This is a genomic window from Sulfitobacter sp. W027 (assembly GCF_025143985.1).
Taxonomy (GTDB): domain Bacteria; phylum Pseudomonadota; class Alphaproteobacteria; order Rhodobacterales; family Rhodobacteraceae; genus Sulfitobacter.
This window is the reverse complement of record NZ_CP083564.1, coordinates 1,855,322-1,910,893: the sequence shown is the minus strand read 5'-3', so window position 1 is coordinate 1,910,893 and position 55,572 is coordinate 1,855,322. Positions and strand designations below refer to the sequence as shown.

Sequence of the window (55,572 nt, the reverse complement as noted above, 5' to 3'; positions counted from 1 at the left end):
CACCGCCCGCAGCATCATGCCGAAAGGCGAGCGGAAGATGCGGATCGCCAGATAGAAGGCGAGGATCAGGAAGATCGCGCAGAAGTAGTAGCCGACGGAGAAAGTAAACGTCCAACCGCCGAAGAACAGCGTCGTCGAAGAGTTCATCGCCGCACCAAAGAGATTGGGGAAGGCGGGAGCATCTGCGGCTTGAAGGTACTGCGGGTCAGAAGTGTAGATCTGCAAACCCGTCTCACCATTGGTGATGGGTGTCAGCACTGAATAGGCAAGGTTAAACGACATCTGTGCAAAGGCCAGTGTCAGGATCGAGAAGTAGATGCCCGAGCGCCGCAGGCTGATAAAGCCAATGAGCGCCGAAAACAGCCCCGCCATGATCACGGCCAGCACCAAGGCGGGCACGACGTTGTAGCTCAGCAGTTTGAACATCCAGACGGCGGAGTAGGAACCGACCCCCAGAAAGGCCGCATGGCCAAAGGAGAGGTAGCCAGTCAACCCGAAGAGTATGTTGAACCCGATAGCAAAGATGCCGAAGATCACAAAACGCTGCATCAGATCGGGATAGCCCGCGTTGAATTGCGCCATTGCCGAGTTTGCGGGGAAGGGGTTGAGGATGAAGGGGGCGAAGAGCGTGAGAACGATTACGACCCCCAAGAGAAGCGTATCGCGTTTTTCCAGTCCGAACATGGCTTATTCCTCCATCACGCCGCGGCGACCCATCAGACCACGCGGGCGGACCAGCAGGATCACGATGGCAACGACGTAGATGATGATCTGGTCGATACCGTAGATGATGTTCTTGATTTCATTCATGGAGGCGAGGCTTTCGAGGATGCCCAAAAGGAACCCCGCCAGCACCGCGCCGGGCAGGGAGCCCATGCCGCCAACCACGACGACAACGAAGCTCAGCACCAGAAAGTCCATGCCCATGTGATAATTCGGTGAGTTAATCGGCGCATACATCACGCCCGCAAGCCCCGCCACGGCAGCAGCGATGCCGAACATGATGGTAAAGCGGCGGTCGATGTCGATGCCCAGAAGGCCCACGGTCTCACGGTCCGCCATACCGGCGCGGACGACCATGCCGAAGGTGGTGAATTGCAGGAAGGCAAAAACCGCAGCGATGATGACTGTAGAGAAGCCGAAATAGACCAGACGCCAGTAGGGGTAGGCCAGCGAGGTATCCAAGCCCAAGAGCGGTGCGAAGTCAAAGCTGCCTTTGAAAACTTCGGGCGCAGGGGTGGGGATCGGGTTGGCACCATAGAAATACTTCACGACCTCTTGCAGTACGATGGCGAGGCCGAAGGTCACAAGGATCTGATCCGCATGGGGACGCTTGTAGAAATGCTTGATCAGCCCGCGTTCCATGATGAAGCCAATCAGCAGCATCACCGGAATCGCAAAGAGGATCGCCAGCGGCACCGACCAGTCGATGATCGCCTGTCCCGTCTCTGGTCCGAACCATTGCTCGACATAGGGGGTTTTGACCTTCAGCGGATTGCCGAGGAAATCCTTTTGGGTCTCGCTAACTGTCTCAACGCTCAGCGTCAGCAGACGTTGCAGCGTGACCGAGCAGAAAGCCCCGATCATAAACAGCGCCCCATGGGCAAAGTTGACCACGCCAAGCGTGCCAAAGATCAAAGTGAGCCCAAGCGCGATCAGCGCATAGGCCGAGCCCTTGTCGAGCCCGTTAAGTATTTGCAGAAGAACAGCGTCCATGGACCCCACCTGTTAGGGATGCGTTCACATGAGGGCGGGCCTCATGTGGTGAAAGGGGCGCGCCGATACAGCGCGCCCACAAGGTTCAGTAGATCAAGCGCCCGGGTTGCAGGCGCCCAGCTCGCCCCCGGCGAACATCGGGTGATCAGGCGCATATTCGACCTGCGCACGTGGCGTGACCTCGACGATCTCCAGCGTGTCATATTCGTTGGTCGGGTTTTCTTTGCCCTTCATGACCAGCACGTCTTTGAAGCACTGGTGGTCATCGCCGCGGTAGAGCACTGGACCGTTGCCCAGACCGTCGAACTCGAAGTCTTCCAGCGCTTCGACGACACCGCAGGGGTTGAAGGTGCCTGCGCGCTCAACCGCATCCGCATAGAGCAGCGTCTGCACATAGCAGGTGTGCGCGGAGTTGGAGGGTGGACGGCCATATTTCTCACCAAAGGATTTCACGAAGGCTTTGGAGCCTTCATCCTGCAGCTGCCAGTTCCAGTTCATCGAACCGATAACACCTTGCACGTTGGCACCGGCACCGGCGGCCATGAGCTCGGAATAAAGCGGCACGACGATCTCGAACTTCTTGCCGTTCACTTCTTTATCCAGCAGGCCGAACTGCACCGCGTTGGTGAGCGAGTTCACCATGTTCCCGCCGTAGTGGTTCAGCACCAGCACATCGGCACCGGAGTTCAGCACCGGCGCGATGTAGGAGCTAAAGTCAGTCGAGGCGAGCGGCGTCAGCACGTTGTTGACGGTTTCCCAGCCCATCGCCTCAGTCGCGGCGGCGATGGATTCCTGTTGTGTCCAACCCCATGTGTAATCCGCCGTCAGGTGGTAAGCGCGGCGGTCTTCGCCATAGGCGTTTTTCAACACCGGCGCGAGGGCGGCGGCAGACATGTAACCGTTAAAGAAGTGGCGGAAACCATTGGCTTTCTTGTCTTTCCCGGTAGTGTCGTTGGAGTGGGTCAGACCGGCCATGAAGATCACGCCGGCCTCTTGGCACAGACCTTGAACCGCCACGGCCACGCCGGATGACGAGCCGCCGTTGATCATGATCGCGCCGTCTTTTTCGATCATCGCTTTGGCGGAAGCGCGGGCGGCGTCAGATTTTGTCTGGGTGTCGCCGGTGACGTATTCGACCTTCTTGCCCAGAATGCCGTTCCCTTTCAGCGCCTTAGAGCTGAAAGTGTTCATCATGCCGCCGTCGCCCTCACCGTTGAGGTGCTGAACAGCGAGTTCCTGTGCGCGCAGCTCGTCCAGACCCTCTTCGGCATAGGGGCCGGTCTGAGGCACGTTGAAGCCCAGCGTGACGGTGCTGCCCGTGGGCGCGTTGGTAAAGCCTGAGTGCGTTTCGGCGCGCAGATAGGTCGGCAGCGCCAACCCTGCACCGGCAACCGCGCCGGTCTGGATCAGCCCGCGGCGTGTCAGTTTCGTAAACGACATGAAGTCCTCCCATGTTTTTATAAGCCGTGGCAGCGGAACCTCCCCCCGGTGCCACGGCGCGCAAGAATGCAAAGAAACTATGGCGCGGAAACTGAAAACCGATCAATAACCTGCTTGATGGAAACGATATTTCTGTAAATATATTCGCAAAGACTTCGCGAGGTTTGTAAATAACATGATATTGCGCCGCAGAAAGACCTTGAAACAACGGGCGAAATCTCGCGCGGAGCGACCTCATGCGTGAGGGGCTGACCGGCAGCCGTATCCGTGAGCGGCGGGTGATGGCAGGGTTGAAGCAAGCTGAGTTGGCTCAGCAAAGCGGAATCTCGGCCAGTTATCTCAATCTGATCGAACATAACCGACGCAGAATCGGCGGGAAACTCTTGCTCAATATCGCCCACGCGCTTGGGGTAGAGCCGCAGGCGCTGACCGAAGGGGCCGAAGCCGCGCTGATCGCCGCGCTGCGCGAAGCGGCGGAGGATGCGGGGCTGGTGGGGCCGGAGGGCGACCGCGCTGACGAATTCGCAGGGCGTTTCCCGGGCTGGGCCAAAGTGCTCGCCACCAGCCAGCGCCGCATCGATGCGTTAGAGCAGACGGTGGAGGCGCTGTCAGACCGGTTGGCCCATGATCCGCAGCTTGCCACGTCGATGCACGAGCTGCTCAGCACCGCCGCCGCAATCCGATCAACCGCCTCGATTTTGGCGGAGACGGACAGTCTGCAGCCCGAATGGCGCGACCGGTTTCATGCGAATATCCACGAAGATAGCCGCCGTTTGTCCGACAGTGCGCAGGCGCTGGTGACCTATTTTGACAATGCCGCCGAGACCCGTGAGGTGGCCCATTCCCCGCAGGCGGAGGTGGAAACCTTCCTCGCCGCGCATGACTACCGTTTTGACGCGCTGGAACAGGCTGGCACGCCGCAGGATGCGATTGCAGCCCTTGTAGGCGAGGCTGAGGCGCTCAAAACCAAAGCCGCGCGGCATATCGCAACGGGGGTGTTGCAGCAGATTGCGCGGGACGCGGCGGCGCTGCCTTTGAACCGTTTAGAGGGGGCAGTGGCCGAGCGGGGACATGATCCGGCACGACTTGCACAGGCGCTGGAGCAACCGATGGGGCGGGTGCTGCGCCGCTTGGCCTCGCTGCCCGATCTTGGCGCGGGGTTGGTGGTCTGTGATCGCGCGGGCAGTGTGACATTTGCCAAATCCGTCGAAGGGTTCACCGTGCCGCGCTTTGGCGCCTGTTGCCCGCTTTGGCCACTGTTCGCGGTGCAGGGTCAGCCGGGGCTGGTGATGAAATCCCGTGTCATGCAGATGGGACGCGGGCAGGCGCAGTTCGAGGCCATTGCGACTTGTGAAGTTCAAGCCGCCGCCGCCTATAACACGCCGCCCTTGAGCCAATCCGTTATGTTGCTTTTGCCTGTGCCCTCGAGCGCGTCACCTGCGCAGCCCGTGGGCGCAACCTGCCGCATCTGCCCGGTCGAAGGATGCCGCGCGCGGCGTGAGCCGTCGATCCTGCGCGACGGACTCTAGCAAGGGATCAGGCAGTTTTTGACAGGGCTGCCAAACCGATGCATGCTCGCCCCGGTGCGTGTGACCTCGCAACAAGACGGGGCAGTCGCACACCGAGGGGGGAGACTTTTCGCCAATGAGCAAACTCGTAGTTCTGGTGGAGGACGAGGTGAATATCGCCGAGGCCATCCGCTTTTTGTTGGGCCAAGAAGGCTGGCGTGTGGAGACGCTTGCCAATGGATCGGGCGCGGTTGAGGTGATCCGCAAGGCATCGCCCGATCTGGTGATGCTGGATGTAATGCTGCCGGGCAAGAGCGGTTTTGAGATACTTGATGAACTGCGCAGTGACCCGGCAATGGAGACCTTGCCGGTCTTGATGCTGACCGCGCGCGGCCAAAGCCGGGATCGCGCCATGGCTGAGAAGGCCGGGGTGAGCCGTTTCATGACCAAGCCGTTTTCGAATTCTGAGATGCTGGACGCGGTGCGCGACCTGATCGCCAGTTAACCCGCCATGCCCCGTCCTCCGATCTTTCTGGAAAAACGCGGCTACCGTCGGCGGCGCATGATGGATGCGGTGCGGCTGCTGCCGTTTCTGGGGCTGATGCTGTGGATGGTGCCGCTGCTCTGGCCTGTGCCTGACGCCACCCCTGAACCCACTGAGCCGACAATCGCGATGAGCGTGGCGCTACGCTATCTCTTTGGGGTTTGGGCGTTGCTGATCTTGGCGACATGGGCACTTTGGCGGCGGACGCGGGATGTGGCATCGGGCGAGGGTGCTGATCAGGCGGACGGGCCGCGCTGATGGTATCGCTCAATCAATTGGTCGTGGTCTGCCTGATGTATGTTGCGGGGCTGTTCATCGTGGCCTTCGCCGCAGAACGCGCGGCGCTGAGGGGGCGGGGCGGTTGGCTGTTACGCTCCCCATTGGTCTACACGCTGTCGCTGTCGATCTATTGCACGGCTTGGACCTTCTACGGCGCTGTGGGCTATGCCGCGCGTTCGGGGTTGGAGTATGTGACCATCTACCTTGGCCCCTCGCTGGTGATGATCGGCTGGTGGTGGGGGCTGCGCCGCCTTGTGCGGATCGGGCGGAGCCACCGCGTGACCTCAATCGCTGACCTGATTTCGTCGCGCTACGGCAAATCGAACACGCTAGCGATCGTGGTGACGATCATGGCCGTGATTGGCGTGACACCCTATATCGCGTTGCAATTACAATCGGTTATTCTGTCGCTGTCGATTTTCGCCGCCCCCAATGCGCCGCTGGCTGAGGCCGGAGACGATGTGATCAATCGCGGGCAGGCTGCCCTTTGGGTGGCGGCGGGGCTGACGCTGTTCACGGTGCTTTTCGGCACGCGGAACCTGAACGTGAACGAGCGGCACCACGGCGTTGTCATCGCCATCGCCGTCGAGGCCGTGGTGAAACTGCTGGCGCTGGTAGCGGTCGGTATCTACGTCATCTGGGGGCTTGCCGGAGGTCTGAGCGAGACGCTCGCGAAGATTGATGCGTCCGACATCGGCCAATGGGAGGTCCAGGGCAGCCGCTGGGCCGCGTTGACGGTCCTTTCGGGGGCCGCGCTTTTATGCCTGCCGCGCATGTTTCAGGTGATGGTCGTCGAGAATGACGACGAGCGGCAATTGCAGATCGCGAGTTGGGCCTTTCCGCTGTACCTCATGCTGATGAGCCTTTTCGTCGTGCCGATCGCGGTCGTGGGGCTTGATCTGATGCCCGAAGGCTCGAACCCCGATCTGTTTGTGCTGAGCCTGCCGCTTAGCCAGGGGCAGAACGGGCTGGCGATGCTGTCTTTCTTGGGCGGTTTTTCGTCAGCCACCTCGATGGTGATCGTCGCCACGCTGGCGCTCTCGACGATGGTCAGCAACCATATCGTCATGCCGATCTGGCTGGCGTTTCGGCGCGATGGGGCGACGCAGTCGGGTGACGTGCGCAATATCGTGATCCTAGCGCGGCGGCTGTCGATCTTTTGCGTGGTCGGCTTGGGCTACCTCTACTACCGCGCCTCGGGCGGCAGCGGGGCGTTGGCGGCGATTGGCACGATCTCTTTTGGCGGGGTGGCGCAGTTTTTGCCGGCGATGCTGGGCGGCGTCCTGTGGCGCGGGGCCACGCGGGCAGGGGCGCTTTGTGGGCTGGGGACGGGCTTTGTGCTGTGGGTATTTACCATGCTGCTGCCCAGTTTCGGCGCGGATGTGGCCCTGTCGAGTGCGACTTTGGAGCAAGGGCTTTGGGGGCTCGATTGGCTGCGCCCCGAGGCGCTTTTTGGTATCGCAGGGATCGACCCAACGGTGCATGCGGTGGTCTGGAGCCTTGCGCTCAATACGCTGGTTTTCGTGGTCGTCTCGCTTTTCAGCTTCCCTGCGCCGCTGGAGCGGCTTCAGGGGGCGCAATTCGTAAATGTCTTTGACCATTCCGGCCCGGCGCGGGGGTGGACGGCCTCCGTCGCGGGCAGCGAAGACCTGATGATTATGGCGCAGCGGATCTTGGGCGCGACAGAGGCGCAGGCGTTTTTCACCCGCGAGGCCGAGCGGCAAGGGCATGGGCAACGCCTGCCGGAACCCACGCCGCGGTTTGTGCAGGCGTTGGAGCGGGAACTGGCGGCCTCCGTCGGTGCGGCCACGGCACATGCGATGGTGGCACAGATCGTGGGCGGGGCGTCGGTCTCGGTGCAAGACCTGCTTGCCGTGGCCGACGAATCCGCGCAGATGTTGGAGTATTCCAGCCAGCTTGAAACCAAATCGCGGGAGTTGACAGAAACGGCGGCGCAGCTGCGCGCGGCGAATGAGAAGCTCACGCAATTGTCGCTGCAAAAGGACAGTTTTCTGAGCCAGATTAGCCATGAGTTGCGCACGCCGATGACCTCGATCCGGTCGTTTTCGGAAATTCTACGCGACGCGCCGGGCCTCACGGACGCGGATAAGAATCGCTACGCCACGATCATCCACAGCGAGACGATCCGCCTGACGCGGCTGTTGGACGATCTGCTGGATCTGTCGGTGCTGGAGAACGGGCAGGTGACGCTGAACCAGCGGGAGGGCAACCTGCGCGACCTGCTCGATCTGGCGGTGACCACGGCGCAGGCCGGGGCCACGCGCCCGCTTGTGGTGCTGCGCGATGCTCAGGCAGAAAATATCACTTTGACGAGTGACCTCGACCGGCTGGTGCAGGTCTTTATCAACCTCGTCACCAACGCCCGCAAATACTGCGCAGCTGAGACCCCGCAACTGGTGATCTCGGCACAGGTCACGGCGCAGGGGCTGGTGATCGATTTTGTCGACAACGGCCATGGGATCGACGCAGGATCAGAGGCACTGATTTTCGAGAAATTTTCGCGCATCACGAGGGAGGGCGATGGCGCGGGGCTTGGCCTTGCAATCTGTCGCGAGATCATGTGTCGCTTAGGCGGCGAGATCAGCTTTTTGCGGAATGTGCCCGGCACGGCGTTCCGGGTGCAATTGCCGCAGAGCGTTCTGGCACCGCCTGCAAAAGACACCGGCCCAGCGGTCGGCCCCGTGGTCGGGGCCGATACGCAGCCTTAGCTGTAGCTCTGCCCCAGCATAGGGCGCATGTTTTCAAGGTCATAGCCCCCCTGACGCGCCGCTTCGATGATCGCGTCACTGTCCATCTCACCAGCTTGGCCCAAGGCCCAAGCGATGGTCGAACGGGTGCCGGAGGCGCAATAGGCCAGCACGGTATCGTTCGTATCGACGCCAAGGGCGCGGTTGTTGGCAATGACATCGGGGGTCATGGTCTGATGGGTCAGGGGCTGTTCGGCAAAGGCGATGCCTGCCGCCTCAGCCGCTTCGCGCATGGCGGCGGCTTGGTGGCTGGGCGGCACTTCCGCATCGGGGCGGTTGCACAGAATGCGGGTGATGCCTTGGGCGCGCAGGCTTTCCATGTCACCGGGCTGAATCTGCGGGGCGACGAAATAGCGGGGGGTGATTTGGCGAATATCCATAGGTCGATTTAAGCAGATGCAACGGCCCTGTCCAGCACCGCTGCAACCTGCCGCAGCAGCCCGCCGATCAGCCCAGAGAAATCCCGAGAATTACCAGCATCAGCCCGATGACCGACAAAAACAGCGCGCCCATGTTTAGCGGCACCACTTTGCGCAGCACCACGCGCATCGCCTCATCGCCAAGCTGGGCGCGTTTGGCACGGCTGACCTTGATGATACACAGGCCAAGACCTAGCAATCCCAGAAGGGACAGACCCGCGCCGCCCCAGACCATGAGATCGAAAATAGATGTGTTTGCGCTTTCCATGGCGGCAGAGCTACGCCAAACCGCCAAGGGGGGCAAGTCCCGCTTGCGGGCTGGGCATCCAGCCTGTAGTCAAACCCGCCAGAGCCAGCCATTCCGTGAGGACTTCCCATGAGCGATACCAGCACCAACCCCGACGTCGTCGAATCCCAAGGCGATGCCACTTACCGCGTGACAGCCAATGAGCTGCGCCAGTTTGTGGAGCGGATCGAGCGTTTGGACGCAGAGAAGAAAGACCTCGCTGAACAGCAAAAAGAGGTCATGGCCGAAGCGAAATCGCGCGGTTACGACACCAAGGTGCTTCGTAAAGTGATTGCCCTGCGCAAGCGCGACAAGGACGACATCGCCGAAGAAGAAGCGGTAATGGAAATGTACAAAGAAGCTTTGGGCATGTGAGCGCCGGGCCGCAGCGGAACTGAATTTTCCCCGCGGCCTTGAACGCCTCCGGGCCATGCCCATTTGCATCGGGCGTCTGCGCGGTCTCCGCGACGCCCGATGGTGTGAGACCGGTGAGATTTTCTCGTGAACATTTTGTTTGTCCTTGGCGGCTTGCTGGGTCTCGTGCTCGGTGGGGAGTATTTGGTGCGCGGTGCCGTGGCACTGGCACAAAGGGTTGGGCTGTCGCCGCTGGTTATCGGTTTGACAATCGTGGGCTTTGGCACCTCAACCCCTGAACTGGTGACTTCGGTCCAAGCCGCGATGCTGGGTGCGCCGGACATCGCGCTTGGCAACGTCGTCGGGTCGAACATCGCGAATATCCTGCTGATTCTAGGCATTGCCGCGCTGATCGCGCCCTTTGCGATTAATCGGGGCAGTTTTGCCCGCGATGGATCCGTCATGCTGGCGGCGAGCGTGCTTTGTTTGGGGGCGGTGCTTTTGGGGCGCGTTGACCGTGTGGCCGGGTTAATCTGTATCGTCGGGCTCGCGGGGTATTTGATTTACACCTTCCGGAGTGATCGCAGCAGCCTGCAGACCATCGAGCCCCTGCCGGATCAGGCACCGATGGGGCTGTCGCTGCTTTGGCTTTTGGGGGGGCTGGTGCTGACGATCCTTTCGGCGCGGTTTCTGGTGACCGGGGCGGTGGCGTTGGCGCAGGCCGTAGGGCTCTCTGAGGCGGTCATTGGCTTGACCATCGTGGCCGTGGGCACCTCCATGCCGGAACTTGTAACCTCGGTCATCGCGGCACGCCGCGGGCAGAGCGATGTGGCTCTGGGCAATGTGGTCGGCTCCAATATCTTTAACATTCTTGGTGTGCTTGGGATTACGGCGGTGATTCAGCCGGTCGGTGTGGCTGCGCAGATTGCCACGCTCGACATCTGGGTCATGCTCGCGGCCACGCTGGCTTTGATTGGCTGCGCCGCGTTTGGCGGGCGTGTGACGCGCGGGCAGGGCGCGGTCTTTGCCTTGGCCTATGCGGGCTACATCGGTGTGCTTTTAATCTAAGGCTGTCGGCAGGCGTTGAACGGGGGGTGGGGCCGATTTCTGCGGATGTGGCGCGATGGCCGCGGACCCCCTTGCGCAGGCGGATCAACACCCATAGAAGGACACAAATTTTCGCCCGCGCCCCGGCTGCGCGGCCTTACCCTATGGAGCACACATGCAGGTCAACGAGACGCTGAACGAAGGTCTGAAACGCGGTTACAACATCACCGTGACCGCCGCCGAACTGGAAGCCAAGGTCAACGAAAAGCTGGCCGAAGCGCAGCCCGAAGTCGAAATGAAGGGCTTCCGCAAGGGCAAGGTTCCGATGGCGCTGCTGAAAAAGCAGTTCGGCCAGCGGATCATGGGCGAAGCGATGCAGGAAAGCATCGACGGTGCCATGGCAGAGCATTTTGAAAAATCCGGCGATCGCCCCGCGATGCAGCCCGAAGTCAAAATGACCAACGATGACTGGAAAGAAGGCGATGACGTCGAAGTTTCCATGGCTTACGAAAAGCTGCCGGAAATTCCTGAAGTCGATCTGAGCAAGATCGAGCTGGAAAAGATGGTTGTGAAGGCCGATGACGCCGCCGTTGAAGAGGCCCTTAACAACCTCGCTGAGACCGCGCAGGACTTCAAAGCGCGCAAGAAAGGCTCCAAAGCCAAGGACGGCGATCAGGTTGTGATCGACTTCAAGGGCTCCGTCGACGGTGAAGAATTTGAAGGCGGCGCGGCAGAAGACTATCCTCTGGTTCTGGGTTCCAACTCCTTCATCCCCGGCTTCGAAGAGCAGCTGGTTGGTGTGAAGGAAGGCGAAGAGAAATCTGTCGTCGTGAACTTCCCCGAAGAGTATCAGGCTGAGCATCTGGCCGGTAAAGAAGCGACATTCGCTTGCACGGTCAAGGAAGTGAAAGAGCCCGTCGCCGCTGAAGTGAACGACGAGATGGCCAAGAAATTCGGCGCCGAAGATCTCGAAGCGCTGAAAGGTCAGATTGCTGAGCGTCTGGAAGCTGAATATGCCGGTGCCTCGCGCGCTGTGATGAAGCGCAACCTTTTGGATGCGCTGGACAAAGAGGTGAGCTTTGACCTGCCGCCGTCGCTGGTTGACGCCGAAGCTAAGCAGATCGCGCATCAGCTGTGGCATGAGGAAAACCCTGACGTTCAGGGCCACGATCACCCCGAAGTTGAGCCGACAGATGAGCATAAAACACTGGCGGAGCGTCGTGTGCGTTTGGGCCTGTTGTTGGCTGAGTTGGGTCAGAAGGCCGAGATTCAGGTGACTGACGCCGAGATGACCCAAGCGATCATGAACCAGGCGCGTCAGTACCCGGGTCAAGAGCGTCAGTTCTTTGAATTCGTTCAGCAAAACCAGCAGATGCAGCAGCAGATGCGCGCGCCGATCTTTGAAGATAAGGTTGTCGACCACGTTGTTGAGCAAGCCAAAGTGACCGAGAAAGAGATCTCGAAGGAAGAGCTTCAGAAAGCCGTTGAGGAACTTGAAGACGAATAAGTCTTACCGGATCGAATTGCGAAGTAGGGGCGACGGGCAACCGTTGCCCCTGTTTCGTTTTGGGACGGCAGTTGGAATGCGGCCCGCGGTGGGGAAGCGGGCACCGCGCGCGCTAGCAACCTTCGTCGCTCTCACTGGATGAGCCTAAGGGATCACCAAACCTTAGCGTGAATGTCATTGGCTGATTACTTATGTCCCGCCAGGGGGGCATCCCGGGCATTGTCTCGGCAAACCGGAACATTCGCGCGCGATGGGGCGCTAACGGAGGCTGCTGTTGTTGGGACGCCCCCTAGGGAGGGCGGCGCCCTCTTTGGCAGAGTCGATACGACACTGGCGGCGGAGAGAGGCGGCACGCTTTGGACAACCGCCGCCAGGGCAATGCTTCGTTCAGCTTACAACGTAATCCGGAACTGGGCGAAACCGTCTTCTGTATCGCCCACCTGTTCCATCTCCACGCCTGTCACCTCATCCACGTAGTCGGCGGCTTTCGGCCCCGTCTCGAACAAAACGCTGGTGCCCTCCATCGGCGAAAAGCGCCAGTTGGCGTCTGCGCGGGGGCTGATGGTGCCTTTTTCAACGATGTAGCGCACGATCACATCACGGTTGGTGTCGGGGCCTTCAAAAACGGTGGTGTCACCCGAAGCGCCGGGGAATTCGCCGCCGCCGCTGGCGCGGTAGTTGTTGGTGGCAATGATGAACTCGGCTTTGGGATTAATGGGTTGGCCGTCGAACTTTAGGTCAACGATCCGGTTGGCTTCCGCGTTCATCACCTCGCCCTTGGGGCCGAACTTGGAGGGCTGGCTGAGGTCGATCTGATAGGTCACCCCGTCAATCACGTCGAAGTTGTAGCTGGGGAAACTGTCGCTGAGCAGGGGTTGGTCTTGTTGTCCGGGTGTAATTTGGTTGAACATGCCGGCAGACCGCTCCAGCCAGTCTTTTACCTGTGCCCCAGTCACCCGCACGGCGCGGGCGGTGTTCGGATAGAGGTAGAGGTCGGCGACATTTTTGATCGCCACATCGCCTTTGGGCACATCGGTGTAATACTCCGGTCCACCCCGCCCCCCGGCCTTGAAAGGCGCGGCGGCTGACAGGATCGGCAGACCCTCATGCGCGGTCCCCTTGAGCATTTGTTCAATATACCACGTCTGCGCATTTGAGACGATCTGCACCGAAGGGTCATCGGCCACCAGCGCAAAATAGCTGTGCAGGTTGGCGTCGGTCTTGCCCACGGCGCGCCGCACATAGGCGAGGGTTTCGTCATGCTCTTGTTGAACGGAGGCGAGGATTTCAGGATCGCTCTCGACCAGTGCCATGACCGAACGGTCCTCGTTGCGTTGCGAGATGGCGCGGGCCTCGGCGCTGTGGCTGGCAATGCGCCAGTTGCCGCCGTCACGCTCTAGCATCAGGTCGATAAGACCTAGGTGGCTGCCCCAGAACCCGCCCATGGTGGCGGGCTTGCCGTGGATCGTGCCTTTGCTCACGTCCACGCCCGGATAATCGGCATAGGTGCCTGAGGGGAAGACGAGGTGGCTGTGGCCGGTCATGATCGCGTCGATCCCTTCAACCGCGGCCAGCGGGACCGAGGCGTTCTCCATCATGTCTTCTTCTTTGGCCGCCCCAATGCCGGAGTGCGACAGCGCGATAATGATGTCGGCCCCGGCCTCTTTCATCTGCGGCACCCAGGCGCGGGCGGCCTCAAGGATGTCGCGCGCCTGCACCTTGCCTTCGAGATGGCGACGGTCCCAGTTCATGATCTGCGGTGGGACAAAGCCGATGATGCCGATCTTGATGTCATGTTGCTCACCCGCGCCGTCGATCAGTTTGCGGTCGAGAAGCACATAGGGTTTTACCAGCGTTTCATCGTCACTGGGCTTGGCACCCACTTTCTTAACGACATTAGCGCTTACCACCGGGAAATCCGCACCCGCGAGGGATTTCATCAGGAAATCGAGCCCATAGTTGAATTCGTGATTGCCCAAGGTGGAAGCATCAAAGCCTAGCGTGTTCATCGCTTGGATCACGGGGTGCATGTCACCCTCTTTCATGCCGCGCTCATAGGCGATGTAATCGCCCATCGGGTTACCTTGCAGGAAATCCCCGTTGTCGAGCATCAGGGTGTTTGTCGCCTCTGCGCGGATAGATTTGACGATGCTGGCGGTGCGGGCAAGGCCAACGGTGTCGACTTCTTTGTCGGCGTAATAGTCGTAAGGAAAGACATGCACGTGCAGGTCTGTTGTCTCCATCAGCCGCAAATGCGCTTGATTTGCTCCCGCGCGCAGGGAGAAGGGATGGAGGGCCAGCAGCCCGGCAGAACCAGCTAGAAAGTGACGGCGGTTGAGGCGGAGTGTCATGCGGGCGTTCCTTTTTTCGTGGTTAGCTCTTACCTGCGGCGAAGGGAGAGGCCGTTGCAAGCCCGAAAATTAATCACCCGTCGCGCAGGCCGGTTTCCACTAGCATACCGCGTTTCTTGGCTTCGTAATAATAGCCACGCGCATACCATTTGATGGCGGTGCCGTGGTCTCCGTCGGACAAAAGCCAAGCGCCGCGAAGGTATTTCAGTGCGTATTTCAGATTGGTGTCGGCGTCCAAAAGCTCAGACGGGCTGCCTTGGAACCCCATGGAGCGGGCGGTGGCAGGCAGAATTTGCATCAGGCCATAGTAGGGGCCGTTGCGGGCGCGGGGATTGTGGGTGCTTTCGCGGATGGCCAGACGATGAACCAGAGGGCGCGGCAGGTCATAGAAATCTGCCCAGTGGTTGATCTTGCGCCGCAGTTCAGGCGTCTCATTCGGGTGGAGGGGCAGGGCCGAGCGCTGCGGGGGTGTCGGCTCTTCCATAGGTGCTGCATTGCAAGCGGTGAGAGCGGTGGCGGCGATGAAAGAGAGAAACATGCGGCGTGTTGTCTGAGGCATGATGCACCGAGGCTTGTTATATCGGCGCGAAGATCACCCCAAGGGGCCTAGCGGGCAAGAGTGTTGGCAAAACATACGCGGCCCCTTGCCCAGCGGTTGGGGCGCAAAGCGCGGCTTTCCGCCACGCTTAGACGTCGGCGACGATTTCGCCTTTCATTTCGCCCGTCATGCGGGTCTGATCTTCGCGCTTTACCGAACGTCGGACCTCGTCAATCTTGAGCTCTGCAGCGTCGCGTGTGGCCTTGTCGGGCCATTCGGTGATTGCGGCACTGGTGCGCTCAGAGGTGCGCACGACGGTGATGCGGCTCGCGCCAAACCCTTTGAGTGCGGGCAGGCGTTTATCCTCAATTGCGCGCAGGGCTACGTCATAATCCGCCCCGTCGGCGATCTCCCAAGTGGTGATGGTGATGTATCGCATGTGTCATCCTCCATGCTGAATGGGGGTATGATAGCATAAAACGGCTGTTTTTGCAGGGTTTTTGCGGACTGGGCGTGTAAAATGGGATAGCAACGCAAAACGCCGCGTGGAAGGTCCACGCGGCGTTAAGTCTTTGATCGAAGGCAGAACAGCTTAGCTGTCGTTTGCTTCGTCCTCAGGGGTTTTCACCACTTCTGCCATATCATCGTCGCCAGCGGCAGAGCCGATGTCGTCGAACAGTTCGGAAATTTCGAATTCAGCAGCGGCTTCCTCTTCGGCGGCCAGTTCCTGGATCGATTTGCCGGATGCCTGAAGCTCGGCCTCTTCGGGCGAACGGGCGACGTTCAGCTCGATGGTGGCGTTGACTTCGGGGTGCAGGATAACCTGCACTTCGTGCACGCCCAGCTCTTTGATCGGGTTCATCAGCACGACCTGCTTGCGGTCAACCGAGAAACCTTCGGCGGTGGCGGCTTCGGCGGCGTCACGGGTGGTGACGGAGCCATAGAGCGCACCAGCGTCGGAAGCGGAGCGAATCACGACGAATTGCTGACCGTTCAGCTTTTCGGCCATCTTCTCGGCTTCTTTTTTGGTCTCGAGGTTTTGCGCCTCAAGCTGGGCTTTCTGACCTTCGAATGCTTCGACGTTGGCCTTGGAGGCCGACAGCGCCTTGCCCTGCGGCAGCAGGTAGTTGCGAGCGTAGCCCGACTTTACGTCGACGACTTCGCCCATCTGGCCCAGTTTGGCCACACGTTCCAGAAGGATAACTTGCATGTGCTCTCTCCTTACTTAACGGCGTAGGGCAGCAGGGCGAGGAAACGAGCGCGTTTGATGGCACGGGCCAACTCGCGTTGTTTCTTGGCCGATACGGCGGTGATACGGGAAGGAACGATCTTGCCACGCTCAGAGATGTAGCGTTGCAGCAGACGTGTGTCCTTGTAGTCGATCGCAGGTGCGTTGTCGCCCGAGAAGGGGCACACTTTACGACGACGGAAAAATGGTTTTGCGGCCATGATTTAAGTCCTTTTTTTCAAGCGTTGATCAACGGCGTTCGCGGCGTTCGGAACGCTCGTCACGCTTTTGCATCTGTACGGACGGCAGTTCTTTGTGCTCATCAACTTTGATGGTCAGAACGCGCATCACGTCGTCATGCAGGCGCATCAGGCGCTCCATTTCCTGCACGGCGGTCGCAGGTGCGTCCGAACGCAGGAAGGCATAGTGGCCCTTGCGGTTTTTGTTGATCTTGTAGGCCATCGTTTTGACGCCCCAGTACTCGCTGTCGACGAGCTTGCCGTCGTTGTCCGCGAGAACGGTGCCAAAGTGTTCGATGAGGCCTTCTGCTTGCGTGTTGGACAGGTCCTGACGCGCAATCATAACATGCTCATAAAGCGGCATGTGCACTCCTATTTATATCAAGGCGCATTTCATAGGCGGGGCATTCATCCTTGCGGCCCCACCACGAGAGTCTGCGCGGTTCATATGCTTTGCAAGGAAGCGTCCGTATACACGGTTTGTGTCCCGCGGCAAGCCCCAAGCACCCGCAGCAAGGCTTGTTCGGCGCAGGCTCAGAGGATACATCAGGCAAAACGCATAAGAGAGGCCACCTTGATGAGCATTGCATTCGTTTTCCCGGGCCAGGGTGCCCAGACCATCGGCATGGGCCGCGATCTGGCCGAGGCCTACCCCCAGGCGCGCGCCGTTTTCCAAGAGGTTGATGACGCCTTGGGTGAAAAGCTGTCGGAGATGATCTGGGAGGGGGACATCGAGACATTGACGCTCACCCAGAATGCGCAGCCTGCGCTGATGGCCACTTCGATGGCCGCGATGGCCGCGCTGAAGGTCGAGGGCATCGGGGTGGACAGGGCCGCGTTTGTGGCAGGTCACAGCCTTGGCGAATATTCCGCACTTTGTGCCGCCGGGGCGCTGTCGCTTTCCGCTACCGCCCGGCTGCTGCGCATCCGTGGCAAGGCCATGCAGGCCGCGGTGCCGGTGGGCGAGGGGGCGATGGCCGCTATCCTTGGGCTTGGTATAGAAGAGACCGAGAAACTGGCCGAAGCCGCTGCTGAGGGCGAGGTCTGTCAGGTCGCCAATGAAAACGACCCGAGCCAGAACGTGCTGTCCGGCCATAAGGCCGCTGTGGAACGGGCTGTGGCGATGGCCAAGGACGCAGGCGCGAAGCGCGCGTTGTTGCTTCCGGTCTCTGCGCCTTTCCATTGCCCGCTGATGGGGCCTGCCGCTGAGGAGATGGCGCGCGCTTTGGGGGAGGTCACATTCAATGATCCAGCTGTGCCGCTGGTGGCGAATGTCACCGCCGAGGCGGTCACCGATGCCGCGAAGATTCGCGAGTTGTTGGTAGAGCAGGTGACAGGCCGGGTGCGCTGGCGGTCTTCGGTTGAGTGGATGGCCGCGCAGGGTGTCACCGAGGCCTGGGAGATCGGCGCGGGCAAGGCGCTCTCGGGCATGATCCGCCGGATCGAAAAGTCCCTCGCCACCCGCAGCATCGGCACGCCGGATGAGGTCAAAGCCGCGAAAGAAGCGTAACGACCCGGAGGGCCGAGATGACGATGCAAGAAACCCTGACGCTGCTGCCGGATTGGCTGATCTGGTGGTTCAATTGGCTGGTCTTTGCCGTGGCCGTGCTGCCGCTGGCTCTGCTAATCTGGCCCCAAAGCCGCAGGGTCGGGGTGATTGCCGTTTTGGCGAGTATCCTGACGGGTGCTGCGGTCTACGGCATGTTCCGCCAGATGGGATACGTCAAACTGCTCGGCCTGCCGCATTTGCTGATCTGGGGGCCGCTGGCGGTATATCTGTTCCGCAAGCAGGCCAAGGATGCCATGCCGATCGTCGCGCGTTGGATCATTCGGGTGATCTTGGTCACCTTGTTGATCTCGCTGGCCTTCGATGTGGTGGACGTGTTGCGCTATATCTTGGGCGAGCGGACTCCGCTGGGGCGTGAGGCATGAGGCGGCTGATTGCCGTCTTTGCGCTGCTGCTCTCAGTTGTGGCCTGTGGCACCCTTGAGAATGCCAGCGATGGCACGCGGATGCAGGTTCAGGGGCCGTATCTGTTGATGTCCGGCACGATCACCAGCCGAACACCTGCCACTTTCGCGCGCCATCTGGCCGAGAATCCGCGGATTGATACGGTGGTTCTGGGGCAGATCGACGGCTCTATTGATGCGGCGGCGACGCACCGGATGGGGCGACAGATTCGCAGATTGGGGCTGGCGACCGAGCTGCGGTCGGGCAGTGTGGTTGATTCTGGCGGTGTGGAGCTCTTCATCGCCGGAGCCAAACGGCGCATGGCGCCGGGGGCGGCGCTGCGGGTGCATAGCTGGCGCAATGGCTACCGCGAGGGCAGCAGCTTTCCGCGGCAATCGCCCAAACATCAGATGACACGGCGCTACGTGGCCGAGATGCTGGGCAATGACGCCTTTTACTGGTTTACCTTGCAGGCAGCGCCATCTGACGGGATACACAAGATGACAGCGGATGAAATCCGCCGCTACGGGCTGCTGACGCGGCCCTGACTGATAGAATAAAGGAAGAGACATGTTCGATCTTACAGGAAAGAATGCCCTGATCACTGGCGCTTCGGGCGGCATTGGCGCGGATATCGCCCGCAAATTGCATGCCCAAGGCGCCACCGTCGGGCTGTCGGGCACGCGGACCGAGCCTTTGCAAGCGCTGAAGGCCGAATTGGGCGAGCGGGCGCATGTGCTGCCTTGTAACCTGAGCGACATGGAAGCCGTCGATGCGTTGCCGAAACAGGCGGCTGAGGCGATGGGCTCGGTCGATATTCTGGTGAACAACGCAGGCATCACCCGCGACAACCTGTTCATGCGCATGTCGGATGATGAGTGGAACTCTGTGCTCAACGTGAACCTGACCGCGACGTTTAAGCTGTGCAAAGGGGTCATGCGCGGGATGATGAAGGCCCGTTGGGGCCGGATCATCAATATCTCCAGCGTGGTGGGCGCGACGGGCAACCCCGGTCAAGCAAACTATGCGGCCTCCAAAGCGGGTGTCGTGGGCATGTCTAAGTCGCTGGCCTATGAGGTGGCAAGTCGTGGGATCACTGTGAATGCCGTGGCGCCGGGCTTTATCACCACCGCCATGACCGACAAGCTGACGGACGAGCAAAAGTCTGGAATCATGGGGCAAATTCCGGCAGGCCGCATGGGTGACCCGGATGAGATTGCCGCCGCTGTGGTCTATCTTTCTAGTGCCGAGGCTGCTTATGTGACAGGGACCACCTTGCATGTGAACGGCGGTATGGCCATGTTGTGACCCTGCGCCGCAATAGCGTTTGCCAAGCCTGCGGCATGTGCTAAAGGGGGCGCAGAATCGAAACGAAGGGTGCTTGATTGCCCCCTCCGCCTTGTGCGAACAAGGAAAATAGCCGCCCCTTTTGGGGCATCCTCCAAACGCTGATCATCGGCGGGCGGAAACCAAAAGGGGCCTGAATGGCCCGAAGACATGAGGACTTATTATGAGCGACGTCGCAGACCGCGTGAAAAAGATCGTTGTAGAACACCTGAGCGTGGAAGAGGATAAAGTGACTGAGAATGCGTCGTTCATCGACGATCTTGGCGCTGACAGCCTTGACACCGTGGAACTGGTGATGGCGTTCGAAGAAGAGTTCGGCATCGAGATCCCCGATGACGCCGCTGAGAACATCCAGACCGTTGGCGATGCGGTTAAGTTCATCAAAGAAGCCTCCTAAGGCTTTGCCGGGCGACCGGCGGAATTGAGATTTTAAAACGGCGTTGTTCCTAGCGGAATGACGCCGTTTTTATTTGTCGCAGCGGGGCGGGCTTGTCCCTTTGGTGCCGAAGCCGCATGTCTTCGCCAAGAAGTTTCAAGCGTGAAGGCAATTCACCCCATGTCCCGAACGATTCCGACCATCAACACAGCCAGACTGACCCTGCGCGCCATGCGGGCCGAGGATTTTGAGCGCTATGCTGAGATCTGGGCGATGCCGGATGTAGCGGATCGGATACTTGATCGGCCCCGGGCGAAGGGGCAGTCGTGGGATGCTTTCCTGCGCAATGCTGGGCATTGGCAAATCACGGGATTCGGGCAATGGGCGGTGCAGCTTCACCGGCAAAGAGAGATGCTGGGGCAGACGGGTTTCGTCTTTGGCTCACGGAATTTCGGTGAGGATTTCGATACTTACCCCGAAGCGCGGCTGGTCTTGGCGCCTCAGGCGCAGGACCAGCGTTTGGGGTTTGAGGCCGCACGCGCGGCGCATGAATGGTTTGATCGGGTGATCACCGGGCGCACGGTTTGCATGATTTCGGAGGGCAATGAGGCGGCGTTGCGGATCGCGGGCGCGCTTGGGTATCAGCCGCTGCGGGAGGCAAAGACAGCGGGTGGCCCGGTGCATCTGCTGACCCGGCGCGGCCCGCCGGTCTAACGGTACCGTAAGGCCCTCACCACGTGTGATAGCCACCCGATTTCGAAGATCGGCGTTTTTGTGCTATGCTTGCGGCCCCCCGCCGATATGCTTGTGCCTACAGGCTTTTGCAGGGTAAGAGGTTCGCCGAGAGATTATCGGCAAGGGGCACTAAGATGCGCAGAGTTGTAGTAACGGGTTTGGGTTTGGTTACCCCCCTCGCGGACGGCGTGGAAGAAAGCTGGAAACGGATCCTTGATGGGCAATCCGGAGCCGGACCGATCACCGGCTTTGATCCCAGCAAATTGGTGACCCAATACGCCTGCGAAGTGCCTTTGGGCGATGGCAGTGATGGCACCTTTGACGCCAATAAATACATGGAGCCGAAAGAGCAGCGGAAGGTAGATACTTTCATCCTGTTCGGCATGGCCGCCGCTCAACAGGCGGTTGAGGATTCGGGTTGGTTGCCGACCGAGAAAGAAGATCAGGAGCGCACCGGCGTGTTGATCGGCTCGGGCATCGGTGGATTGAACTCTATCGCCAATACTGCTGTCATGATGGCCGAAAAGGGTCCGCGCCGCGTGAGCCCGTTCTTTGTGCCCGGCGCGCTGATCAACCTGATCTCGGGTCAGGTGTCGATCCGCTATGGCTTTAAGGGGCCGAACCACTCGGTCGTGACTGCTTGTTCCACTGGGGCGCATGCCATCGGTGACGCGGCGCGGCTGATTAAATACGGCGATGCGGATGTGATGATTGCAGGCGGCGCAGAGGCGGCGATTTGCGAGATCGGCATGGCGGGCTTTAACGCCTGTAAGGCGCTGTCGACCAAACGCGGAGACGACCCCAAGAAAGCCAGCCGCCCCTATGATGTGGACCGTGACGGTTTCGTCATGGGTGAGGGCGCGGGCATCGTGGTCTTGGAAGAATACGAGCACGCCAGGGCGCGCGGTGCCAAGATCTATGCCGAAGTGCTGGGCTATGGCCTGTCTGGCGACGCGCATCACATCACCGCACCGTCGGAAGACGGCGAGGGTGGCGAACGCTCTATGCGGGCGGCATTGAAGAACGCGGGGCTGGAGCCGAAGGATGTCGATTACATCAACGCGCATGGCACCTCGACCATGGCCGATACCATCGAATTGGGCGCGGTCGAGCGTCTGATGGGCGATGCGGCGGGCAAAGTGACCATGTCCTCGACCAAATCCGCGACCGGGCACCTCTTGGGGGCTGCTGGCGCGATCGAGGCGATCTTCTGCATGCTCGCGATCCGCGATCAGGTGGCGCCGCCGACGATCAACCTTGATAACCCAGCGGTTGAGACTCCAATTGATCTGGCACCGAACAAAAAGGTCGAGCGCAAGATCGACGTGGCGTTGAGCAATTCGTTCGGCTTTGGCGGCACCAACGCATCGGTACTGTTCGGGAAAGTCCGCTAAATGTGGCGTCATATCGCTTCTAACGCCGTGACGTTTCTGTTGGTCGGCCTGTTTCTGCTTGGGGGGATCATCCTCTGGGGCAAGACGACCTATGTCGCCGAAGGGCCGTTGGAGCAGGCGATCTGTGTGCAGGTCGAGCGCGGCTCGAACATGCGACAGGTGAGCCAGAGCCTTGAAGAACAGGGCGCGGTCTCTTCGCCCGCGCTCTTTCGCATGGGCGCGGATTACGAGGAGAAGTCGGGCAGCCTGAAAGCCGGCAGCTTTCTTGTGCAGCCCGGCACGTCAATGCAGGGGATCGTGGATATCGTGACCCAAGGCGGGGCCAGCACCTGTGGCACCGAGGTTGTGTACCGCGTGGGCGTGAACCGCGTAAGCGTGCAGGTTCGTGAGTTGGACCCGGTGACAAGCCGGTTTGTTGAGCGCGCGGAGTTCACGCCGGGTGAGGAAGAGACGCCCGAAGCCTATACCGAGATCTCGAGCAAGAACGACACGCGGTTTCGGGTGGCGCTGGCAGAGGGTGTGACAAGCTGGCAGGTGGTTGAGGCGCTCAAGCAGGTGGAACAGCTGACTGGTGAAATTGAAGACGTCCCCGCTGAGGGCAGCCTTGCGCCAGACAGCTATGAGGTCCGCCCGGGCGATGAACGGACCGAGGTTATCGCACGGATGTCGGCAGCGCAGCAGGTCTTGCTGGCGCAGGCCTTCGAGGCGCGCGACCCCGATCTGCCGATTGAGACGGCAGAGGAATTGCTGATCCTTGCGTCGATCATCGAAAAGGAAACCGGCGTCGCGGCGGAGCGGGAGCAAGTCGCTAGTGTCTTCGTGAACCGTCTGAACCAAGGCATGCGCCTGCAAACGGACCCGACGGTGATCTATGGCGTGACCGAGGGCAAGGGCGTGCTGGGCCGTGGGCTGCGCCGCTCGGAGCTGCGGGCAGAGACGCCGTGGAACACCTATGTGATCGACGGTCTGCCGCCGACCCCGATTGCCAATCCGGGCCGGGCAAGCCTGATGGCCGCCGCGCAACCGGCGGAGACGGATTTCGTCTTCTTCGTTGCCGATGGCACCGGGGGGCACGCTTTTGCTGAGACCTTGGATGAGCATAACCGCAACGTGGCGCGCTGGCGTCAGATCGAGGCGGAGCGCGGCGCGGAAGCGGCCGGGAATGCCTCAACGGGTGGAAACTGAGACATTTAAAAAACCCGCTGGAGACAGCGGGTTTTTATCAGCGCGGGTGCTTTGCCGCACGGCGCTGTAAGGTGTTGTTAACACAGTTTTTCTTGACTTTGCGCACGGTCTAACGTAGGACTTGTGACACGCTAGAGGACATGGGCGAACGGCCCCGGGGTGACCCGGTGGTCGTTTTTTTTGTGTCTGCTCGGTTGGGGATAACCAACAAGAGGTAAAGCGATGACGATCATTACCCCGGAGCAAGAGACGGAAGACAGCGCGGAAATTCTGCGCGGTCTCCAAGAAGCAATCGGCGCGCTGCGTCGGGAAATCGAAGGTCTGACGGAACAGGCCCGGTCCGGGGGGGAACTCAAGGAAACTGCGGTGTCTGGCACCACGTCCAAAGTGGCGGGCTTGCTGGCGCATTGCCTGAAAGCGGAGAACACGCTGAATGACTGTCGAAACCGACAAGCTGGAATCGCGCGCGGGGGCTATGCCCTCGACATGGACAAAGCGCGGGCTGACATCGGGTGCAAGCTGGATCGCCTGCGCCGATGTTCAGACCCAGGCGCAGTTTCTGAATGACCTAGGTGAGGGAGAGCTTCTGGCTCTCCCTTTTTTGTTCGAGTTCTGGGCGCTGGACCATCAGCTGCCGCCTGAGGGCGATTGGCGGACATGGGTGATCATGGGCGGGCGCGGTGCGGGCAAGACCCGCGCCGGGGCGGAATGGGTGCGCAGCAAGGTTGAGGGGAGCCGTCCGCTTGATCCTGGGGAGTGCAGCCGTGTGGCGCTGGTGGGAGAGACCATTGAGCAGGTGCGCGAGGTGATGATTTTTGGCGACAGCGGCATTCTGGCCTGTAGCCCGCCGGATCGGCGGCCCGATTGGGAGGCGACGCGCAAGCGGTTGGTCTGGCCCAACGGCGCGATTGCGACGGTGCATACGGCGCATGATCCCGAAGGGCTGCGCGGGCCGCAGTTTGATGCGGCTTGGGTGGATGAATTGGCGAAATGGAAACGCGGGCAGGAGGCTTGGGATCAGTTGCAATTTACGCTGCGCTTGGGGGAGCGGCCTCAGGTCTGTGTCACCACGACGCCGCGCAATGTGGATGTGTTGAAGGCGCTTTTGGCCGCGCCGTCCACGGTGACGACCCATGCGCCGACGGAGGCGAATGCGGCGAACTTGGCGGGGTCTTTCCTTGAAGAGGTGCGGGCGCGGTACCGCGGCACGCGGCTCGGTCGGCAGGAGTTGGACGGAGTGTTGCTGGCAGATGCGGAGGGCGCGCTCTGGACCTCGGCTTTGCTGGAAGCGGGCCGGTTGCGCGCGGCGCCGGAGTTGGATCGGATCGTGGTGGGCTTGGACCCGGCGACGACCAGCGGGGCGGGCTCGGATGAATGTGGGATCGTTGTAGTGGGCGCGCAGACCAAAGGGCCGCCGCAGGATTGGCGGGCGGTGGTGCTGGCCGATTGCACGGTGCAGGGGGCCACGCCCAACGGTTGGGCGCAGGCGGCGATTGCCGCGATGACGCGCCATGGGGCGGATCGGTTGGTGGCCGAGGTGAACCAAGGGGGGCAGTTGGTGAGCGAGGTACTCAGGCAGGTTGATCCGCTGGTCTCGCTCAAGACCGTGCATGCAGCGCGGGGCAAGGTGGCACGGGCGGAGCCTGTGGCCGCGCTTTATGAGCAGGGGCGGGTGAGCCATTTGCCGGAGTTGGACGCGCTGGAGGATCAGATGTGTCTGATGACGGCGCGGGGCTATGAGGGCAAGGGCAGCCCGGACCGTGTCGATGCGCTGGTTTGGGCGCTGCATGAGCTGATGATTGAGCCTGCATCCCAGTGGCGCAGCCCGGGGGTGCGGAGCCTTTGAGGGGGTGTTGCAGGCAGCAGCGCACGGTGGGTTTCGCGGGTTTTAAGATTTTATTGAGAAAGTTTGTCAACGCCGGGCAGCAGAGGATCACGCTGCTGCCAAGGCCGAGCAGAATGAGGAGCGACAGATGGTATTCGATTTTCTACGGCGCGGCGCGGCTGAGACGGTTGAGCAGAAAGCTTCGGCGACCGGGCCGGTTGTGGCCTATCAGACCTCGGGTCGCGTGGCCTGGAGCCCGCGGGACAGTGTGAGCCTGACGCGCTCGGGGTTCTGTGGCAATCCGGTTGGGTTTCGCTCGGTCAAGCTGATTGCCGAGGCGGCGGCGGCCTTGCCGCTGGTCGTGCAGGACGCGGCGCGGCGCTATGACGATCATCCGCTGATGTCGCTGATGCGCCGCCCGAATACGGGGCAGGGCCGGGCCGAGTTGTTCGAGGCGCTCTACGGGCAGATGCTTCTCAGCGGTGATGGCTATGTCGAGGCGGTGGGCGGCGAGGGTGGTTTGCCGATTGAGTTACATGTGCTGCGCTCGGACCGGATGAGCGTGGTGCCGGGGGCGGATGGATGGCCGGTGGCCTATGAATATGCGGTGGGCGGGCGCAAGCATCGCTTTGACGCCAGCGGGGCGGTGACGCCGGTTTGTCATATCCGCAACTTTCACCCGCAGGACGACCACTACGGGTTCAGCCCCCTGCAGGCGGCGGCCATGGCGATGGATGTGCATAACGCGGCGAGCCGTTGGTCCAAGGCGCTTTTGGACAATGCGGCGCGGCCCTCGGGGGCGATTGTGTATCGCGGGGCCGAGGGGCAGGGCAAGCTGAGCGAGGATCAATATGACCGGCTTGTGAGCGAGATGGAGAGCCACCATCAGGGCGCACGGAACGCTGGCCGGCCAATGCTGCTGGAAGGTGGGCTGGATTGGAAGCCGATGGGCTTCTCGCCTTCGGACATGGAGTTTCAGAAGACCAAGGAGAGTGCGGCGCGTGAAATTGCGCTCGCCTTTGGGGTGCCGCCGATGCTGATCGGGGTGCAGGGGGATGCGACTTACGCGAATTATCAGGAGGCGCATCGGGCGTTTTACCGCCTAACGGTGCTGCCGCTGGCGACACGGGTGACGGCGGCGCTGGCGGATTGGCTGAGCGGGTATTTGGGCGAGGCGGTGACCTTGAAGCCTGACCTTGATCAGGTGCCAGCGCTTTCTGCCGAGCGGGACGCGCAATGGGCGCGGGTGGCGGCGGCGGAATTCCTGACCGACGCGGAAAAGCGCAGCTTGTTGGGGCTGCCGGTGGTGGCGGATCATGCATGAACCTCGGGAGATTGAGCGGTTTGAATGTGCGCCAGGGCTGCGGGTGCAGGCGCATGAGACCATCAGCGCGGTGCACCGCGAGAACATGCAGATGCGGTTTGACCGGATCGAGCAGATGATGGAGCGGCTGGAGCGGCGGTTGTGGCTGACGGTTTACGGCGTCGTGGCGGTGATCTTGGCGCAGGCGGTCCAATCCTTTCTGGTGGTGGCGCCGTAGCGGGCTGAACAAGAGGAAATACAATGGGTTATCAGGTGATTTACCCCGGTGTTTGGCCGGGGAACGGGGGAGCTTTGTCTGCAGGGGCGGCGGGGCTGGAGCATAAATTCGCTAAGTTTGGCCACGTGGCGCCCGTCGATGGCGGGGTCGAGATCAGTGGCTATGCGAGCCTGTTCGGCGCGGCGGATCAGGGTGGCGATGTGGTTGCGGCGGGGGCCTATGCGGCCTGCCTCGCGCGCGCCAAATCCGCTGGCCGCAGCATCAAGATGCTTTGGCAGCATGACCCGGCCCAGCCCATCGGCGTTTGGGACGAGGTGCGCGAGGACAAGCGCGGGCTTTGGGTCAAGGGGCGCATTCTGTCGAGCGTGGCGCGGGGCCGGGAGGCGGCGGCGCTGATCGAAGCGGGTGCGATCGACGGGCTGAGCATCGGTTACCGCACCGTGAAGGCGGGCAAGAACACTAAGGGCCAGCGGCTGCTCTCGGAATTGGAGCTTTGGGAAGTGTCGCTGGTGACGTTCCCGATGCTGCCCACCGCACGGGTCGCGGCCAAGGACGAGTTCAGGGCCGTCGGTGAGGTTCTGCGCGAGATGGCGGCGGCTTTTGAAGAGGCGCGGGTCGAGATGAAGCGCGGGGCCGATCAGTGATGTGCACAACAACAGAGGAAATATGATGAGCAAGAGCGATGCAAACGTCAGCACGAAGTCAGGCGCAGACCTGTCCCCGGCGGAGGAAGTGCGGCAGGCCGTGAGTGGTTTTGTCAGCGACTTCAACGGCTTTCGGGCCGAGATGAACAGTAAACTTCAACAATCAGAAGAGCGAATTGCCATGATGGATCGCAAGATGACCCTGCCTGCCCGTAGCCCCCTTGGGGGCGCGATTGACCACGATGCGCCGCACAAGAAGGCTTTTGATGCCTATCTGCGCAACGGCGACGATGATGCGCTGCGCGGGCTCGAGCTGGACGGCAAGTCGATGTCGACGGCGGTGAATTCGGACGGCGGCTATCTGGTCGATCCGCAGACCTCGGAGCGGGTGCAGTCGGTGCTGAATTCCGGGGCGTCGATCCGGGCGATTGCGGCGGTCGTGCAGGTTGAGGCGACGTCTTATGACGTGCTGGTGGATCATACGGATGTGGGCGCCGGTTGGGCCACCGAGACCGGCGCGCAGGCCGAGACGGATACGCCGCAGATCGACCGGATCACCGTGCCATTGCATGAGTTGAGCGCGCTGCCGAAGGCGAGCCAGCGTCTGTTGGATGACAGCGCCTTTGACATTGAAGGTTGGCTGGCAGGGCGCATTGCCGATAAGTTCGCGCGGGCTGAGGCGGCGGCCTTTGTCAGCGGCGACGGGATCGACAAGCCGACTGGCTTTTTGAGCCATCCGGTTGTCGACGACGCGGCATGGGCCTGGGGCAATCTGGGCTATGTGGCCAGTGGCACCAATGCCAACCCCGAGGCGGATGCGATTGTCGAGTTGGTTTATGCGCTCGGCGCGGCCTATCGCAAGAATGCGGCCTTCGTGATGAATTCCAAGACCACGGCAAAGGTGCGTAAACTGAAGGACACCGATGGGCGGTTCTTGTGGTCGGACGGGCTGGCGGCGGGTGAGCCTGCGCGGTTGATGGGCTATCCGGTGCTGGTGGCCGAGGACATGCCTGATCCGGCGGCGGATTCCATGTCGATCGCTTTCGGTGATTTCGCGGCGGGCTACACGGTCGCCGAGCGTCCGGACCTGCGCATCTTACGCGATCCGTTCAGCGCCAAACCGCATGTGCTGTTTTACGCGACCAAACGTGTCGGCGGCGATGTGAGCGATTTTGCGGCGATCAAGCTGATGAAATTCGGCCTGGCGTAAGCCGGTGTCGAAACCGGGGCCGGGGCAACTTGGCCCCGGTCCGGACGTGCGCCAGCGTGGTTGTGTTGTCTAGCTGCTCCCCTCCAACCGAGCAATGCAACCGGTGTGCGTCCGGGACTGAGCGAGTGGCCCCGAGGGGCGAGGGGCCAAACTTTGGAGACGTTCGATGATGTTGATCGAAGAAACAAATGTTCCCGATGCGGTGTTGCCGGTGGAAGCCCTTAGTGTGCATCTGCGCCTTGGCAGCGGTTTTGGGCAGGACGGTCTTCAAGACCCCGTGCTGCGCAGTTTCCTGCGTGCGGCAATGGCGGCGGTCGAGGCGCGGACGGGAAAGGTTCTGATCACGCGGCGGTTCGCGCTATCACTGACCTTTTGGCGCGACGCGGCGGCTCAGGTCTTGCCGGTGGCGCCTGTGCAAGAGATCGCACGGGTATCTTTGGTGGCGCGGGACGGGACGGAAACGCTGGTTGATCCCGAACGCTATTGGTTGGAGCGCGATGCGCAGGCGCAGCGCCTGCGTTCCAGCACCGCCGCCTTGCCGCGCATCCCGAGTGCCGGTGCCGCGCTGATCAGCTTTGACGCGGGGATGGGCGCGGATTGGGACGGCCTGCCGGATGACTTGGCCCAAGCGGTGATGTTGCTGGCGGCGCATTACTACGAATACCGCGACGATACGGCGCTTGGTGAAGGCTGTATGCCCTTTGGCGTCAGCAGCCTGATCGAACGCTACCGCCGGGTGCGGGTCGGCTTTGGCGGTGTGGCATGAGCCGGCCGCATCTGAACCGACGGCTGGTCTTGGAAACGCCCCAGCGGGTGAGCGATGGGGCGGGCGGCTATAGCGAGCTCTGGGCACCGCGTGGAACCCTCTGGGCTGAGGTCCAGTCGCGTACCGGGCGCGAGGTCCTGCAAGGCGGGGTGGCAATCAGTCGGATTGGTTTCAAGATTACTGTTCGCGCAGCGCCACAAGGCTCGCCCGAACGGCCAGCGGCGGAACAGCGGTTTCGCGACGGTACACGGGTTTTCGTGATCCGAGCGGTGGCCGATAGCGATACGAGCGGGCGGTATCTGACCTGCTTTGCCGATGAGGAGGTGGCGGTATGACCTATGCGCTTTCAGGGGCTTTGCAGGCGGCGATCTATGATCACTTGCAAGATGATCCGTGGCTCTCGGCCCTAATCGGTGACGCGGTCTATGACGCGATGCCGGGGGGCAGCTTGCCCGAGACCTATGTCCTGCTTGGCGGCGAGACGGCGAAGGATGCCTCGGACCCAGAGGGGGCGGGAGCAGAGCATCGGTTTGTCGTGTCGGTGATCACCAGCGCGCCTGGGTTTGCGACGGCCAAGACTGTCGCCTCGGCGGTATGCGATGTGCTGCATGGGGCAACGCCAGGGCTTAGCCGGGGGCGGGTGGTCGATATGGCCTTTCTGAAAGCCACCGCGCGGCGGATCGATGGCGCGGCAGGCAGACAGGTGGATCTGCAGTTCCGCGCCCGGATCGCGGACGCATAAGACTTCATAGAATCACGATAGTTGCGAGGAGATAGAGATGGCAGTTCAAGCGGGCAAAGACCTTTTGGTCAAAGTGGACATGACCAGCGACGGTCAGTTTGAAACGATCGCCGGGCTACGGGCGAAACGGGTGAGTTTCAACGCGGAAACGGTGGATGTGACCTCGCTCGATTCCAGCGGTGGTTGGCGGGAGTTGCTGGTGGGTGCGGGCGTACGCTCTGCTGCAATCAGCGGGTCTGGCGTGTTTCGTGATGCCGGTACGGATGAGCGGGCGCGGCAGTTGTTCTTTGACGGGCTGACACCGGATTTTCAGGTTATCATCCCGGACTTTGGGGTGGTGCAGGGGCCGTTTCAGGTTTCCGCCTTGGAATATGCCGGGTCGTTGAACGGCGAGGCCACGTTTGAACTGAGCCTCCAATCCGCCGGGGAGCTGACCTTTACCCCCGATGTGGCGGTGTGAGCATGGCGAACCCGTGGCGTGGAGACGTGAGTCTGGTGATCGACGGTCAACGTCATGTGGCGCGGCTGACCCTAGGTGCCCTGGCTGAGCTGGAGGCAACATTGGAGGCCGACAGTCTGGTCGCTTTGGTTGAACGGTTTGAAAACAATAGATTTTCCAGCCGGGATGTTCTGGCCCTGCTGCTGGTTGGGCTGCGCGGTGGCGGTACGGTGATAGATGCCGCAACGCTTGAGCATGCGCAGATTGAGGGCGGGCCGATGGCGGCGGCACGGGCGGCGGCGGAACTGCTGGCGCGGGCCTTCACGGTACCGACGTGAGCAAGGCGCGGTGCTTTGACTGGTCCGCATTGCTGCGGATTGGGCTGTCTCGGTTGAGCCTAACTCCGGATCAGTTCTGGGTGCTGACGCCGGCGGAATTGCAATTGATGCTGGGGCCGCCAACCGCGGCCGCGCCGCTGTTGAGTGACGGGTTGGCCGCCCTGATGGCGGCCTATCCAGATAAGAAAAAGGGGTCCGACGATGGCTGACTTCGACGATTTCGAGAACCTTGAGACCCGCGCGGATGGGTTGAATGAGACGCTGGCGCAAACCAGTGGTTTGGTGGCGGGGTTCGATGGTGAGTTGCGCCGGATGCGAAATGCGCTTTCGGCAACCGGAAAAGATGTGGCGACCCTTGAGAAAGGGCTGAGCCGTGAGTTGCGGCGTGCATTCGATGGTGTGGTGTTTGACGGCGCCAAACTGTCGAACGCGCTGACCGATCTGGCCAATTCGATGATCCGTTCGACCTATAACGCCGCGATGCGCCCGGTGACGGATCATTTTGGCGGGCTGATCACTGATGGCGTTGGGAGCATCGTCGAAGGAATACTGCCGTTTGCCAACGGAGCGCCCTTTTCCCAAGGCAAGGTCATGCCGTTTGCGCAAGGAGGGGTGGTGACCTCAGCCACGGCTTTCCCCATGCGCGGCGGTGTGGGTCTGATGGGGGAGGCCGGACCAGAGGCGATTATGCCCTTGGCCCGGGGCGCGGATGGCAAGCTGGGTGTGCGGGGCGCGTCTGGGGGTTCGACCACCATCGTGATGAACATCACTACGCCCGATGTGCAGGGGTTCCAGCGCAGCCAAAGCCAGATCGCGGCGCAATTGAGCCGCGCGCTGAGCGCCGGCAACCGCAACCGCTAATCCGGGCAAAGATTACAGGAGCAGACCATGGAATTTCACGATGTCAGATTTCCCCCTTCGCTGAGCTTTGGGTCGGTGGGTGGACCGCAGCGGCAAACGGATGTGGTTACTTTGGCAAATGGCTATGAGGAACGTAACACACCCTGGGCGCACTCGCGTCGCGTTTATGATGCAGGGCTGGGGATGCGCTCCATTGATGACATCCAAGAGCTGATCGCCTTTTTCGAGGCGCGGTTGGGTCAGATGTATGGGTTTCGTTGGAAGGATTGGGCTGATTACAAGTCGGGCAAGATGGCCCTGCCGGTAGCCTTCGATGATCAAAGTATTGGCTTTGGCGATGGGGTTTCGGCCCGCTTCCAGATTTTTAAGACTTACCGCTCAGGCCCGCATAGCTACCGCCGTCCGATCTCCAAACCGGTCGCGGGAACAGTGCGTGTGGGTGTAGAGCAGGATGAGCTGCAAGAGGGCGTTGAGTATGAGGTAGATGCCACCACGGGCATCATCACCTTCGCCCATCCCCCGGATCCGGAAATGGAGATCTTCGCGGGGTTTGAGTTCGACGTGCCGGTACGCTTTGACACCGACCGCATCCTCACTTCTGTTGAGAGTTTTCAGGCCGGGCAGGTGCCCAATGTGCCAGTGATTGAGGTGCGGGTTTGATGGCGGGGTTAGAGGCTGGATTTGCAGCGCATATCGCGCGTGGTGTGACGACGCTTTGTCATTGCTGGCAGGTAACGCGGCGCGATGGGGAGGTCTTGGCCTTCACCGATCACGATATGCCACTGCACTTTGGGGGGGTGACCTTTCGGGCGGACACGGGGCTGAGCGCAAGGGCGCTGGCACAGACAAGCGGGCTGTCAGTCGACAATACCGAGGCGCTTGGCGCACTTAGCGATGACGCGATCCGCGAGGATGAGATCGAACAGGGGCGGTTCGATGGGGCTGAGGTGCAGGCGTGGTTGGTGAACTGGTCGAAGCCTTCGCAGCGGCTGCTTCAGTTTCGTGGCTCAATCGGAGAGTTGCACCGCGCGGGGGGTAGCTTTCGCGCCGAATTGCGCGGGCTGACGGAGCCGCTGAACCGCCCTTTGGGGCGGGTTTTTCAAAAGCCCTGTTCTGCGGTTCTGGGGGATAGCAATTGCCGCTTTGATCTCAGCGCGCCGGGCTATGCTGAGGCGCGCGCGGTAGAGATCGTCGAGGAAGCGCAATGTTTTCGCTGGGCTGAATTCGCGGGTTTCGAAGAAGGCTGGTTTGCTCGGGGGCGGCTTGATGTGTTGGATGGTCCCGCTGCGGGGCTGTGGGGCATGGTAAAGCTCGATTACTTCGAGGGTGCGCAGCGCGTGATTGAGCTTTGGGAGCCGATCAGAGGGGCATTGCCAGAGGGAACACTGGTGCGCATCACGGCAGGTTGCGACAAGCGGATGGAAACCTGTCGGTTTAAATTCAACAACCTATTGAACTTTCAGGGGTTCCCTGACCTGCCGGGTGAAGATTGGATGATGGCGGTGCCGCGCTCTGACGGGGCAAATTCGGGCGGGTCACGCAGGTGAGCGCGGTTGGAGAGCGCGTGGTGAGCGCCGCACGCGAATGGATCGGCACGCCCTATGTACATCAGGCAGCGGTGAAAGGGGCGGGCTGTGACTGCCTTGGACTACTGCGGGGGCTTTGGCAGGAATTTCTGGGAGCTGAGCCCGAAGCGGTACCGCCCTATTCGATGGATTGGTCCGAGCCGCAGGGAGAGGAGCACCTCTGGGCGGCAGCGTTGCGGCATATGGCGGTGAAGGACAGCGGTGATGCGGCCCCCGGTGACGTGCTGCTCTTTCGGATGCGCCACGGAGCCGTGGCAAAGCATCTTGGCTTGCAGGCGCATGTCAGCAGCAACCCAAGTTTCATTCATGCCTATACAGGGCATGGGGTGGTCGAAAGCCCGCTTAGCGCGCCCTGGCGGCGGCGTATTGTGGCGCGGTTCATATTTCCTGAGGAGGTCTCCTGATGGCGACGATTGTTCTTTCGGCAGCAGGTGCGGCGGTTGGCGGCTCTATCGGGGGCACGCTGGCAGGGTTGTCCTCAGTCGCGGTTGGCCGTGCGGTGGGCGCGACTTTGGGGCGTTTGGTTGATCAGCGGTTGTTGGGGCAAGGCGGGCAGGCGGTGGAAACCGGCAAGGTGGATAGCTTCCGGCTGACCGGTTCCGGCGAAGGTGCTGCGATCCCCCAACTTTATGGCCGGATGCGGCTGGCGGGTCACGTGATCTGGGCCTCACAGTTCCAAGAGGTCACAAACGTCACCGGGGGCGGCAAAGGTGGTCCGGCGACGCCGAAAACAACCGAGTATAGCTACACTGTTAGCCTTGCCATTGCGCTGTGTGAAGGCGAGATCACCGGCGTTGGGCGCATTTGGGCCGATGGGGAGGAAATCGCCCCGGATGACCTGAACATGCGTGTTTACCGAGGCCAGCCGGGTCAGCAACCTGATCCGACCATCGAAGCAATTGAGGGGGCAGACCGGGTCCCTGCCTATCGCGGCACGGCCTATGTGGTAATGGAAAACCTGCCGCTTGCGCAATTTGGCAACCGCGTACCGCAGTTCTCTTTCGAGGTGATGCGCCCCGAACAGCTTGATGTGCCGGGTTCGGAACATGGGCCAGCCTTCGGTGTTCAAGGGGTCGCCTTGATCCCCGGCACCGGGGAGTATGCAATGGCGACCACGCCGGTGCATTATGCCGATGGTCCCGGCAACCGTTGGAGCGCCAATGTGAACTCTCCGGCCGCCAAGTCTGATTTCTCGGTAGCGCTGGAAAATCTGACTGAAGAGTTGCCTCGGCTGGAGGCTGCTTCCCTTGTTGTGTCATGGTTCGGCAGCGATCTGCGGTGCGGTGCATGTCGTCTGCGCCCCAAGGTGGAAGATCCGGACATAGATGGGGAGAACATGCCTTGGCGGGTTTCCAGCGTCACGCGCGGGACGGCGGAGGTGATTGCGCAGCAAGATGACCGCCCCATCTATGGTGGAACGCCTGCAGATGCCGCGGTAGTGGAAGCGATCCAAGCGCTGAAAGCGGCGGGCAAGGGAGTAATGTTCTACCCGTTCATCCTCATGGATCAGACCGAAGGCAACGGTCTGCCGGACCCTTACAGCGATGCAGAGAACCAGCCACGTTTGCCATGGCGCGGGCGGATCACCCTATCGGCCGCACCGGGGCGCCCTGACAGCCCGGATGGCACGACAGCAGCGAACGCAGAGGTAGACGCCTTTTTCGGAACGGTCAGAGCGGTGGACTTCATGGTGGCAGATGGCTCGGTAAGCTACACAGGCCCTGAGGAATGGACCCTGTCACGGTTCATCCTGCATTACGCCGCACTCTGCGCAGCAGCAGGCGGGGTGGAAGCCTTTTGCATCTCATCAGAAATGCGTGGACTGACGCAGATTCGCGGGGCAGCGAATGGCTTTCCTGCTGTGGCGGCACTGCGGGCGCTGGCGGTCGAGGTGCGCGCCTTGCTCGGACCGGAGGCCAAAATCAGCTATGCTGCGGATTGGTCCGAGTATTTCGGCTATCAACCGCAAGACGGCAGCGGGGATGTCTACTTCCACCTTGATCCGCTCTGGGCCGATCCGAACATCGATTTCATTGGTATCGACAACTACATGCCGCTGGCTGATTGGCGGGATCAGCCGGGGCACTTGGATGGCGAAGACTGGTCCGAAATCTATGATGTCGGGTATCTGAAATCAAACATCGAAGGCGGCGAGGGCTATGACTGGTACTACCACTCGACTGAGGCGCGGGCCGCGCAGATTCGCACACCAATCACCGACGGGGCACATGGTGAGCCATGGGTCTACCGCTACAAAGACCTGCGCAACTGGTGGAAAAACCATCATCATGAGCGCATTGGCGGCGCGCGGCAGGCCGCGGCGACGGATTGGCAACCTATGTCTAAGCCGATTTGGTTCACGGAATATGGCTGCGCCGCGATCGACAAAGGGGCGAACCAACCTAACAAATTCCTTGATCTGAAGAGCTCGGAAAGCGCATTGCCACATTATTCTACGGGGGCGCGGGACGATTTGATGCAGATGCAATATCTGCGCGCAACCTCGGAATACTGGCGCGATCCGGCGCATAACCCAACTTCGGAAGAATACGGCGGACCGATGCTCGACATGTCGCGCGCCTTCGTCTGGGCTTGGGACACGCGGCCCTTTCCCTTCTTTCCCAATAATGTTGGCCTTTGGAGCGATGGCGAGAATTACAGCCGGGGTCACTGGCTGAACGGGCGCGCCTCGGCGGGGTCTCTGGCGTCGGTCGTGGGTGAGATTTGCCGCCGAGCAGGGGTCCCGCATTTCGACACTTCGGAGCTTTTCGGCTATGTCCGCGGCTATGCAGTGACCGAAGTCAGCGAGGCGCGTGCGGCTCTGCAGCCGCTCATGCTGCGCTATGGGTTCGATGCCATCGAACGCAATGGAGCACTGCAGTTTCGGATGCGCGATGGGACGGAGGCAGTGACAATAGAGCAGGAAATGCTGGCGGTGAGCCCTGATTTGGATGGGCTGACCGAGCAATTGCGCGAGGCAGATGCAGAGGTTTCAGGGCGTGTGCGTCTGCGTTTCATTCAAGCAGATGCGGATTTCAACGCGATCTCCGAAGAGGCGGTTCTTGCGGATGAGGCAACCCATGCGGTGAGCGGCACTGAATTGAACATGGCGCTGACGCGGGGCGAGGGGCGGCAGGTGGCTGAACGCTGGCTGACCGAAGCCCGCGTGGCGCGCGAAGCGTTGCGGTTGGCTTTGCCCCCTTCGCAGATGGCGCTCGGTGCGGGCGATGTGATTGAACTGCCGGCGGATGGTGCAGAGAGGCCGGGGCGCTACCGGATCGACCGCGTGGAACAGGCCGGAGCACTGCTGGTCGAGGCCACCCGAATTGAGCCCGAAGTCTATGATCCCGCGCCGCTTGAGGAAGAACTGGCAAGCATGCGCCCCTTCGTGCCCCCACTGCCGGTTTTGGCGCAATTCATGGACCTGCCTTTGTTACGGGGAGATGAGGTACCTCATGCACCGCATCTCGCTGCTACAGCGCAGCCTTGGCCAGGGTCGGTCGCGGTCTATCGTTCAACCACGGATGCGAATTATGCGCTCAACGCCGTGGTACCCAGCCGATCTGTTGTGGGCGTCACCAGAACGCCGCTACGCGCGGCGCGGTCCGGGCTTCTGGATACGGGCCGGGTGCTGGAAGTGAAGTTGATCAGCGGGAACCTTGAATCGGTCAGCCGGGAGGCGCTTTTGAACGGGGCGAACCTCGCCGCCATCGGCGACGGCAGCGTGGACAATTGGGAATTGTTTCAGTTTCAGGAGGCGCAGCTTGTCGCTCCTCTGACCTATTGGCTGCAGGGGCGTCTGCGCGGACAGGCGGGGAGCGATGGTTTAATGCCCGAGGTTTGGCCTGCCGGATCGACCTTCGTGCTGATGAACGGCACGCCGCAACAGGTTGAACTCAGCCCGCATCTGCGGCGTGTGGCACAGCACTACCGGATAGGGCCCGCGCGGCGCCCCGTGGATGATCCGTCTTACGTGCATCAGGTCCAAGCGTTCGATGGGAATGGTCTGCGGCCCTTCAGTCCATGTCATCTGCGAGTTGTGACTGAACAGAACGGAGATTTCGGCTTTAGCTGGGTGCGGCGCACGCGCATTAATGGGGATCCTTGGGAGGGGCCAGAGGTGCCGTTGGGAGAGGAGAGAGAGCGGTATCTTCTCCGCGTTTTTGCGGGCAGCGCTCAGCTACGCGAAGAGTTACTCGATACGCCGGAATGGACTTACAGCAGTGCTGCGCAGGTTGACGATGGCGTCAGCGGGGCATTTGAAATCACGGTCGCCCAGGTCTCAGCGACCTATGGGGCGGGGCTGCCAGCGCGCCTTACGGTGGCGGAATAAGCGCTCGGCTGATCACGATTTCAAGCGTGGGCGGATTTACAAATGGTCCTGCGCTATTGCATGAGCTACCCTAGCGGCAGAGTGAAGGAGCCCGTGACATGGCACAGACACGCAGAAATATCTCGAAAGTGGACCCGGTGTGGGACCAAATTCAGCAAGAAGCCGAAGATGCGGTGCGTGATGAGCCGTTGATCGGCGGCTTTGTTCATGCCTGTATCCTGCACCATAAATCCATCGAGAACGCGCTTTCCTACCGGATCGCTGCGAAACTGTCGTCGAATGAGATGTCGATGATGGTCGTGCGCGAGATGGTCGAAGAAGCCTATGCCGAAGACCCTGACCTCGTAGCCGCGGCGCGCGCTGATCTGGTGGCGATCTATGACCGCGACCCGGCCTGCCATCGGTTGCTGCAGCCGATCCTCTACTTCAAAGGCTATCAAGCAGTGCAGGCCTATCGGGTTGGCCACTACCTCTATATGAAGGGCAAGCGCGATCTGGCCTATTTCATCCAAATGCGGGTGAGCGAGATTTTTGGCGTGGATATCCACCCGGCGGCAAAGATGGGCAAGGGCATCATGATCGACCACGCGCATTCCATTGTAATCGGTGAGACGGCGGTGGTGGGCGATAACGTCTCGATGCTGCATTCTGTGACGCTTGGCGGGACCGGCAAGGAAGAAGAGGACCGTCACCCCAAGATCGGCAACGGCGTATTGATCGGCGCGGGCGCGAAGGTCTTGGGCAATATCACCATTGGCCACTGCAGCCGTATCGCCGCAGGGTCTGTGGTGCTGGAGGCGGTGCCCGCTTGCAAGACCGTCGCCGGCATCCCAGCACGGATCGTGGGCGAGGCGGGATGTGATCAGCCGTCTATGTCGATGAACCACCTTTTTGGACCCGACAGCGAATAGAAGCGAAAGACAGTATTGAAAGCGAAGAAGCCGGGGCATGCCCCGGCTTTTGTGTGTTGGAAAGGATGCCGACCTTAGGCCAGCATCACCATTGGGTTTTCTAGGTTCTCGACGATGGCATTCAGCAACTGCGCACCGAGCGCCCCATCGATCACGCGGTGATCGACCGAGAGGGTGACCGACATCACGGTGGCCGCGGTTACCTCGCCATCCTTCCCGATGATCGGCTTTTTCACACCAGCACCGACAGCAAGGATCGCCCCATGCGGCGGGTTTATCACCGCGTCAAAGTTGTCGATCCCGAACATGCCGAGGTTGGAAATTGCAAAGCTGCCGCCCTGATACTCATGCGGCGCAAGTTTCCGATCCCGTGCGCGGGTGGCGAGGTCTTTCATCTGCGCCGAGAGGGTCGAGAGCGACTTGGTGTCGGCGTCCTGTAGGACTGGCGTGAAAAGCCCGCCTTCAATCGCCACGGCCACAGCCACATCCGAAGGCTTCAGCTTGAGGATCCGATCACCAGCCCAGACAGCATTGGCATCCGGCACCGATTGCAGGGCCAGCGCGCAGGCTTTGATAATGAAGTCGTTGACCGACAGCTTCACACCGCGCGCGTCGAGTTGCTTGTTCAGATCGCTGCGGAAGGAAAGCAGCGCGTCGATCTGGATGTCGCGGCGCAGGTAGAAATGCGGGACCGTCTGCTTGGCCTCGGTGAGGCGCGCGGCTATGGTCTTGCGCATGCCATTGAGGGTGACTTCCTCGTACTCGCGGCCTTCGTACATCTTGGCGACTGCATCGGCAGAGGGGCCGGTGGCAGCGGGTTGGGCGACCGGGGCGGCATCTTTGGCAGGTGCGGCGCTTTCGGATTTCGCCGCAGTCGGCTGGGCATTCTCGACATCCGCTTTGACGATCCGACCGCGCGGGCCACTGCCATCAATCTTCGACAGGTCCAAACCCTTGTCGGCGGCGATCCGGCGGGCAAGGGGGGAGGCGAAGATGCGCTCACCCTTGTCGCTTTTCGACGCGGCGGGGGCTTTGCTGTCGCCTTTGCCCTTCGCCTCATTCGCATCCGTAGCACCGCGGCCATAGCCAGCCTCGGGCGTCTCGGCCGCTTCGGCTTTGGGCGCTTCCTCGGCCTGAGGCTTCTCTTCTTTGGCCGGGGCGGAGGATGTATCGATATCCTCCGCGCTTTCGCCTTCTTCAAGCAGAACGGCGATTGGTGTGTTCACCTTCACGCCCTCGCTGCCTTCCTCAATCAGGATTTTGCCGATGGTGCCTTCGTCGACGGCTTCGAACTCCATCGTGGCCTTGTCGGTCTCGATTTCAGCCAAGATGTCTCCAGAGGAGACTTCGTCGCCCTCCTTGACCAGCCATTTGGCAAGCGTGCCTTCCTCCATCGTGGGGGACAGGGCGGGCATGAGAATTTCTGTGGGCATGATCCGCTCCTTACCGGTAGGTGACTTTGCGCACGGCTTCGATCACCTCATTGGTGGTGACCAGCGCGTGTTTTTCAAGGTTGGCAGCATAGGGCATGGGAACGTCCTTGCCGGTGCAGGTGATGACCGGGGCGTCGAGGTAGTCAAACGCCTCCTGCATGATCACGCCGCTGATGTAGCCACCGACCGAGCCTTGCGGCCAGCCTTCTTCGACGGTGACGCAGCGGTTTGTCTTCATCACCGATTTGAGGATCGTGTCGGTATCCATCGGGCGCAGGGTGCGCAGGTCGATCACCTCGGCCTCGATACCGTCCTCGGCCAGTTTCTCGGCGGCCTCAAGCGCATAGGTCATGCCGATGCCGAAGCTGACGATGGTCACATCCGCGCCCTCGCGCCAGATGCGGGCCTTGCCGAAGGGGACGGTGTAGTCTTCCACATCCGGCACGTCGAAGCTGCGGCCATAGAGGATTTCGTTTTCAAGGAAGATCACCGGGTTCGGGTCGCGGATCGCGGTTTTCATCAGGCCTTTGTAATCGCTTGCCGAATAGGGCATCGCAACCTTGAGGCCGGGGATCTGCATGAACCAGGCGGCGTAGTCCTGAGAGTGCTGGGCGCCCACGCGGGCTGCGGCACCGTTGGGGCCGCGGAAGACCATGGGCGCGCCCATCTGGCCGCCGGACATATAGAGCGTCTTGGCCGCGGAGTTGATGATCTGGTCCATCGCCTGCATGGCGAAGTTGAAGGTCATGAACTCAACAATCGGGCGCAGACCGCCAAAGGCCGCACCAACACCGATCCCGGCAAAGCCATGTTCGGTAATCGGCGTGTCGATCACGCGTTTGGGGCCGAATTCGTCCAGCATCCCTTGGGTGATCTTATAGGCACCTTGGTATTCGGCCACTTCCTCGCCCATGAGGAAGACATCCTCGTCGCGGCGCATTTCTTCGGCCATGGCGTCGCGCAGCGCTTCGCGCACGGTCTGCTGCTTCATTGCCGTACCTTCGGGCCAGTCGGGGCTGGTGTCGGGCTCGGGCTGTTTCTTGCCCTCGGCGGGCGTCTCGCGGTCGTTGTCCGAAGAATTTGCCTGCGCCGGTTTGGCGTCCTCGCCCTTGTCTTCGACGGGGGCGGATTTCGCGCTGTCGATGTCGTCCGCGCTTTCGCCTTCTTCCAGCAGAACGGCGATGGCGGTGTTCACTTTAACGCCTTCGGTGCCTTCTTCGATCAGAATCTTGCCGATGGTGCCTTCGTCCACGGCTTCGAACTCCATCGTGGCTTTGTCGGTCTCGATCTCGGCCAGAATGTCACCAGAGGAGACTTCGTCGCCCTCCTTGACCAACCATTTGGCGAGCGTGCCTTCTTCCATAGTGGGGCTGAGGGCGGGCATGAGAATTTCGGTTGCCATTGCTTCAGGCCTCCTGCGGAACTTCGGTTGCGTAGATGTCGGTCCAGAGCTCGTCGAGATGCGGCTCCGGGCTTTCCTTGGCGAAATCGGCGCTTTCGTTCACGACCTTTTTGATCTCCTTGTCGATGGCTTTGAGATCGTCCTCGCTGGCGTGGTTGCCCTCCAGCAGCAAAGTGCGCACGGCCTCGATCGGGTCGCGCTCGTCGCGCATCTTCTGGACCTCTTCGCGGGTGCGGTACTTGGCAGGGTCTGACATCGAGTGGCCACGGTAGCGGTAGGTCTTGATCTCGAGAATATAGGGTCCGTCTTTGCGGGCGTGGGCCACGGCCTTCTGACCGGCCTCCTTCACCGCCAGCACGTCCATGCCGTCTACCGCTTCGCCGGGGATGCCGAAAGCCTTGCCGCGCTCCCAGATCTCCGCAGAGGAGGTCGAGCGCTGCTGCGAGGTGCCCATGGCGTATTGGTTGTTCTCGATCACGAAGATCACCGGCAGTTTCCAGAGCGCGGCCATGTTGAAGGTCTCATAGACCTGGCCCTGGTTCGCTGCACCGTCGCCGAAATAGGTGAAGGTGACACGCCCGTTGTCTTTGTATTTGTCGGCAAAGGCGAGGCCCGCGCCGAGCGGCACCTGTGCTGCAACGATACCGTGGCCGCCGTAGAAATGCTTCTCTTTCGAGAACATATGCATCGAGCCGCCCTTGCCCTTGGAATAGCCGCCTTCGCGGCCCGTAAGCTCGGCCATGACGCCGTTGGGGTCCATGCCGCAGGCCAGCATATGGCCGTGGTCGCGGTAAGAGGTGATGCGCTTGTCGCCTTCTTCGGCGGCGGCCTCAAGGCCGACAACGACCGCTTCTTGTCCGATATAGAGGTGGCAGAACCCCCCGATCAGCCCCATGCCGTAGAGTTGCCCGGCTTTCTCTTCAAACCGCCGGATCAGCAGCATGTCGCGGTAATAGCTGGTCAGCTCCTCCGCAGAGACATTGGGTTTCTTGCTCGATTTCCTCGCGGCCATGGACGTCTCCTCCGTCGGCTTTGGTCAGATGCCAAAAGTAGTTTAGCGTTAAACTATTCCCTAGCGCATTCCGGAATGGATTGCGAGGGACTTTGTGACGTGGCGCGCGCGCCACGGCTGACAAGGCGAAGGAGGCCAGAGATTTTAGGTGATTGCAAGACCGCAGGCGTGGGGCAGGGCGATCAGGCGCGAAAGCTTAGCGAATGACGATCTCATCGGTGCGGACCATGCCCAGCACCTTGCGCGCGCGTTCGTCCAAAAGATCAAGGTCGAGGTAGTCGTCCGACAGGCGGCGGGTGAGGTTCTCCATCCGGGCCACCTCGGCGCGGACCTCGGCCAAACGGTCGCTCAGCTTTTGGCTCTCCGCCACGATTTCGGTCCGGCGGAACAGGCCGAAATCGCCCTGAACGGCAGCAAAGGTGAAATACAGGCTCAGCGCGAAAGCAATCGCGAAGAACAGCAATGTGCCGAAAGCCGGACGGGTGTTGCGTGTCATGGTTCTGCCTCTGCGTCTCTTGGCGGACGTGACATCAGTATGACACAGGCGATTCGTCATGGGAATCCCACATTTGCGGGAAACCCGTTGTTTTTAACAAGAAATCGCGTTTTTGCGCGACTTAGCCGCCCAAAGCGGCGACACCGGGCAGGGTTTTGCCTTCCATCCACTCAAGGAACGCGCCCCCGGCGGTGGAGATATAGGTGAAATCATCCGCGACGCCTGCTTGGTTCAGCGCGGCAACCGTGTCACCGCCCCCCGCGACCGAGGTCAACGTGCCTTCGCGTGTCTTGGCCGCTGCTGCGCGGGCCGCCGCGACGGTGGCGGTATCGAAAGGCGGAATTTCAAAGGCCCCCATCGGCCCATTCCAGATCAAGGTTCGCAGCCCGGCAAAGGCCGTCTCGACCAAAGCGACCGTATCGGGGCCCGCATCCAGCACCATCTGGTCTTCGGCGAGGCTGGCATCGGGGCCAAGCTGGGCCACCTCATGGATGGCCCCTTTGGCGAACTCACGCGCGACCAGACCGTCGACGGGCAAGATCACGCGGCAGCCCGCCTTGTCGGCCTGCGCCATGATGTCTTTGGCCGTGTCGTAATAATCCGGCTCTTCCAACGACTTGCCCAGATCAGCACCAAGCGCTGCGAGGAAGGTGTTTGCCATGCCGCCACCAATGACCAAGACATCCAACCGGTTCACGAGGTTTTCCAAAAGCGCGATCTTGGTCGAAACCTTGGCCCCACCGACCACGGCCCCCACCGGGCGCTCAGGCTTGGCGAGTGCCGCCTCCAGGGCCGAGAGTTCCGCCTGCATCAAACGGCCCGCGCAGGCAGGCAGCAGCCGCGCCAGCGCTTCGGTTGAGGCATGGGCGCGGTGGGCGGCAGAGAAGGCATCGTTGCAGTAGATATCGCCGAGATCGGCCAGCTGGCGGGCGAAACCTTCGTCATTGGCCTCTTCACCGGGGTAGAAACGGATGTTTTCCATAAGTTGCAGATCGCCCTGCGCCTCGGCAGCGGCATCCAGCGAGGGCACGAAAGCCACATCGCGGCCTAGTGCCTTTTCCAGCGCGGGCAAAACTTGGCGAAGACTCATCTCCTCGACAACCTTGCCCTTGGGACGCCCGAAATGCGCCAGCAGGGTCACCTTGCCACCGCGCGACAGAATGTCGTTCACCGTGGGCACGATCCGCTCGATCCGCGTGGCATCGGTGACGCGACCCTCCTCAGCCGGCACGTTAATGTCTACACGCAGCAGCACGCGTTTGCCGTTCAGGTCCATGTCGTCCAGCGTTTTCCAACCCATCGCTTCTCTCCCATTCAAACTCTTGCGCTGTGTTTTGCTGTTATCGCGCGTGACGTCAATGCGCGGCTTGGCAATCGCGGCCAAGCTCCTTAGGTATCTGGCAAAGACAAACTAAAGGATTGCCCAATGGCTGATATCAAAGACCCCGAAAACACCATTCTGATGGAGCTCAAAGGCGGCACCGTCACCATCGAGTTGATGCCCGACCTTGCGCCCAAGCACGTCGAGCGCATGAAGGAACTGGCCCGCGCTGGTAAATACGACAATGTCGCCTTTCACCGCGTGATCGAAGGTTTCATGGCTCAGACGGGCGATGTGGCCAATGGCAATATGGAAGATAACTTCAACCTGCGCGCGGCTGGCACCGGCGGCTCGGACATGCCGAACCTGCCAGCAGAATTCTCCAAAGTACCGCATGCTCGCGGCACCATCGGTGCGGCGCGTTCGGCAAACCCCGACAGCGCCAACAGCCAGTTCTTCATCAACTTCAAAGACAATGACTTCCTCAACGGTCAGTACACCGTTTACGGGCAGGTCATCTCTGGCATGGAACATGTCGATGCGCTGACCCGTGGCGAGCCGCCTGCGAATCCCGACCGCATGATCTCCGTCAAGGTGGCCGCAGATGCGTAAGCTTTTCGGCACCAGCGCTGTTCTGGCGCTTCTCGGCACGGCGGCTGCGGCCACCGGGCTTGAGATCGAAGTCGCGGGCGAGGCCAATGGCACCGTCAAGATCGACCTGCTGGAAGATGTTGCCCCTGAGCATGTGGCACGCATCACGGAACTGGCCGAAGAAGGCGCCTATGACGGGGTGGTCTTCCACCGCGTGATCGACGGTTTCATGGCCCAGACCGGTGACGTGCAGTTCGGCAAATCCGGCGGCGACACCGCGCGCGCTGGCATGGGCGGCTCTGACAAGCCGGACCTCAAGGCGGAGTTCTCGGACATCGCCTATGAAGCTGGCGTCGTCGGCATGGCCCGCAGCCAGAGCCCGGACAGCGCCAACAGCCAGTTCTTTATCATGTTCGATGAAGCACCTTTTCTTAACGGTCAATATACGGTCGTGGGCAAGGTTACCAAAGGCCAAGACGTGGTCGACGCCATCAAACGTGGCACTGGCGGCAATGGCGCCGTCGTCGGCACGCCGGACGTAATGCAAAAGGTCTCTGTGACCGAGTAACATCTGTTCCCAATTGCGTGGGGTGGGCTTGCTTGCTCACCCCCGTATGCGCCACGCTCAGGCCATGATTAAATTGAGCGCCATCGTTCTGAGCCTTGGCCTTGCGGCCAACAGTCTCCTCGCTGATCCCGCCCGCTGGGAGGGGGAATGGCCCGAGACCGATTTTTCCAAAACAACCATCACCGACTGGTCCGAGATCATCTCAGGCGGGCCGCCTAAGGATGGCATACCGGCGCTTGATGCGCCTGCGTTCCGAACTGCATCTACTGAGACCCGCATCGGCCCGCGCGAGCCGGTCATCACCGTTGCGATCGATGGTGCTCAACCGCGCGCCTATCCGATCCGCTATCTGACATGGCATGAGATCGTGAATGATACGGTGCAGGGCCGCCCTATCGCGGTGACCTTCTGCCCGCTGTGCAATTCCGCGCTGGTCTTTGATCGCCGGGTCGCAGGCAAGGTGCTGCGCTTCGGCGTCTCCGGCAAGCTGCGCCATTCCGACATGGTGATGTATGACCGCGAGACGCAAAGCTGGTGGCAGCAGGCAGAGGGCCGCGCCATCGTGGGGGCACTGACCGGGACCGAGCTAAAGCACCTCCCAAGCTGGCTGGAAAGCTGGGCAGATTTCACTGTGCGCCATCCCGACGGGCTGGTGATGGAGGAGCCGTCCTATAACCGAGACTATGGCCGCAACCCTTATCGTGGGTATGATTCGTCGCCCAAACCCTTTCTCTATGACGGATCGCAACCGCCCCACGGCATCGCACCGCTGGAGCGTGTTGTCCGCGTGGGGGACCGGGCATGGCGCCTTAACCGACTGGCCGAGGTAGGCGAGTTGCGGGAGGCCGGGGTGACGATCACATGGCGGGCAGGGCAGGCCTCTGCTCTGGACGCGGGGCAGATCAGTGAGGGACGTGACGTGGGCAGCATCCGCGTGCGCGACAGCGCCGGACGCGATGTGCCGCATGATGTGATGTTTGCCTTCGCCTTCGATGCCTTCTGGCCAAACGGCACGTGGATGCTGGGCCGCTAACTCACACCCATAGTAAAACGAAAACGGGCGCCGCAGTTTCCTGCGACGCCCGTGAATTTTTTGAACCGACCGCGGCCTTAGGAAGCTGGGTTCGGCTTCTGCGCCGGAGCAGACTTTGCGCCGGGGTTCAGCGGATCGTCCTGACGCTGCACAGAGCCTTCGAAATGTGCGCCGGATTCGATCGCGATGGTCTTGTGGATGATGTCACCCTCAACCCGTGCGGTCGACGTGAGACGGACCTTGAGGCCACGGACGCGGCCCACGATACGACCATTAATCACCACGTCATCGGCAACCACTTCGCCTTTGATCGTCGCGGTCTCACCGATGGTCAGCAAATGCGCGCGGATGTCGCCTTCAACGGTGCCTTCAACCTGAATATCGCCCGTGGTCTTCATGTTGCCGGTCACATGCAGGTCCGAAGACAGAACGGATGCGGGCGGCTTCGCCTTAGGCGCGCTGGCCTTGAATTCGCTCTGCTTGGAGGGCGCAGGGGCCGTGGAAGCACTGGAAGGTGCCGCTTTGGACGCATCTGCATCCTGGGGCGCGGGATCGTTGATTTTGCTTTTAGAAAACATCGTTTGCAGCCTTGATATAGATCATGGGGTTAACAGCCTTGCCACCTACGCGGACTTCATAGTGGAGATGGACACCGGTGACCCGTCCTGATGCTCCCATATCACCAATATGCTGCCCGCGCGAGACTCTTTGGCCAACTTTCACGCGCAGCTTGGACATGTGCGCATAGCGGGTTTCGATACCGAACTCATGCTGGATTTTGACCAAACGGCCATAGCCAGACTGCCAGCCTGCGTGAATCACCACGCCATCGGCAGTGGCGTAAAGCGGCGTGCCCATGCCAGCGGCGAAATCGACGCCCTTGTGCATGCGGCGGCCACCGGTCTTTGGGTCGCGGCGATAGCCGTATTGGCTGGTGAAACGGAAAGCGGATTTCACCGGATTGGCGAAGGGCGCTTTCTCGGCAGCGATCCGGTAAAGATTCAGCCGGTCCATCTGGTTCAACAGACGGTTGGCGCGCAGCGTGTCTGGGCTTAGTTCCTCACCACGGGTGGTGAAGGACAGCGGCGTCATCGGGCCGCCCTGGCCGGAGTATCCCCGGCGCACAGTGGCGAGGATACGGTCAGTCGGCATGCCCGCGCTGCGGAACATTTTATCAAGCGGGGCGACGGAAACGCTCATCGCTTCTTCAAGCTGGCGGAAAATTGCGTCGTTCTGATCCCGCATGAGCGCAATTTCCTGTGCCATCTCATCGGCCTGCAGCAGGGCGTCTTGGGCATCAACCACCACCTTGTCACGCTCAGCGGCGGTGCGCGCCAGCGCTTGCGCAAGGAAATCGGTCGGGGCCTGATCCGCGTCGGCGCGGATACTGCCTGCCTCACCATTCTCAAGGCTGCCCTCCAGTTCGGCCAGTTTCAGCCGGGCCTTCTGACGGTCTTTCATCGTGTCGCGCAGGGTGGACTGGATCACGTCGATCCCGGTCTCCAACTCACGGCGGCGGGTCTCGGACGACAGCAGTTCGGACTGCATGACGGAAATCTGTGTCAGGGCGGCGTTAAACCGATCCTGTGCGGCCAGTGCCTCCTCGGCGCGCAGATCACGCTGCGCGGAAAGTTCGTTCAACCGGGCCTGATAGGTGCGCTGGTCGCGTTTGGCTTGCTCTCGAAAGTTGCCGGAGCCGATGCTGTCCATCAAGATGATCGCCGTGGCGATGATGGCCCATGACACGAGAAAGGCTGAGCCTGCGAGCCCGATAATCTGGGTGCCGGGGCGGAGGCGGATGAATCGGGTGTCGCTGTCGGATTTCAAAAAGACGCGGCGCTCGGGAAAGTAATGCTCAAGCAGAGCATGCGTCTTGATGGCAATCCGTGTGCGCATGTTGTCGTCCCTTGTCCCGTCCCGTCGGCGCGGCGGGGCAGCCCGGCCCGCGCCCAACGTCAATAGCCAGTGCCTGCGAATGGGGCAACCCTATTGCCCCATGCCTGCGCGGCAATCCCCCATCCGCCTTATTATGCGCTAAGAAATTGGCAAAAATCCGCCGATACCAAACACTTGCTCTTTTAGTGTTTTGTTATACCGGCCCACCGTCTGCTGTCAGCGGCCAGTAGAAGTCCGGAGGGATTCCCGCCTCGGCACGCTTTTCCTCGTTGAAGGGCGGCTTCAGATCGCCGTGGAAATACTTGCGTACGAGGGCATGAAAACGGTCTTTCGGATCTTCGTCATGGCGGCCGCAGAGAAAATGAAACCACTTACTGCCATAGGCAACATGGGCGACTTCTTCGGCATAGATCGTCTCAAGCGCGGCGACGGCGCTGTCGGCCTTGGCCTTGCGGAATATCTCGATCATGCCGGGCGTCACATCAAGGCCGCGCGCCTCCAGCACCATCGGCACCACGGCTAAGCGGCCCATCAGATCATCCACGGTATCTTCGGCCGCGCGCCACATGCCCGCATGGGCAGGCATCGCGCCGTAGTGGCTGCCCATCTCCTCAAGACAATCGCACATCAGGTTGAAGTGCTTGGATTCGTCATCCGCCGCTTTCACCCAGTCATCGAAGAACCCAAGCGGAAGCGGAACATGCGAAAACCGCGCAATCACGTCCCAATGAAGATCGACGGCGTTCAACTCGATATGCGCCACGGCATGCAAAAGCGCCGCGCGGCCCTCGGGCGTGCCGGGGCGACGGCGCGGCACCTCGCGGGGGCTGAGCAATTCGGGCTTGGCGGGCCGGGCAGGGTGCAGTGGCGGATCGGCGCGGCCCACTTCGGGGCGGGCACCTTCAGCACGGGCCGAGAGCCACTGCCCCGCGAATTTTCGCGACAGCGCTGTTTTCTCGCGCCCATCTGCCGTGCGCAGTACCGCTTCGGCCATCTCTGCCAGCGGCATCATGCGCTGCGCACCGCGTCAAGTACGGCATCCACATGGCCGGGCACCTTCACCTTGCGCCAGACCTGCGCGATCTGGCCTGTCCCGTCGATCAGATAGGTCGCGCGTTCGATGCCCATGGATTTCTTGCCGTACATGTTTTTTTCAACCCAGACCTCATAGGCCTCGGTCACCGCCCCATCGGTGTCGGACAACAGCGGCACCGTCAGCGCGTGTTTGGCAGCAAATTTGTCGTGTTTGTCCATGCTGTCGCGCGAGATGCCGAAGACCTGCACGCCCGCCTCGGCGAACTCCGAAAGCCGCTCCGAAAAGCCGATCGATTCCTTGGTACAGCCGGGCGTGTCATCGCGCGGGTAGAAGAACAGGACCACAGGCGCGCCGCGCAGGGCAGAGAGCGTAATCTCGCCACCGCCGGTCACGGGAAGGGTGAAATCCGGGGCCGGTTGGCCGGGCTGCGGTCCGATCTGCGACATGGGGCGGTTCCTTTGGCTTGTGAAGGGTCGTTCAGGGCTGTCATACTGCATCTGATTTGACAACGTCAAAGCCGCCCCAGCCGAACCGGAGCCCGATGCGCGACCCATCCCCTTCCAGCCCGCCTGTGCCGTTAGGCGAGGGGCCGACCCGCAGCAGGTCGCGCCGCCGTGCGGGGATCGCGTCGGTCGCGGTGCTGGTGCTACTGGCGGCGCTGGCCACGGGGGCGGCGGTCTATTTCACCGGGCGTCCGATCCCCGCGCCGCTTTGGGTGCAAGAGCGGATCGAGACGCGGATCGCGAGCGCCCTGCCGCAGGCGCGGGTGGAGTTCGGCGCAATGGAATTCGTTGTCGACGAAGGGTGGCGGCCTCGTGTGCGCCTGCAAGACATCTTTGTCACCACCTCCGAAGGCGACGAGATCGTCAGTTTCAATGAGTTCAAGGCAAGCCTGTCGATGCGCTCCCTGCTGCGCGGGGTGGCGCAGCCGCGTGAGATCGCGCTGTCGGGCGTGGTGGCCAATCTGCGCCGGGGCGCGGACGGACGCGTGAGCCTTTCCGCCGGGGCCGGGATCGCCCCGCCCGAGCGGGAGGCCGCGACCCTGCCGCAGCTTATCGGCCAGATTGACAACGTGCTGGCTGCGCCTGCGCTCTCCGCCCTGCGCTCGGTTGAGTTGCGCGCCCTGACGCTGCGCTTTGAGGATGCCCGCGCGGGGCGGGCCTGGACCGGAGACGGCGGGCGGCTGCGCCTGTCGCGCAGTGGTGAGCAGGTTGACCTTTCAGCCGATCTTGCGGTGTTGAGCGGCGGCGCAGGGGTGGCCACGCTTACGGCGAATTACAGCAGCCGCATCGGCCAGAATGCCGCGACCTTTGGCGTGACCTTTGACGGGATCGACGCACGCGACATTGCCGCACAGGGTCCGGCGTTCTCATGGCTTGAAGTGCTGCGGGCCAATATTTCAGGCGCGGTGCGCAGCGGGATCGACAGCGCCGGTCACTTTGCCCCGATCAACGCGTCGCTGCAAATTGGCAAGGGCGTGCTGCAGCCCAACTCGCAAACGAAACCGATCCCTTTCGACGGCGCGCGCAGCTATTTCAGCTATGACCCCGCGCGCCAGCTTTTACGCTTTGATGAGATGTCCCTCGACAGCCCTTGGGTCTCAGGCAACATCACGGGCACGTCGCAATTGGGCGATGTCACAGGCGGCATTCCGGGGGAAATGGTCGGGCAGTTCTCCTTACGCGATCTGCGCGCCAATCCGGCCGAGGTCTATGCCGAGCCTGTGGCTTTGGATCAGGCCGATATCGACTTTGAACTCAGCCTTGATCCGTTCCGCCTAAAGCTGGGCCGTCTGGAAATCAACGATCAGGGCCGTAGCCTGCGCCTCGATGGGGCGTTAGTGGCCGAGCCTGAGGGCTGGAACCTGTCGCTCGACGGGCGCATGGACCGGCTGAGCCCGGAGCGTCTGCTGGCGCTCTGGCCCGAGGGGGTGAAACCCAAGACCCGCAAATGGTTGGACGAGAACCTTCACGCAGGCCGAATGCGCAACCTTGATCTGGCGCTGCGCATGGCACCGGGGCTGGCGCCGCAGACCTATGTGGCCTTTGACTATGCCGGGGCTGAGGTGCGGTTCTTGAAAACCCTGCCGCATATCACCGACGGAAGCGGCCATATGAGTCTGCTCGACAACCGCCTCGTCGTTACGGTGGACGAGGGCGAAGTGATCGCGCCGCAGGGCGGGGCGGTGACGTTGGATGGATCGTCTTTCATCATCCCCGATGTGCGGGTGAAGAACGGCAGCCCCTCGGTGATCCGTCTAAGCACGCGCTCTACCCTGACCGCGGCACTGTCGCTGCTGAACCAGCCGCCGATGCGGGTTATGGACAAGGCGGGCCTCCCGGTGACGCTTGCGGATGGGGAGGCGGTATTGAAAGGGACACTGGCGCTGCCGCTGAAGAAAGGCGGCAAACCCGAGGATGTGCGCTATCACTTCGCGGGGGATTTGCTGTCGCTCTCGACCGATACACTGGTCAAGGAACGCAGCCTTCAGGCCAGCAGGCTGGCCATTACCGCCAGCAATGATCGGATCACCATCGGCGGCGAAGGGCGTATCGACGGGGTGGCCTTCGACGGGGAGTGGTCACAGGCGATTGGGCCGGGCTCGGACGAAAGCCGCCTGACCGGGCAAGTCGCGCTGACCCCTGCGGGGCTGGAGGCCTTCGGTATCGCTTTGCCCCCCGGCAGCATTCGCGGCAGCGGTACGGGGCAGATCGCACTCGACTTGAAAAAGGGTCAAGCGCCACGCTTCTCGTTGCAGAGCAATCTCGCCGGGGTGGGTATTTCAGTCCCGCAACTCTCGTGGTCCAAAGCGCCGGGGACCAAAGGCGAATTGCGGCTGGCTGGACGGCTGGGCGAGACGCCGAATGTCGACGCATTTCAACTCACTGCACCGGGGCTGAGCCTGGCAGGGTCCATTGACCTAAAACCCGGCGGCGCGCTGGACCGGGTGCGGATCGACCGGCTGCGGCGCGGGGATTGGCTGGATATTCCGCTGCAACTGATCGGGCGCGGCCAAGGTAACCCAGTGCAGGTGGTGCTGGGCGGCGGCACGTTGGACATGCGCCGGGCCGAATTCGGCGGGGCCGGTGGGCAGCCCGGTCCGCCGATGCGGGTGGCGCTGGACCGGTTGCAGATCACCGATACGATCTACCTCACGAACCTTGCAGGCACCTTTGACACGGCAAAGGGGATGGATGGATCCTTCACCGCGCGGCTCAACGGTGGCACGCCGGTACAAGGGCGGGTGCTGCCTCAAGGCGGGCGCAGCGCGGTGCGCGTGGTCTCGGACGATGCGGGCGGGATACTGCGCTCGGCCGGATTGGTGAAACAGGTGGTCGGGGGGAACCTGTCGCTCACGCTGCTGCCTGTCGGGTCGGGCGGAGCCTTTGACGGGCAGCTTGAGGTCAATAACGTCGCCATTCAAGATGCGCCGGGGATTGCGGCGCTGGTCAATGCGATCTCGGTCGTGGGGTTGATCAACGAACTCAACGGCGATGGAATTTACTTCGATGATGTAGAGGCGAACTTTCGCCTGACCCCGAACCGCTTGACCTTGACCGAGGCTAGCGCCGTGGGCGCGTCTTTGGGCCTGTCGATGGATGGGGTCTATGCGCTCGACAGCGGCCTGATCGACATGCAGGGCGTGATCTCTCCGGTCTATATGTTCAACGGGATAGGCTCGCTGTTCACCCGCAAGGGCGAGGGGCTGATCGGGTTCAACTACCGTCTGACCGGTGCCGCGAAAGAGCCCAGCGTTTCGGTCAATCCGCTCTCGGCGCTCACCCCCGGCATGTTCCGCGAGTTGTTCCGCCGCCCGCCGCCCACTGTGCCGCAAGTGCAGGGCCAAGCGAATCCGGTTGCCCGGGTGCCAGAGGATCGCTAAGCGCCGAGGCGACCTATGCCGCCAGACCCGCAGGAGCCGCGCCGATGAAGCTTTCCGATTTCGATTTCGACCTGCCTGAGGAATTGATCGCCACGCGCCCCGCCAATCCGCGCTCTTCCGCCCGGCTCTTGGTGGCCGAAGGCGCTCAGCTTCATGACAGGCGGGTAACCGATCTGACCGATTGGCTGCGCCCCGGTGACCGTCTGGTGCTGAACGATACCCGCGTGATCCCCGCGCGGCTTTCCGGGCTGCGCCACCGCGCCTCGGCCCAAGGTGCCGTGCAGGCTAAGATCGAAGTGACCCTACTGGAGCCCCGCGGCGACGGCACTTGGTCGGCACTGATCAAACCGCTGCGCAAACTGAAAATCGGCGAAGAAGTCATCTTTTCTGACGATCTGCGTGCCACGCTGGAGGCGGTGGAAGACGGGCAGGGGCATCTGCGGTTCAACTGCGCGGGCGATGATTTCGACGCCGCACTCAATGCCGCCGGTGCCATGCCGCTGCCGCCCTATATCGCCGCCAAACGCGCGGCTGACGCGCAGGACATGACCGACTACCAAACCGTCTTTGCCCGCCACGCGGGCGCGGTTGCGGCCCCCACGGCCTCGCTCCATTTTGACGAGGCACTGCTCGCCGCTCTGGCGGCGAAGGGGGTCACCTTTAGCCATGTCACCCTGCATGTCGGCGCGGGCACCTTTCTGCCAGTTAAAGTCGATGACATTTCCGAACATAAGATGCACGCCGAATGGGGCCGGGTCAGCGCCGAGGCCGCCGAGGAGATCGCCGCGACCCGCGCCGCCGGAGGCCGAGTGATCCCCGTGGGTACGACCGCCCTGCGCCTAATCGAGACCGCCGCGCGCGGCGGGCAGATTGCGGCTTGGGAAGGGGACACCGATATTTTCATCACGCCGGGGTTCGAATTCAACGTGACTGACGGGCTGATGACCAATTTTCACCTGCCCAAATCGACACTCATGATGCTGGTCTCGGCCCTCATGGGCGTGCAGCAGGTAAAAGACATTTATGCCCATGCCATAGCAGAAAAATACCGTTTCTTTTCATACGGCGACTCCTCCCTTCTGCTGCCCTAAGGCGCAAAAACCCGCTTGAACGTCGCACTAGGGGGTGACTAGCCTTCGATTGCGGTTCATGGGAAGGGCTGGGCGAACAAGGACTAGACCGATGATTCAAGTGGTTTCAAGCGCATGGGCGCTATTGCTGGGCATGTGCCTTTTGATGGTCGGCAACGGCATGCAGGGCACTTTGCTGGGTATTCGCGGCGGCATTGAAGGGTTTTCGACCTTCCAGATGTCGATCGTTATGTCCGCTTATTTCGTCGGTTTCCTTGGCGGCTCCCGGATGGCACCGGGGATGATCCGACGCGTGGGTCATGTTCGGGTGTTCGCGGCGCTTGCTTCGCTGATTTCTGCTGTGATGATCCTCTACCCGACGTTCCCCAATACGATCGTTTGGTCTATTGGCCGCGTGCTGATCGGATTTTGTTTCTCCGCCGTCTATGTCACGGCGGAAAGCTGGTTGAACAACGCGGCCACCAACGAAAACCGGGGGCAGGCGCTTTCGGCCTATATGATCGTGCAAACACTCGGCATCGTTATCGCCCAAGCGCTGCTGCTGACCGCTGATCCGTCGGGCTTCGTCCTCTTTGTCATTCCTTCGGTATTGGTGAGTATCGCGGTCACGCCGATCCTGCTCTCGATCAGCCCCACACCGCCCTTTGGCACCACCAAACCGATGAGCCTGAGCACCCTGATGGAGACTTCTCCCCTCGGCTGCGTCGGCATGTTCCTTCTGGGCGGCGTCTTCTCCGCCCAGTTCGGTATGGCGGCGGTTTACGGTGCCGAAGCGGGTCTGAGCGTCGCGCAGATATCACTTTTTGTGGCGGCTTTCTTTGTGGGCTCCGTGATCTTGCAATATCCCATCGGCTGGATCTCTGATCGGATGGACCGACGCAGCCTTATCGTTATCACCGCACTGATCGGCGGCGCGGGTTCCATGGTGGGGATGATGCTCGGGCATATCTTCCCGATTCTGCTTGCAACGGCCTTTGTCGTCGGCGGCATGTCGAACCCGCTTTACTCGCTGATTATGGCCCATACAAACGACTTTTTGGAGCATGAAGACATGGCCGCGGCCTCGGGCGGTATGTTGTTTATCAACGGCTTAGGCGCTGTGTTGGGGCCGGTGATCACCGGTTGGATGATGGGCACCGCCTTGGGGCCGGGCGGGTTCTACCTGTTTACCGCCGTGCTCTTTGCCGCACTCGCGGGCTATGCTTCCTATCGTAAGACACAGCGTGCCGCCGTCCCTGTCGAAAATACTGGCAACTACGTGCCGATTTACCCCTCAGCCACCGCCGTGGCTGTGGAAATCGCCCAGGAATATGCCATTGAAACGGAACAGGAAGCCGCCGAAGAGGCTGCCCAAGAAAGTGCCGAAGCAAACAAAAACGCCCCTGATAGCGATAACTATGTCG

58 protein-coding genes (2 of these 58 only partly in view) are annotated in these 55,572 nt (G+C 61.4%); 38 read left to right on the top strand and 20 right to left on the bottom strand.

Going from position 1 to position 55,572, the window contains the following annotated elements; all coding sequences use genetic code 11:
• The 3 genes from K3759_RS09340 to K3759_RS09330 form a co-directional block, all read right to left on the bottom strand.
• Window positions 1-684, bottom strand: the 5' portion of a protein-coding gene (locus tag K3759_RS09340; RefSeq protein ID WP_259981314.1) for a branched-chain amino acid ABC transporter permease. It extends 522 nt beyond the left edge of the window; the window shows 684 of its 1,206 coding nt (coding positions 1-684); it begins with the start codon at window positions 682-684; its stop codon lies off the left edge, out of view.
• A gap of 3 nt (window positions 685-687) precedes the next feature.
• Window positions 688-1,716: a branched-chain amino acid ABC transporter permease gene (locus K3759_RS09335; protein ID WP_259981313.1), complete on the bottom strand. Its 1,029-nt coding sequence runs from the start codon at window positions 1,714-1,716 to the stop codon at window positions 688-690.
• Between the two features lie 93 nt (window positions 1,717-1,809).
• On the bottom strand, window positions 1,810-3,156 hold the full coding sequence (locus tag K3759_RS09330) for a substrate-binding protein (RefSeq protein WP_259981312.1): 1,347 nt from the start codon (window positions 3,154-3,156) through the stop codon (window positions 1,810-1,812).
• A 236-nt stretch (window positions 3,157-3,392) separates the two neighbouring features.
• Between K3759_RS09330 and K3759_RS09325 the strand changes: the two genes are divergently transcribed.
• From K3759_RS09325 to K3759_RS09310, 4 genes are all read left to right on the top strand, one after another.
• Window positions 3,393-4,685, top strand: a complete 1,293-nt coding sequence (locus tag K3759_RS09325) for a helix-turn-helix domain-containing protein (protein ID WP_259981311.1) — start codon at window positions 3,393-3,395, stop codon at window positions 4,683-4,685.
• Window positions 4,686-4,800: 115 nt separating this feature from the next.
• Complete coding sequence (locus K3759_RS09320; protein WP_259981309.1) at window positions 4,801-5,169, top strand: response regulator transcription factor; 369 nt, start codon at window positions 4,801-4,803, stop codon at window positions 5,167-5,169.
• Between the two features lie 6 nt (window positions 5,170-5,175).
• Window positions 5,176-5,466, top strand: coding sequence for a hypothetical protein (locus K3759_RS09315; protein WP_259981308.1), 291 nt, complete (start codon window positions 5,176-5,178; stop codon window positions 5,464-5,466).
• Window positions 5,466-8,216, top strand: a complete 2,751-nt coding sequence (locus tag K3759_RS09310) for an ATP-binding protein (RefSeq protein WP_259981307.1) — start codon at window positions 5,466-5,468, stop codon at window positions 8,214-8,216. Before K3759_RS09315 ends, K3759_RS09310 begins: the two co-directional genes overlap by 1 nt.
• Here the strand turns inward: K3759_RS09310 and K3759_RS09305 are convergent.
• Both K3759_RS09305 and K3759_RS09300 read right to left on the bottom strand, forming a co-directional pair.
• The gene (locus K3759_RS09305) at window positions 8,213-8,635 is read right to left on the bottom strand and encodes a TIGR01244 family sulfur transferase (protein WP_259981306.1); all 423 of its coding nucleotides are present in this window, start codon (window positions 8,633-8,635) and stop codon (window positions 8,213-8,215) included. The genes K3759_RS09310 and K3759_RS09305 overlap by 4 nt on opposite strands.
• 67 nt (window positions 8,636-8,702) lie before the next feature.
• Entirely contained in the window at window positions 8,703-8,942 is a 240-nt protein-coding gene (locus tag K3759_RS09300; protein ID WP_259985610.1) for a hypothetical protein, read from the bottom strand.
• A 108-nt stretch (window positions 8,943-9,050) separates the two neighbouring features.
• On the opposite strand from K3759_RS09300, the gene K3759_RS09295 reads away from it, so the two are divergent.
• The 3 genes from K3759_RS09295 (at window position 9,051) to tig (ending at window position 11,868) form a co-directional block, all read left to right on the top strand.
• Entirely contained in the window at window positions 9,051-9,335 is a 285-nt protein-coding gene (locus K3759_RS09295) for a DUF2312 domain-containing protein (RefSeq protein WP_067261835.1), read from the top strand.
• A 126-nt stretch (window positions 9,336-9,461) separates the two neighbouring features.
• A complete protein-coding gene (locus tag K3759_RS09290) occupies window positions 9,462-10,382 on the top strand; it encodes a calcium/sodium antiporter (RefSeq protein WP_259981305.1) in 921 nt (306 codons plus the stop codon).
• A 154-nt stretch (window positions 10,383-10,536) separates the two neighbouring features.
• Window positions 10,537-11,868 (top strand): trigger factor, encoded by a 1,332-nt coding sequence (tig, locus tag K3759_RS09285; RefSeq protein WP_259981304.1) that lies wholly within the window; start codon window positions 10,537-10,539, stop codon window positions 11,866-11,868.
• 392 nt (window positions 11,869-12,260) lie between these two features.
• On the opposite strand, the gene K3759_RS09280 is transcribed toward tig, so the two are convergent.
• The 6 genes from K3759_RS09280 to rpsF all read right to left on the bottom strand — a co-directional run bounded on the left by K3759_RS09280 (window position 12,261) and on the right by rpsF (window position 16,588).
• Complete coding sequence (locus K3759_RS09280) at window positions 12,261-14,219, bottom strand: bifunctional 2',3'-cyclic-nucleotide 2'-phosphodiesterase/3'-nucleotidase (protein WP_259981302.1); 1,959 nt, start codon at window positions 14,217-14,219, stop codon at window positions 12,261-12,263.
• 73 nt (window positions 14,220-14,292) lie between these two features.
• Complete coding sequence (locus K3759_RS09275) at window positions 14,293-14,778, bottom strand: transglycosylase SLT domain-containing protein (RefSeq protein WP_409202478.1); 486 nt, start codon at window positions 14,776-14,778, stop codon at window positions 14,293-14,295.
• 127 nt (window positions 14,779-14,905) lie between these two features.
• A complete protein-coding gene (locus tag K3759_RS09270) occupies window positions 14,906-15,196 on the bottom strand; it encodes a hypothetical protein (RefSeq protein ID WP_259981300.1) in 291 nt (96 codons plus the stop codon).
• A gap of 153 nt (window positions 15,197-15,349) precedes the next feature.
• Window positions 15,350-15,967, bottom strand: coding sequence for a 50S ribosomal protein L9 (gene rplI, locus K3759_RS09265; RefSeq protein ID WP_259981299.1), 618 nt, complete (start codon window positions 15,965-15,967; stop codon window positions 15,350-15,352).
• Window positions 15,968-15,978: 11 nt separating this feature from the next.
• Window positions 15,979-16,206: a 30S ribosomal protein S18 gene (gene rpsR, locus K3759_RS09260; RefSeq protein ID WP_005852865.1), complete on the bottom strand. Its 228-nt coding sequence runs from the start codon at window positions 16,204-16,206 to the stop codon at window positions 15,979-15,981.
• A 28-nt stretch (window positions 16,207-16,234) separates the two neighbouring features.
• Window positions 16,235-16,588: a 30S ribosomal protein S6 gene (gene rpsF, locus K3759_RS09255; RefSeq protein ID WP_067626662.1), complete on the bottom strand. Its 354-nt coding sequence runs from the start codon at window positions 16,586-16,588 to the stop codon at window positions 16,235-16,237.
• A 213-nt stretch (window positions 16,589-16,801) separates the two neighbouring features.
• Here rpsF and fabD point away from each other — a divergent pair, with 213 nt between their 5' ends.
• The 25 genes from fabD (at window position 16,802) to cysE (ending at window position 38,407) form a co-directional block, all read left to right on the top strand.
• The gene (gene fabD, locus K3759_RS09250; RefSeq protein WP_259981298.1) at window positions 16,802-17,734 is read left to right on the top strand and encodes an ACP S-malonyltransferase; all 933 of its coding nucleotides are present in this window, start codon (window positions 16,802-16,804) and stop codon (window positions 17,732-17,734) included.
• 17 nt (window positions 17,735-17,751) lie between these two features.
• Window positions 17,752-18,156, top strand: a complete 405-nt coding sequence (locus K3759_RS09245; protein ID WP_259981297.1) for a hypothetical protein — start codon at window positions 17,752-17,754, stop codon at window positions 18,154-18,156.
• Window positions 18,153-18,722, top strand: coding sequence for an alpha/beta hydrolase (locus tag K3759_RS09240; RefSeq protein WP_259981296.1), 570 nt, complete (start codon window positions 18,153-18,155; stop codon window positions 18,720-18,722). The genes K3759_RS09245 and K3759_RS09240 overlap by 4 nt, the downstream gene beginning before the upstream one ends.
• Before the next feature lie 22 nt (window positions 18,723-18,744).
• Window positions 18,745-19,482, top strand: a complete 738-nt coding sequence (gene fabG, locus K3759_RS09235) for a 3-oxoacyl-[acyl-carrier-protein] reductase (RefSeq protein WP_243260788.1) — start codon at window positions 18,745-18,747, stop codon at window positions 19,480-19,482.
• 202 nt (window positions 19,483-19,684) lie between these two features.
• Window positions 19,685-19,918 (top strand): acyl carrier protein, encoded by a 234-nt coding sequence (locus K3759_RS09230; RefSeq protein ID WP_067261852.1) that lies wholly within the window; start codon window positions 19,685-19,687, stop codon window positions 19,916-19,918.
• A gap of 159 nt (window positions 19,919-20,077) precedes the next feature.
• A complete protein-coding gene (locus K3759_RS09225) occupies window positions 20,078-20,611 on the top strand; it encodes a GNAT family N-acetyltransferase (RefSeq protein WP_259981294.1) in 534 nt (177 codons plus the stop codon).
• A 155-nt stretch (window positions 20,612-20,766) separates the two neighbouring features.
• Entirely contained in the window at window positions 20,767-22,026 is a 1,260-nt protein-coding gene (gene fabF / locus K3759_RS09220) for a beta-ketoacyl-ACP synthase II (RefSeq protein ID WP_259981293.1), read from the top strand.
• Window positions 22,027-23,211: an endolytic transglycosylase MltG gene (gene mltG, locus K3759_RS09215; RefSeq protein ID WP_259981292.1), complete on the top strand. Its 1,185-nt coding sequence runs from the start codon at window positions 22,027-22,029 to the stop codon at window positions 23,209-23,211. It begins immediately after the preceding gene.
• A gap of 475 nt (window positions 23,212-23,686) precedes the next feature.
• On the top strand, window positions 23,687-25,057 hold the full coding sequence (locus tag K3759_RS09210; protein WP_409202516.1) for a DNA-packaging protein: 1,371 nt from the start codon (window positions 23,687-23,689) through the stop codon (window positions 25,055-25,057).
• 127 nt (window positions 25,058-25,184) lie between these two features.
• On the top strand, window positions 25,185-26,360 hold the full coding sequence (locus K3759_RS09205) for a phage portal protein (RefSeq protein ID WP_259981291.1): 1,176 nt from the start codon (window positions 25,185-25,187) through the stop codon (window positions 26,358-26,360).
• Window positions 26,353-26,577: a hypothetical protein gene (locus K3759_RS09200; RefSeq protein ID WP_259981290.1), complete on the top strand. Its 225-nt coding sequence runs from the start codon at window positions 26,353-26,355 to the stop codon at window positions 26,575-26,577. The genes K3759_RS09205 and K3759_RS09200 overlap by 8 nt, the downstream gene beginning before the upstream one ends.
• Window positions 26,578-26,600: 23 nt before the next feature.
• Window positions 26,601-27,221: an HK97 family phage prohead protease gene (locus K3759_RS09195; RefSeq protein ID WP_259981288.1), complete on the top strand. Its 621-nt coding sequence runs from the start codon at window positions 26,601-26,603 to the stop codon at window positions 27,219-27,221.
• A gap of 25 nt (window positions 27,222-27,246) precedes the next feature.
• Entirely contained in the window at window positions 27,247-28,431 is a 1,185-nt protein-coding gene (locus tag K3759_RS09190) for a phage major capsid protein (RefSeq protein WP_259981287.1), read from the top strand.
• A 166-nt stretch (window positions 28,432-28,597) separates the two neighbouring features.
• On the top strand, window positions 28,598-29,197 hold the full coding sequence (locus K3759_RS09185) for a head-tail connector protein (RefSeq protein WP_259981286.1): 600 nt from the start codon (window positions 28,598-28,600) through the stop codon (window positions 29,195-29,197).
• Entirely contained in the window at window positions 29,194-29,532 is a 339-nt protein-coding gene (locus tag K3759_RS09180) for a phage head closure protein (protein ID WP_259981285.1), read from the top strand. Before K3759_RS09185 ends, K3759_RS09180 begins: the two co-directional genes overlap by 4 nt.
• Entirely contained in the window at window positions 29,529-29,939 is a 411-nt protein-coding gene (locus K3759_RS09175; RefSeq protein ID WP_259981284.1) for a DUF3168 domain-containing protein, read from the top strand. The genes K3759_RS09180 and K3759_RS09175 overlap by 4 nt, the downstream gene beginning before the upstream one ends.
• Window positions 29,940-29,976: 37 nt before the next feature.
• Window positions 29,977-30,399 (top strand): phage major tail protein, TP901-1 family, encoded by a 423-nt coding sequence (locus tag K3759_RS09170; RefSeq protein WP_259981283.1) that lies wholly within the window; start codon window positions 29,977-29,979, stop codon window positions 30,397-30,399.
• Between the two features lie 2 nt (window positions 30,400-30,401).
• Complete coding sequence (locus K3759_RS09165; protein ID WP_259981282.1) at window positions 30,402-30,716, top strand: gene transfer agent family protein; 315 nt, start codon at window positions 30,402-30,404, stop codon at window positions 30,714-30,716.
• Entirely contained in the window at window positions 30,713-30,925 is a 213-nt protein-coding gene (locus K3759_RS09160; RefSeq protein ID WP_259981281.1) for a rcc01693 family protein, read from the top strand. Before K3759_RS09165 ends, K3759_RS09160 begins: the two co-directional genes overlap by 4 nt.
• Window positions 30,918-31,577 (top strand): phage tail tape measure protein, encoded by a 660-nt coding sequence (locus tag K3759_RS09155; protein ID WP_259981278.1) that lies wholly within the window; start codon window positions 30,918-30,920, stop codon window positions 31,575-31,577. The genes K3759_RS09160 and K3759_RS09155 overlap by 8 nt, the downstream gene beginning before the upstream one ends.
• 27 nt (window positions 31,578-31,604) lie before the next feature.
• Complete coding sequence (locus K3759_RS09150) at window positions 31,605-32,237, top strand: DUF2460 domain-containing protein (protein ID WP_259981276.1); 633 nt, start codon at window positions 31,605-31,607, stop codon at window positions 32,235-32,237.
• Entirely contained in the window at window positions 32,237-33,124 is an 888-nt protein-coding gene (locus tag K3759_RS09145; protein WP_259981275.1) for a DUF2163 domain-containing protein, read from the top strand. Before K3759_RS09150 ends, K3759_RS09145 begins: the two co-directional genes overlap by 1 nt.
• Window positions 33,121-33,567 carry an NlpC/P60 family protein gene (locus K3759_RS09140; protein WP_259981274.1) on the top strand — a complete coding sequence of 149 codons (447 nt, stop codon included), beginning with the start codon at window positions 33,121-33,123 and terminating at the stop codon, window positions 33,565-33,567. The genes K3759_RS09145 and K3759_RS09140 overlap by 4 nt, the downstream gene beginning before the upstream one ends.
• Window positions 33,567-37,496, top strand: a complete 3,930-nt coding sequence (locus K3759_RS09135; protein WP_259981272.1) for a glycoside hydrolase/phage tail family protein — start codon at window positions 33,567-33,569, stop codon at window positions 37,494-37,496. The genes K3759_RS09140 and K3759_RS09135 overlap by 1 nt, the downstream gene beginning before the upstream one ends.
• Window positions 37,497-37,594: 98 nt before the next feature.
• A complete protein-coding gene (cysE, locus tag K3759_RS09130; RefSeq protein ID WP_259981270.1) occupies window positions 37,595-38,407 on the top strand; it encodes a serine O-acetyltransferase in 813 nt (270 codons plus the stop codon).
• A 74-nt stretch (window positions 38,408-38,481) separates the two neighbouring features.
• Here the strand turns inward: cysE and K3759_RS09125 are convergent, their stop codons facing one another.
• The 5 genes from K3759_RS09125 to K3759_RS09105 form a co-directional block, all read right to left on the bottom strand.
• Window positions 38,482-39,840 (bottom strand): pyruvate dehydrogenase complex dihydrolipoamide acetyltransferase, encoded by a 1,359-nt coding sequence (locus tag K3759_RS09125; protein ID WP_259981268.1) that lies wholly within the window; start codon window positions 39,838-39,840, stop codon window positions 38,482-38,484.
• Window positions 39,841-39,850: 10 nt separating this feature from the next.
• A complete protein-coding gene (locus tag K3759_RS09120) occupies window positions 39,851-41,242 on the bottom strand; it encodes a pyruvate dehydrogenase complex E1 component subunit beta (protein WP_259981266.1) in 1,392 nt (463 codons plus the stop codon).
• A gap of 4 nt (window positions 41,243-41,246) precedes the next feature.
• Window positions 41,247-42,254, bottom strand: coding sequence for a pyruvate dehydrogenase (acetyl-transferring) E1 component subunit alpha (gene pdhA, locus K3759_RS09115; RefSeq protein ID WP_259981264.1), 1,008 nt, complete (start codon window positions 42,252-42,254; stop codon window positions 41,247-41,249).
• 196 nt (window positions 42,255-42,450) lie between these two features.
• Entirely contained in the window at window positions 42,451-42,750 is a 300-nt protein-coding gene (locus tag K3759_RS09110; RefSeq protein WP_259981262.1) for a septum formation initiator family protein, read from the bottom strand.
• Between the two features lie 121 nt (window positions 42,751-42,871).
• A complete protein-coding gene (locus K3759_RS09105; protein WP_259981260.1) occupies window positions 42,872-44,050 on the bottom strand; it encodes a phosphoglycerate kinase in 1,179 nt (392 codons plus the stop codon).
• A 126-nt stretch (window positions 44,051-44,176) separates the two neighbouring features.
• On the opposite strand from K3759_RS09105, the gene K3759_RS09100 reads away from it, so the two are divergent.
• From K3759_RS09100 to K3759_RS09090, 3 genes are all read left to right on the top strand, one after another.
• Window positions 44,177-44,683, top strand: coding sequence for a peptidylprolyl isomerase (locus K3759_RS09100; protein ID WP_007119942.1), 507 nt, complete (start codon window positions 44,177-44,179; stop codon window positions 44,681-44,683).
• Window positions 44,676-45,230, top strand: coding sequence for a peptidylprolyl isomerase (locus K3759_RS09095; RefSeq protein WP_259981259.1), 555 nt, complete (start codon window positions 44,676-44,678; stop codon window positions 45,228-45,230). The genes K3759_RS09100 and K3759_RS09095 overlap by 8 nt, the downstream gene beginning before the upstream one ends.
• Window positions 45,231-45,294: 64 nt before the next feature.
• Entirely contained in the window at window positions 45,295-46,263 is a 969-nt protein-coding gene (locus K3759_RS09090) for a DUF3179 domain-containing protein (RefSeq protein ID WP_259981258.1), read from the top strand.
• Window positions 46,264-46,340: 77 nt separating this feature from the next.
• Here the strand turns inward: K3759_RS09090 and K3759_RS09085 are convergent, their stop codons facing one another.
• The 4 genes from K3759_RS09085 to K3759_RS09070 form a co-directional block, all read right to left on the bottom strand.
• A complete protein-coding gene (locus K3759_RS09085; protein ID WP_259981255.1) occupies window positions 46,341-46,841 on the bottom strand; it encodes a polymer-forming cytoskeletal protein in 501 nt (166 codons plus the stop codon).
• The gene (locus K3759_RS09080; protein ID WP_259981254.1) at window positions 46,831-48,159 is read right to left on the bottom strand and encodes a M23 family metallopeptidase; all 1,329 of its coding nucleotides are present in this window, start codon (window positions 48,157-48,159) and stop codon (window positions 46,831-46,833) included. Before K3759_RS09080 ends, K3759_RS09085 begins: the two co-directional genes overlap by 11 nt.
• A gap of 193 nt (window positions 48,160-48,352) precedes the next feature.
• Window positions 48,353-49,171: a ferritin-like domain-containing protein gene (locus tag K3759_RS09075; protein ID WP_259981252.1), complete on the bottom strand. Its 819-nt coding sequence runs from the start codon at window positions 49,169-49,171 to the stop codon at window positions 48,353-48,355.
• Complete coding sequence (locus K3759_RS09070; protein WP_259981250.1) at window positions 49,168-49,641, bottom strand: peroxiredoxin; 474 nt, start codon at window positions 49,639-49,641, stop codon at window positions 49,168-49,170. Before K3759_RS09070 ends, K3759_RS09075 begins: the two co-directional genes overlap by 4 nt.
• Before the next feature lie 95 nt (window positions 49,642-49,736).
• Between K3759_RS09070 and K3759_RS09065 the strand changes: the two genes are divergently transcribed.
• The 3 genes from K3759_RS09065 to K3759_RS09055 all read left to right on the top strand — a co-directional run.
• A complete protein-coding gene (locus K3759_RS09065) occupies window positions 49,737-53,078 on the top strand; it encodes a DUF3971 domain-containing protein (RefSeq protein ID WP_259981249.1) in 3,342 nt (1,113 codons plus the stop codon).
• A gap of 44 nt (window positions 53,079-53,122) precedes the next feature.
• Window positions 53,123-54,169 (top strand): tRNA preQ1(34) S-adenosylmethionine ribosyltransferase-isomerase QueA, encoded by a 1,047-nt coding sequence (gene queA, locus K3759_RS09060; protein ID WP_259981247.1) that lies wholly within the window; start codon window positions 53,123-53,125, stop codon window positions 54,167-54,169.
• A gap of 91 nt (window positions 54,170-54,260) precedes the next feature.
• Window positions 54,261-55,572: the 5' portion of an MFS transporter gene (locus tag K3759_RS09055; protein WP_259981246.1), read on the top strand. 23 nt of this gene lie beyond the right edge of the window; the window shows 1,312 of its 1,335 coding nt (coding positions 1-1,312); the start codon lies at window positions 54,261-54,263; its stop codon lies beyond the right edge, outside the window.

Bases quoted from the DNA above. Each gene is read 5' to 3' on its own strand.
- K3759_RS09175 (WP_259981284.1), top strand. From the start codon at position 29,529: ATGACCTATGCGCTTTCAGGGGCTTTGCAGGCGGCGATCTATGATCAC.
- rpsF (WP_067626662.1), bottom strand. From the start codon at position 16,588: ATGCCGCTTTATGAGCATGTTATGATTGCGCGTCAGGACCTGTCCAAC.
- K3759_RS09320 (WP_259981309.1), top strand. From the start codon at position 4,801: ATGAGCAAACTCGTAGTTCTGGTGGAGGACGAGGTGAATATCGCCGAG.
- K3759_RS09300 (WP_259985610.1), bottom strand. From the start codon at position 8,942: ATGGAAAGCGCAAACACATCTATTTTCGATCTCATGGTCTGGGGCGGC.
- K3759_RS09080 (WP_259981254.1), bottom strand. From the start codon at position 48,159: ATGCGCACACGGATTGCCATCAAGACGCATGCTCTGCTTGAGCATTAC.
- K3759_RS09185 (WP_259981286.1), top strand. From the start codon at position 28,598: ATGATGTTGATCGAAGAAACAAATGTTCCCGATGCGGTGTTGCCGGTG.
- K3759_RS09225 (WP_259981294.1), top strand. From the start codon at position 20,078: ATGTCCCGAACGATTCCGACCATCAACACAGCCAGACTGACCCTGCGC.
- K3759_RS09110 (WP_259981262.1), bottom strand. From the start codon at position 42,750: ATGACACGCAACACCCGTCCGGCTTTCGGCACATTGCTGTTCTTCGCG.
- K3759_RS09135 (WP_259981272.1), top strand. From the start codon at position 33,567: ATGGCGACGATTGTTCTTTCGGCAGCAGGTGCGGCGGTTGGCGGCTCT.
- K3759_RS09180 (WP_259981285.1), top strand. From the start codon at position 29,194: ATGAGCCGGCCGCATCTGAACCGACGGCTGGTCTTGGAAACGCCCCAG.
- pdhA (WP_259981264.1), bottom strand. From the start codon at position 42,254: ATGGCCGCGAGGAAATCGAGCAAGAAACCCAATGTCTCTGCGGAGGAG.
- K3759_RS09075 (WP_259981252.1), bottom strand. From the start codon at position 49,171: ATGATGCCGCTGGCAGAGATGGCCGAAGCGGTACTGCGCACGGCAGAT.
- fabD (WP_259981298.1), top strand. From the start codon at position 16,802: ATGAGCATTGCATTCGTTTTCCCGGGCCAGGGTGCCCAGACCATCGGC.
- K3759_RS09305 (WP_259981306.1), bottom strand. From the start codon at position 8,635: ATGGATATTCGCCAAATCACCCCCCGCTATTTCGTCGCCCCGCAGATT.
- K3759_RS09200 (WP_259981290.1), top strand. From the start codon at position 26,353: ATGCATGAACCTCGGGAGATTGAGCGGTTTGAATGTGCGCCAGGGCTG.
- K3759_RS09315 (WP_259981308.1), top strand. From the start codon at position 5,176: ATGCCCCGTCCTCCGATCTTTCTGGAAAAACGCGGCTACCGTCGGCGG.
- cysE (WP_259981270.1), top strand. From the start codon at position 37,595: ATGGCACAGACACGCAGAAATATCTCGAAAGTGGACCCGGTGTGGGAC.
- K3759_RS09275 (WP_409202478.1), bottom strand. From the start codon at position 14,778: ATGCCTCAGACAACACGCCGCATGTTTCTCTCTTTCATCGCCGCCACC.
- K3759_RS09335 (WP_259981313.1), bottom strand. From the start codon at position 1,716: ATGGACGCTGTTCTTCTGCAAATACTTAACGGGCTCGACAAGGGCTCG.
- rplI (WP_259981299.1), bottom strand. From the start codon at position 15,967: ATGCAAGTTATCCTTCTGGAACGTGTGGCCAAACTGGGCCAGATGGGC.
- fabF (WP_259981293.1), top strand. From the start codon at position 20,767: ATGCGCAGAGTTGTAGTAACGGGTTTGGGTTTGGTTACCCCCCTCGCG.
- K3759_RS09330 (WP_259981312.1), bottom strand. From the start codon at position 3,156: ATGTCGTTTACGAAACTGACACGCCGCGGGCTGATCCAGACCGGCGCG.
- tig (WP_259981304.1), top strand. From the start codon at position 10,537: ATGCAGGTCAACGAGACGCTGAACGAAGGTCTGAAACGCGGTTACAAC.
- K3759_RS09240 (WP_259981296.1), top strand. From the start codon at position 18,153: ATGAGGCGGCTGATTGCCGTCTTTGCGCTGCTGCTCTCAGTTGTGGCC.
- K3759_RS09205 (WP_259981291.1), top strand. From the start codon at position 25,185: ATGGTATTCGATTTTCTACGGCGCGGCGCGGCTGAGACGGTTGAGCAG.
- K3759_RS09245 (WP_259981297.1), top strand. From the start codon at position 17,752: ATGACGATGCAAGAAACCCTGACGCTGCTGCCGGATTGGCTGATCTGG.
- K3759_RS09085 (WP_259981255.1), bottom strand. From the start codon at position 46,841: ATGTTTTCTAAAAGCAAAATCAACGATCCCGCGCCCCAGGATGCAGAT.
- K3759_RS09100 (WP_007119942.1), top strand. From the start codon at position 44,177: ATGGCTGATATCAAAGACCCCGAAAACACCATTCTGATGGAGCTCAAA.
- K3759_RS09150 (WP_259981276.1), top strand. From the start codon at position 31,605: ATGGAATTTCACGATGTCAGATTTCCCCCTTCGCTGAGCTTTGGGTCG.
- K3759_RS09165 (WP_259981282.1), top strand. From the start codon at position 30,402: ATGGCGAACCCGTGGCGTGGAGACGTGAGTCTGGTGATCGACGGTCAA.
- K3759_RS09145 (WP_259981275.1), top strand. From the start codon at position 32,237: ATGGCGGGGTTAGAGGCTGGATTTGCAGCGCATATCGCGCGTGGTGTG.
- mltG (WP_259981292.1), top strand. From the start codon at position 22,027: ATGTGGCGTCATATCGCTTCTAACGCCGTGACGTTTCTGTTGGTCGGC.
- K3759_RS09170 (WP_259981283.1), top strand. From the start codon at position 29,977: ATGGCAGTTCAAGCGGGCAAAGACCTTTTGGTCAAAGTGGACATGACC.
- K3759_RS09120 (WP_259981266.1), bottom strand. From the start codon at position 41,242: ATGGCAACCGAAATTCTCATGCCCGCCCTCAGCCCCACTATGGAAGAA.
- K3759_RS09190 (WP_259981287.1), top strand. From the start codon at position 27,247: ATGAGCAAGAGCGATGCAAACGTCAGCACGAAGTCAGGCGCAGACCTG.
- queA (WP_259981247.1), top strand. From the start codon at position 53,123: ATGAAGCTTTCCGATTTCGATTTCGACCTGCCTGAGGAATTGATCGCC.
- K3759_RS09295 (WP_067261835.1), top strand. From the start codon at position 9,051: ATGAGCGATACCAGCACCAACCCCGACGTCGTCGAATCCCAAGGCGAT.
- K3759_RS09070 (WP_259981250.1), bottom strand. From the start codon at position 49,641: ATGTCGCAGATCGGACCGCAGCCCGGCCAACCGGCCCCGGATTTCACC.
- K3759_RS09210 (WP_409202516.1), top strand. From the start codon at position 23,687: ATGCCCTCGACATGGACAAAGCGCGGGCTGACATCGGGTGCAAGCTGG.
- K3759_RS09280 (WP_259981302.1), bottom strand. From the start codon at position 14,219: ATGACACTCCGCCTCAACCGCCGTCACTTTCTAGCTGGTTCTGCCGGG.
- K3759_RS09325 (WP_259981311.1), top strand. From the start codon at position 3,393: ATGCGTGAGGGGCTGACCGGCAGCCGTATCCGTGAGCGGCGGGTGATG.
- K3759_RS09065 (WP_259981249.1), top strand. From the start codon at position 49,737: ATGCGCGACCCATCCCCTTCCAGCCCGCCTGTGCCGTTAGGCGAGGGG.
- K3759_RS09095 (WP_259981259.1), top strand. From the start codon at position 44,676: ATGCGTAAGCTTTTCGGCACCAGCGCTGTTCTGGCGCTTCTCGGCACG.
- K3759_RS09105 (WP_259981260.1), bottom strand. From the start codon at position 44,050: ATGGGTTGGAAAACGCTGGACGACATGGACCTGAACGGCAAACGCGTG.
- K3759_RS09310 (WP_259981307.1), top strand. From the start codon at position 5,466: ATGGTATCGCTCAATCAATTGGTCGTGGTCTGCCTGATGTATGTTGCG.
- K3759_RS09230 (WP_067261852.1), top strand. From the start codon at position 19,685: ATGAGCGACGTCGCAGACCGCGTGAAAAAGATCGTTGTAGAACACCTG.
- K3759_RS09125 (WP_259981268.1), bottom strand. From the start codon at position 39,840: ATGCCCACAGAAATTCTCATGCCCGCCCTGTCCCCCACGATGGAGGAA.
- rpsR (WP_005852865.1), bottom strand. From the start codon at position 16,206: ATGGCCGCAAAACCATTTTTCCGTCGTCGTAAAGTGTGCCCCTTCTCG.
- K3759_RS09155 (WP_259981278.1), top strand. From the start codon at position 30,918: ATGGCTGACTTCGACGATTTCGAGAACCTTGAGACCCGCGCGGATGGG.
- fabG (WP_243260788.1), top strand. From the start codon at position 18,745: ATGTTCGATCTTACAGGAAAGAATGCCCTGATCACTGGCGCTTCGGGC.
- K3759_RS09195 (WP_259981288.1), top strand. From the start codon at position 26,601: ATGGGTTATCAGGTGATTTACCCCGGTGTTTGGCCGGGGAACGGGGGA.
- K3759_RS09270 (WP_259981300.1), bottom strand. From the start codon at position 15,196: ATGCGATACATCACCATCACCACTTGGGAGATCGCCGACGGGGCGGAT.
- K3759_RS09090 (WP_259981258.1), top strand. From the start codon at position 45,295: ATGATTAAATTGAGCGCCATCGTTCTGAGCCTTGGCCTTGCGGCCAAC.